The organism is Streptomyces sp. Root431 (assembly GCF_001426585.1).
Classification (GTDB): Bacteria; Actinomycetota; Actinomycetes; order Streptomycetales; family Streptomycetaceae; genus Streptomyces; species Streptomyces stackebrandtii.
This window is the reverse complement of sequence record NZ_LMEI01000013.1, coordinates 1-56,369: the sequence shown is the minus strand read 5'-3', so window position 1 is coordinate 56,369 and position 56,369 is coordinate 1. Positions and strand designations below refer to the sequence as shown.

Genomic DNA, 56,369 nt, shown 5'->3' with positions numbered 1-56,369 from the left:
CCGGGTCGACGTCGGCGATGTCGCGGCCGTCGACGAGGACGCGGCCGGAGGTCGGTTCGACGAGCCGGTTGACCATCATCATCGTGGTCGTCTTGCCGCAGCCGGACGGCCCCACCAGGGTGACGAGTTCGCCCTCGGCGACCTCGAAGGAGAGGTCGTCCACGGCGGTGGTGCCGTCCTCGTACCGCTTGGTCACGTTCTCGAACCGGATCATGGTTCCCCATTCTTACCCCTGGACACCGGGGGTGTGTGAAGGGCGTGTTGCCGCATTGTGGCGGATCCAGGTGATTGTCGGTGGCGGGGGTTAGGGTCGTCAGACATACGTTCGGAGCGAGCGGACGACCCGGGGGGAGGGGCGGATGAGCACACCGAACTGTCTGGTCACCAACGACTGGATATGCGGGGAGTACCTGCGCACGCGCAGCGAGGAACTGACGGAGGCGACCCTCCAGCATGTGGGAATCACGGTCGTGTCCGTGCTCCTCGCGCTCCTCGTCGCGGTGCCGCTGGCGCTGCTCGTGCGGGCCAAACCGCGGTTCGCCGGCCCGGTCCTCGGGCTGACGACCCTGCTCTACACCGTGCCGTCGCTCGCCATGTTCTCGCTGCTCCTCCCCGTCTTCGGGCTCTCGGCGGCGCTCGTCGTGACGGGCCTCGTGCTGTACGCGCTGACGATCCTCGTGCGGAACACCCTGGCCGGGCTCGACGCCGTCCCGGCCGAGACGCGCGAGGCCGCCCGGGGCATGGGGTACGGCTCGTGGCGACTGCTGTGGCAGGTCGAACTCCCGCTGGCGCTGCCGGTCCTGATGGCCGGCATACGGATGGCGACGGTCTCCACGATCGCCCTGACGACGGTCGGCTCGGTCGTCGGCCGCGGCGGGCTCGGCAATCTCATCGAGGACGCGCTGCCGACCTTCTTCAAGGCGCAGGTGCTCGCCGCCTCCGTGCTGTGCGTGCTCCTCGCCGTCACCGCCGACCTGCTGCTCCTGGGCCTCCAGCGGCTCCTCACGCCGTGGGCCCGGATACGGACCGCGCCGGGGGGTGCGTGAGATGGGCATCGTGACGGACGCCTGGGCCTGGCTCACCACCGGCGCGCACTGGACCGGCGAGGAGGGCATAGGGCAGCGTCTCGCGGAGCATGTGTACGTGAGCGGGGCGGCCCTGCTGATCGCCGCGGCGATCGCGCTGCCGCTCGGGCTGTGGCTCGGCCATCTCGGCCGGGGCGGGGCGCTCGCGGTGAACGTGTCCAACGTGGGGCGGGCGGTGCCCGTCTTCGCGGTCCTCGCGCTCTTCATGGTCTCGCCCCTGCGGAACGCCGGCTACGTGCCGACCGTCGTCGCCCTGGTGCTGTTCGCGATACCGCCGCTCCTCACCAACGCGTACGTGGGGATGCGGGAGGTGGACCGGGCCGCCGTGCGGGCCGCGCGGGGCATGGGGATGACGGGCGGCCAGCTCTTCCTGCGCGTCGAACTCCCGCTGGCGCGGCCGGTGGTGATGACCGGTGTGCGCTCGGCGGCGGTGCAGGTGATCGCCACGGCGACGGTCGCGGCCATGGTCGGGCAGGGCGGCCTGGGCCGGATCATCACGGCCGGCTTCGCCCTCTACGACACCGCGCAAGTGGTCGCGGGCGCCGTGCTCGTGGCCCTGCTCGCCCTCCTGGTGGAGGCGGTGCTCGCGGGCGCGGACCGGCTCCTGTCGGGCCCGGCGAGGGCGCGCGGGATGAAGACCTGACGAACTGAAGCGCCGAAAAGCCGAAGAACAGAAACGACTGCACGGCTGAACGACTTGCTGAGCTGATGACGGAGATGGGTGGTCTTGTGAACAGGGTCTCGCGTATCGCGGGTGCGGTGCTGGGGGCGACGGCGCTGGCCGTTTCGCTCGCCGCGTGCGGCGGTGACAGCCTGGAGGGCGGCAAGAAGAAGGACTCCGGCAGCGCGGGCGACGCGCCCGCGGGCGCCGAGAAGGGCTCGCTGGTCGTCGGCGCGGCCGCCTTCACCGAGGCGAAGGTGCTGGCCGAGCTGTACGCCCAGTCGCTGCGGGCCGCCGGATACTCCGTATCCATCACCACCGTGAAGAATCGCGAGCTGTACGAGCCCTCGCTGGAGAGCGGCGAGATCGACGTCGTACCGGAATACGCGGCGACGATCGCGGAATTCCTCAACGCGAAGGTGAACGGCCCGAAGGCGCCCGAGGACAAGCCGGTCGCCTCCGGTGACGCGGCCGCCACGGTCGAGGCGCTGCGGAAGCTCGCCGAACCGCGCGGCCTGAAGGTTCTCGCGGTCGGTGAGGCGGTCGATCAGAACGCCTTCGCGGTGACCAAGGAATTCGCCGAGAAGAACAAGCTGAAGACGCTTTCCGATCTCGGTCGCGCGAAGCTCAAGGTGAAGATCGCGGCCGGTGACGAATGCGCCGTACGGCCGTTCTGCGCGCCCGGCCTGAAGAAGGCGTACGGGATCGACGTGACCGGCATCGACCCCAAGGGGGTCGGGACCCCGCAGGCCAAGCAGGCCGTCAAGGACGGGGTGGACCAGCTGGTCCTGACGACCACCACGGACGCCACGATCGACAGCTTCGGGCTCGTCTTCCTGGAGGACGACAAGAAGCTGCAGAACGCTGACAACGTGCTGCCCGTGGTCAACGCCAAGGACGCCGGCGCCCCGGAGATAGCGGCCGCCCTCGACAAGATCACCAAGGTGCTCACCACAGCGGATCTCGCCGAACTCAACCGCAAGGTGGATGCCGAGCGGGCCAAGCCGGAGGACGTCGCGAAGGAGTATCTGACGGCGAAGGGGCTGCTCAACAAGTAGGGACCGGGTGGGGGAAGTCGGCCCGAAACGGAACCGGAAGGGTTCATCACCACTTCCGGTGGCGAGAAGTGGCCAAGAGATTGCCGGGCCGACACCCCACATGGCACCTACGCACGGTAAATTTCAGGCCATGCCACGTGGACGCCACCGCCATTCCCCGCCTCTGCACAAGTTGCTGCCGCCCTCCGCGGTCGCAGGCGCCGCGGTCGTGTGCGCCGCGGTCGTCTGGCTGCCCGGCGACCTGCTGGTCGTGCGGCTGCTCGCGGTCGTCGCCGCGGCGGCCGCCGTCACCGGTGCCGTCCTCATGCGCAGTTGGGACCGGAGCGCCGGCGCCAAGGTCGCCGAGCTGAGCCGGGCCCGCACCGCCGACCAGTGGAAGGCCGAGGAGCGGGTCGCCGAGCTGGAGTCCGACCTGGAGGAGTCCCGCGGCCTGCGGACCCGGCTCGACGCCAAGCTCCGCGCCAAGCGCGTCGAACTCGCCGCGCTGCGCGGCGAGCACGCCGACCTCCTCCGCCGGTACGCCACCGCCGAGACCGAGCGGGCCAGCGCCCTGGAAGGCCGCCGCGTCCTCGCCCTGGAAGCGACCGGTGCGGCAGGCGGCGCGACCGGCGCCGAGGCCAAGGCCCTGCCGGCCGCCGGGTCCACGCCCACCCCGGAGGCGTACCGCAAGGCCGCCCAGGCCCTGCGCGACCTCCCGCGCAACGCCGCGGCCCAGCATGCCCGTCGCACCGCCGAGGCGGCCCGCGCGCGGGACCTCGCCGAGCGGGCCCGCGAGACGGAGGAACCGCAGGGGAAGCACGCGGCGGCCGCCGGCACCGAGCAGCACAGCCGTACGGCCGCCCCCGCCCTCGGACCCTCCCCCGCACAGGCGGCACTGCCCGCCGCGCCCGCGCCGTCGGACGCCGAGGCGTCCGCGCCCGCCGCGCCCGCCGTGCCCGTCCCTCCGACGGGGATCGCGCCCCTGCCCGCCGTCCAGGCCGCCGCGGCGATCGTGCCGTACGCGGCCCGCAGGCCCGTCCCGCGCCCCGAGGGCGGTTTCGACTTCTTCGGTGCGCAGAAGGTGGCGGCGGCCATCGAGGCCGTGCAGAACACCGACCTCGCCGACGTCGTGGGCGAGGAGGTCCTCGAAGAGGCCCTGGCCGCCGAGACCCCGTTCCTCGTCCCGCTCGCCCCGCTCCCGACGCCGGCGCCGGTGCCGCCCCGGGCGATCGGTGAGGTCATCGACCTGACCGCGCACGACGAGACCGAGCAGATCGACGTGGCCGAACTGCGCGGCGCGGTCAGCCAGTGACGTACCGCCTCGCCCCCCTCACGGCGGCAGAGGCGGCCCGGCGCCGCGACGAACTGATCGCCCTGTGCGCCCAGGCCTTCGGCGGATCCCCCTGGCACGAGACCCCGCTCGGCGCCGTACGGACCGTGGAACGGCTGCTCGGCAACGCCGCGCGGAGGCACGACTTCCGCGCGGTCGCGGCTCTCGACGGTGACGACGCCCTGCTCGGCTTCACGGCCGGATGGACCGCCACCGACCTGTCCGGTGCCGAACCCGCCTTCGAACTCGTCGAGCTGGTCGTCGCGCCCGGCCGGCAGGGCCAGGGCATCGGCCGGTCCCTCCACGACGAGCTGCTCGCGGCCGGCCCGCCGGGCCAGGCCCTGCTCATGACCCTCGACGTCCCGGAACTGACGGACCGGTACGCGCGCTGGAGCTGGACGGTCGTGGACCGCCTCCGCCCCGGCAAGGAGCAGCGCGACTTCGTCGTCATGCGCCGCGCCTGACGACGCACCCGACCCCCGGACCGGGGGGAGGGCCGCGGCCTACTTGTCGATGTCGCCGACGACGAAGAACAGCGAGCCGAGGATCGCCACCATGTCGGCGACGAGCGTCCCCGGCAGCAGTTCGACCAGCGCCTGGATGTTGTTGAAGGACGCCGAGCGGAGCTTCAGCCGGTACGGCGTCTTCTCGCCCTTGGACACCAGGTAGTAGCCGTTGACGCCGAGCGGGTTCTCGGTCCAGGCGTACGTGTGGCCCTCCGGCGCCTTCAGCACCTTCGGAAGCCGCTGGTTGATCGGGCCCTGCGGCAGCTCGGCCATCCGGTCCAGGCAGGCGTCCGCCAGGTCCAGGGAGTTGTGCGTCTGCTCGAGCAGGCACTCGAAGCGGGCCAGGCAGTCGCCCTCCTCGCGCACGGCGACCTTCAGGGTGTCCTGGAGCTCCCCGTAGGCGAGGTACGGCTCGTCGCGGCGCAGGTCGAAGTCGACGCCCGAGGCGCGGGCGATCGGCCCGGACACCCCGTACGCGTGGACCGCGGCCTGCGACAGGACGCCGACCCCGCGCGTACGGCCCCGGAAGATCTCGTTGCCGAGGACCAGCCGGTCGTACACGTCCATCCGCGACCGCACGTCCGCGACGGCCTGCCGCGCCCGCCCCAGCCAACCCGCGGGCAGGTCCTCCTTGAGGCCGCCGACCCGGTTGAACATGTAGTGCATCCGGCCGCCGGAGACCTCCTCCATCACGGCCTGGAGCTCCTCGCGCTCCCGGAAGGCGTGGAAGACCGGGGTGATCCCGCCGAGTTCGAGGGGGTACGAGCCGAGGAACATGAGGTGGTTGAGGACCCGGTTCAACTCGGCGAGGAGCGTACGGGTCCACACGGCGCGCTCGGGGACCTCCATGCCCAGCATCCGCTCGACGGCCATGACGACCCCGAGCTCGTTGGAGAAGGCGGAGAGCCAGTCGTGACGGTTGGCCAGCATGATGATCTGCCGGTAGTCACGGGCCTCGAAGAGCTTCTCGGCACCGCGGTGCATGTAGCCGATCACCGGCTCGGCCTGCCGGACCACCTCGCCGTCGAGCACGAGCCGGAGGCGGAGCACGCCATGGGTCGAGGGGTGCTGCGGTCCGATGTTCAGCACCATGTCGGTGCTCTCCGCCGCGCCGCCGATTCCGACCGTCGTCTCCGTCATGCGGGACAGTATCCCCTGCCCCACGGTTCACCCGGTGGCGGGCGGAACCTTCTGCGTCAGCCAGTGGAAATCGCCCAGGCCGCCGCGGGCGGTCAGCTCGGCGGCCTCGCCGGCGGAGGCGAGCGCGCGGACGTATCCGGCGGGATCGGTCGAGGCGAGGGAGAGCGGCGGCCGGCCCCCGGACACCCCGAGCCGGTGCAGGGCCTCCCGCTGCGTGACCAGCTCGGCAGCGGCTTCCCCGCCCGCCTCCCGGCCGGCCTCCGCGCACGCGTCCACCGCCACGTGGGCCGTCACGTCGCAGCTGCCGTCCGGGACCGGCGGCACCTCGCGGCCGGCCCTGAAGCCGGTCAGCGTGCCGAAGGGCGGCCGGGAGTCCCGTAGGTGCGCGTAGTCGACGGCCACCGCGCGGCCCGCCGCGAGCGAGCCCACCGCCGCCGCCCACGCCTCGTCCCGGGGGCGCCCGATCTCGGCCCGCGCGCCGGGCTCCCGCAGCGGCCACCAGCGGGCCAGCCACTCCGCGTCCGGGCCCGCGACGGGCGCGCCGAGCCGCTCCGCACCGTCGGCGCGGACCTCCACGTACCGGGCGACGCCCGCCGCGTCCGCCTCGGCCACGTCCACCGGCACGTTGTCCAGCCACTCGTTCGCGAAGAGGAGCCCGCGCACGCTCGCCGACCCCGGCAGCCGGTCCGTCCAGGTGATCCGCGGGTCGAGCCCCGCCGGGCGGGCGGCGCGCTCGACCGCGTACGCCCGCACCACGAGGTCCGTACGGGCGGTCGCCGCGAGCACCGCCGTGAGCAGCTCGCCCCGGCCCGCGCCCACGTCCACCAGCGCGACCTCGGGCGTCCCCAGCTCCTCGGCGACCTCGCCGAGCAGCCGGGCCACGGCCCCCGCGAAGAGCGGCGACGCGTGGACCGAGGTGCGGAAGTGCCCCGCGGGACCCTCGGGGCGCCGATAGAAGCCTCCCGGGCCGTACAGCGCCCGTTCCGTGGCCTCGCGCCACCCCTGCCACTGACACGTCTCACCCGTCACGTCATCCGTCACGGGCCCCAGTCTCCACCTCGGGGAGTACGGGCCCGTCACCAAGGATCGACCCCACGGTTGATCCCTGCACCATCTCGCTGTCCCTACTCTGGGTGACGTGCAGCGCCTCTACGACTTCATCCGCAGACACCCGACGGGCGTCGACACCTTCTGGGCCGTCGTCCTCCTCGGGTTCTCCTTGTTGTGGGTGGCGACGACCTACCCGGGGGTCGACCGGCCCGTCGCCTACGGGGTCGTCTCCGCGCTCTTCTCCCTGGTCGTGGCCCTGCGCCGGCGTGCCCCCGAGAAGATGCTGCTCCTCACGGTCGGCCTCGGCGTCTTCCAGCTCGTCTTCGGCATGATGCCGTTCCTGGCCGACTTCGCCATGCTGGTGATCATCTTCACCGTCGCGGCGCACGACGGACCCCGCTGGGCCTCCCGCCTCGCCCTCGTCGGCGGACTCTCCGCCTCCACGCTCTCGCAGCTGAGCTGGAACACGGAGAACCTCACCTCCGTCGCGGCCCAGATCTTCTTCACGGTCATCATGACCGTGCCGTTCGCGCTCGCCTGGGTCCTCGGCGACTCGCTCCGCACCCGCCGCGCCTACTTCGCGCAGCTGGAGGAGCGGGCCTCCCGCCTGGAGAAGGAGCGCGAGGCGCAGGCCAAGGTCGCGGTCGCCGCCGAGCGGGCCCGGATCGCCCGCGAGCTGCACGACGTCGTCGCGCACAACGTCTCGGTGATGGTCGTCCAGGCCGACGGCGCCGCCTACGTCATGGACTCCTCCCCGGAGACCGCCAAGCAGGCCCTGGAGACGATCTCCACCACCGGCCGGCAGGCCCTCGCCGAGATGCGCCGCCTCCTCGGCATCCTGCGCACCGGGGAGCACCAGGAGGCCGGCGAGTACGTGCCGCAGCCCGACGTGGGCCAGATCGAGGACCTCGTCGAGCAGGTCCGCGGCGCCGGACTCACCGTCGACTTCGCGATCGAGGGGAGCCCGCGCCCGCTGCCCAGCGGCGTCGAGCTCACCGCGTACCGGATCGTGCAGGAGGCCCTCACCAACACGCGCAAGCACGGCGGGCCGGACGTCGGCGCGAGCGTCCGCCTCGTCTACTTCGACGACGGCCTCGGGCTGCTCGTCGAGGACGACGGTCGCGGCGCACCGCAGGAGATGTACGAGGACGGCGGCGCCGACGGGCGCGGTCATGGTCTGATCGGCATGCGCGAGCGGGTCGGCATGGTCGGCGGCACGCTGGACGCGGGGCCGCGCCCCGGCGGCGGCTTCCGCATCAGCGCGCTGCTTCCGCTCAAGCCGGCCCACTGACGACGATCTCCCGCTCGCCGACGACCGTCCACCGCTCGCCGACGACGATCCATTGACGCCTTCCGACGGCGCTCTTCCGACGACCTTCCGACGATCTTTAAGGAACTGACCTCATGTCCATCCGCGTGATGCTCGTCGACGACCAGGTGCTGCTGCGCACCGGTTTCCGCATGGTGCTCGCCGCCCAGCCGGACATGGAGGTCGTGGCGGAGGCCGGTGACGGTGTGGAGGCGCTGGAGGTCCTGCGGTCCACGGCGGTCGACGTCGTCCTGATGGACGTGCGCATGCCGAAGCTGGACGGGGTGGAGACGACCCGGCGGATCTGCTCGCAGCCGGGCGCGCCGAAGGTGCTGATCCTGACGACCTTCGACCTCGACGAGTACGCGTTCTCGGGGCTGAAGGCGGGCGCGAGCGGCTTCATGCTGAAGGACGTGCCGCCGGCGGAGCTGCTCGGCGCGATCCGCTCGGTGCACAGCGGCGACGCGGTCGTGGCGCCGTCGACGACCCGGCGGCTGCTCGACCGCTTCTCGCCGATGCTGCCGTCGACGGGCAAGGAGACGCGGGCCGTCGACAGCGCGCTCGCGCGGCTCACGGACCGGGAGCGCGAGGTGATGATGCTCGTCGCGCAGGGCCTGTCGAACGGCGAGATCGCCGCCCGGCTCGTCCTCTCGGAGGCGACCGTGAAGACCCACGTGGGCCGGATCCTGACCAAGCTGGGCCTGCGCGACCGGGTCCAGGTCGTCGTCCTCGCGTACGAGTCGGGCCTGGTCCGCGCGGGCGGCGGCGCCGCGTAGCGTCCCGGTCCTAGCGCAGCACGCTCTCCAGGAAGTCGCTGCCGAGCCGGGCGACGGCGGTCACGTCGAGCTGGTGCAGGACGTACCGGCCGCGGCGCTGCGTGATGACGAGGCCGGCCTTCTTCAGGACGGCGACGTGGCGGGACACCTCGGGGGCGGTGATGCCGTGCGAGTCGGCCAGCTCGCCCGTCGAGTACGAGCCCCGGGCGAGGCTGCGGCACAGCCGCATCCGCATCGGGTGCGCGATCGCTTCCAGGCGCAGCTTGACGGCCTGGGTCGCGGCGGCGTCGCCGAGGTCGCGGGTGGGCACGGGGTACTGGACGACCGGCTGCCAGCCGGGGGTGTGCAGGGCGACGAGGTGCGGCCAGCCGAAGGCGGTCGGCAGGAACGTCACGCCGGAGCCCTCGGCGCTCGTCCGTCCCTGGAGCAGCTTGTCGGCGACGATCCGGGAGCCCTGCTCGTCCTCCTCCAGGACCATCGCGGCCGAGGCGGCGGTGACGGCCTCGGCGAGGCCCTTGCGGCGCATCAGCTCGGTCTTGTGGCGGGCGTCGGCGGCGAGCTGCACGCAGACGCGGCGCCAGGTGTCGGCGAAGAAGGCCTCGTCGCAGTCCTCCAGGAGCCGTCGGATCCACGCGCGCGTGCCGGGCGGGTCGGCGAGCATCCGCTCCACGAAGGCGACCTGCCGGGGCCCGCGCGCGGCGGCCAGGTCGAGGGCGCGGCGGCGCATCCGCTCGTCGACGAGCGGGGACGGCGCACCGCGCGTGTAGTGGCTGGCGCAGGAGATCTCCAGGGCCGAGCCCACGTACTTCTCGTCGTCCATGCGATCGAGGTCGTCCAGCTCCTCCGCGAGGGTCCCCCGGGGGTGCGGCGGCAGGAGGATGTCCGCGCGCGTGGAGCGCCACATGAAGTCGGCCTCGTGGAGCCGGTCCGCGAGCTCGGGCTTGAGGGCGGCGGCGGTCGTGGTCGTCCAGGCGTGCAGCCGGGGGTGGTGCGCCGGCTCGGCCAGGGCGTGCAGGGCGGCGCCCAGCTCGGCCAGGGGCGAGGGGCAGAAGGCGATGCGCTCCTGCGGCAGTCCGGTGATGTCGATCGTCACGCTCACGCCCCCATGGTGCGGGGTGCGGTGGGGGTGGTGTCGCGCCGTTTGACGAGTGCCGTCAATCGGCGGGCGGGTCGGCCCGGGAGCGCCGTTTGACGGGAGCCGTCAAGTGGCGCGCCAGGGCGCCGGGGCGCGGCGCACGGTGAGGCCATGAACGCGCTGCATCAGTACCTCTTCGACACGTACCGCGCCGCCCGGCTCGGCGACCCGATGCCCCCGGCGCCCGGCACCCACGACGTCGCCGTGGTGCGGTCGGTCGTCGACCGCCGCCGCTTCGAGCGGGTAGTGGCGGGCCGCCCGGCGCGCGGCCCGCTCCGCACGGCTCTGCACCGATGGCTGCGCCGGTCCCGTCCCCGCTCGTGCTGACGGGCCCGCCGGCTCTCTGACGGGCCCGCCGGCTCACTCCTCGATCCGGGACAGGAAGTCCCGTACCGCCGCCCGTACGTCCGCCGCCGTCCACTCGAGCCCCGGCCCCGCCACCGTCAGCTCCGTCACGGCGACCCCCGGCGGGCCGCCCGCGCCCGGGCCGAACCAGCGGCGGAAGAGGGCGGTTCCGGTGGCCTCGGTCTGCGCGACGGCCGCGGCCGTCAGGGCCTCGGGGGCGTACGGGAGCCAGACCTGGAACTGGTGGGTGTGCGGGACCTCCGGGTGGACCCGGAACCAGCCCACGCCCGCCTTCGCGAGCTCCTCCCGCAGCGCTTCGGCCACCACGCGCGCGTGCCGCACGTACGAGGGCAGCCGGGGCAGCTCGACGGCGAGGCCCCGGAGCGCGGAGAGCGCCGCCGGGTACTGCTGGGCGACCAGCCCGCCGTACCGGTGCCGCCAGACCCGGGCCTCCTCCATGACGTCCTCGGGACCCGCGAGCGCGGCCCCGGACATGCCGCCGAGGGACTTGTAGAACGAGACGTACACGCTGTCGGCGAGCCCCGCGATCTCCGCGAGCCCGCGGCCGAAAGCCGTCGTGCACTCCCACAGGCGCGCGCCGTCGAAGTGGACCACCGCGTCCCGCTCCCGGGCGGCCTCGACGACCTCCGTCAGCTCCTCCCAGGAGGGCAGGACGAAGCCGGCGTCGCGCAGCGGCAGCTCCAGCATCAGCGTCCCGAAGGGCTCCGGGTGGTCGCGCACCTCCTGGGCCGTCGGCAGCCGCGGCTCGTCGGTCGGGTGGACCGTGCGGAGCCCGGAGACCGCCGCCAGCGCCCCGCCCTCGTGGACCTCGGGGTGGGCGAGCGGGTGGAGGGCGACGACGGGGCTGCCGGTGCGCCCGGCCCAGCAGCGCAGCGCGACCTGCTGGGCCATCGTGCCGGTCGGGAAGAACACGGCGGCGGGCAGGCCGAGCTCCTCGGCCACGCGCCGCTCGACCTCCTCCACCGGCCCGTTGCCGTACATGTCGACGGGGGTGTCCCCGTGGCCGGCGAGCTCCGTCCAGTCGGCGAGCTCGCGCAGCCGCTGTCCGACCGTGCCGTCGACGGAGGTGCCCCACAGCTTCCGCTCGGCGTCGCCCCAGAGCTTCGCCCGGTACAGCCGGGCCGCTTCCTCGTCCACGGGATCCGTGTCGGTGTCCATGTCCGTGTCCATGTCCGTGCCCATGCCCGTGTCCGTGTCCGCGTTCAGGTCCGTGTTCCTGTCCATGGGGCGATCATCACACCGCCGCCCACACCCTGTGGACAGCCACGGAGCCGACGCGAAACGCTGGCGTAGCATGACCAGAAATCGTCCGGTACCCGCCGAGGACTGGAACGGAAGGCCGTCCCCACCGTGAACGCACCCACAGCGCCAGAGCCCCGACCGGAGCCCCGCCCCGAGGACCGGCCCGCCCGGCTCACCGTCGGAGTCGTCGGCGCGGGCCGCGTGGGCCCCGCCCTCGCCGCCTCGCTCCGGCTCGCGGGCCACCGCCCCGTCGCCGTCTCGGCGGTCTCCGACCGCTCCCGGCGCCGCGCCGCCGAGCTCCTGCCCGACGTCCCCGTCGTCGAGCCCGCCCGCGTCCTCGCCCTCGCCGACCTGGTCCTCCTGACGGTCCCGGACGACGCCCTGCCGGGTCTGGTCGAGGGCCTCGCCGACACCGGAGCCGTACGGCCGGGACAGCTGCTCGTGCACACCTCCGGGCGGTACGGGGTACGGGTCCTCGACCCCGTCCGCCGGGCCGGCGCCCTCCCGCTCGCCCTGCACCCCGCGATGACCTTCACCGGCACGCCCGTGGACGTCCAGCGGCTGGCCGGCTGCTCCTTCGGGGTGACCGCGCCCGAGGAGCTGCGGCTCGCGGCCGAGGCCCTGGTGATCGAGATGGGCGGCGAGCCCGAGTGGATCGCCGAGGACGCCCGGCCGCTCTACCACGCGGCCCTCGCCCTCGGCGCGAACCACCTGGTCACCCTGGTGGCCCAGTCGATGGAGCTGCTCCGCAAGGCCGGCGTCGCCGCACCCGACCGCATGCTCGGCCCGCTCCTCGGCGCCGCCCTGGACAACGCGCTGCGGTCCGGGGACGCGGCCCTCACCGGACCCGTCGCGCGCGGTGACGCCGGTACGGTCGCCGCCCACGTCGCCGAGCTGCGCAAGCACGCGCCCGGCACCGTCGCCGGCTACCTGGCGATGGCCCGCACGACCGCCGACCGGGCGCTCGCGCACGGCCTGCTCAAGCCCGAGCTGGCCGAGGACCTGCTGGGCGTACTCGCCGCCGACAGCACCACCGCCGCCGACGGGCCGCAAGGAGCCGCCGGGCCGCAAGGAGACGACCGATGACCCTGTTCGCCCGCACGAGCGCCACGAGCGCCGAGGGCGGCCGGCCCGTCCGCCACCGGCCGGCCGAGCTGGTGCCCACGGTCGAGGACCTCCGGGACGCCGCGGCCCACCACGGCCGGCCCGGCCGCAACGCCGTCGTCATGACGATGGGCGCCCTCCACGAAGGCCACGCCACCCTGATCCGTACCGCCCGCGAGCGCGTCGGAGCCCAGGGCTTCGTCGTCGTCACCGTCTTCGTGAACCCGCTCCAGTTCGGCGCGGGCGAGGACCTCGACCGCTACCCCCGCACCCTCGAAGCCGACCTGGAGCTGGCCTTCGACGCGGGCGCGAGCGTCGTCTTCGCCCCCTCCGCCGACGAGGTCTACCCCGGCGGCGAGCCCCAGGTCCGGATCACCGCGGGCCCCATGGGCGAGCGCCTCGAAGGCGCCTCCCGGCCCGGCCACTTCGACGGCATGCTGACCGTCGTCGCGAAGCTCCTCCACCTGACCTCGCCCGACCTGGCCTTCTTCGGACAGAAGGACGCCCAGCAGCTGGCCCTGATCCGGCGCATGGCCCGCGACCTGAACTTCCCGGTCGAGATCGTCGGCGTCGAGACCGTCCGCGAGACCGACGGCCTCGCCCTCTCCAGCCGCAACCGCTACCTGTCGGCCGAGGAGCGCCGTACCGCCCTCGCGCTGTCCGGCGCGCTGTTCGCCGGCCGCGAGCGGCTCGCCGCCCAGGAGGCGCTGCGCGCGCGTGCCGCCTCCCTGCCGGGCGCCCAGGGCCGGGCCGAGACCCGCGCGGAGGCGCTCTCGCGGCTCGGCGAGGCCCGGGCCGCCGCCGACGCCCACGCGGTCGCGCAGGCGGCCGAGGGCGGTGCCGCAGAGGCCGTCAGGGCAGCCGCCCGCGCCGTCCTCGACGAGGCGGCGAAGGCCGAGCCGCCGCTCACCCTCGACTACCTGGCCCTCGTCGACCCGGCCGACTTCACCGAGGTCGCCGGCGACCACGACGGCGAGGCGGTCCTCGCCGTCGCCGCGCGGGTGGGGACCACGCGGCTCATCGACAACATCCCCCTGACCTTCGGAGCCACCAAGTGACCGGAATACGGCTGCACGCGCCCGCACCGGGCTGGGCCATCGACGCCGATGTCGTCGTGGTCGGCTCCGGCGTCGCGGGCCTCACCGCCGCCCTGCGCTGCACCGCCGCCGGGCTCCGTACCGTCGTCGTCACCAAGGCCCGGCTCGACGACGGCTCCACCCGCTGGGCACAGGGCGGCATCGCCGCCGCGCTCGGCGAGGGCGACAGCCCCGAGCAGCACCTCGACGACACGCTCGTCGCCGGAGCGGGCCTCTGCGACGAGGAGGCCGTGCGGCTGCTCGTCACCGAGGGCCCGGCCGCCGTCCGCCGCCTCATCGCGACCGGCGCCGACTTCGACAAGACCGCCGAGGGCGAGATCGCGCTGACCCGCGAGGGCGGCCACCACCGCCGCCGGATCGCGCACGCAGGCGGCGACGCGACCGGCGCCGAGATCTCCCGCGCCCTGGTCGAGGCGATACGGGACGGGGGCGTGCGCTTCATCGAGCACGCGCTCGTCCTGGACCTCCTCACCGACGCCGAGGGCCGTACGGCCGGGGTGACCCTGCACGTCATGGGCGAGGGCCAGCACGACGGCGTCGGAGCCGTCCACGCCCCCGCCGTGGTCCTCGCCACCGGCGGCATGGGCCAGGTCTTCTCCGCCACCACCAACCCCGCGGTCTCCACCGGCGACGGCGTCGCGCTCGCGCTGCGCGCCGGGGCCGAGGTCTCCGACCTGGAGTTCGTGCAGTTCCACCCGACGGTGCTCTTCCTCGGCGCCGACTCCGAGGGCCAGCAGCCGCTGGTCTCCGAGGCGGTCCGGGGCGAGGGCGCGCACCTGGTCGACGCCGACGGGATCCGCTTCATGCTCGGGCAGCACGAGCTGGCCGAGCTCGCGCCCCGCGACATCGTCGCCAAGGCGATCACGCGCCGGATGCTGGAGCAGGGCACCGAGCACATGTACCTCGACGCCCGTCACTTCGGCGCCGAGATGTGGGCGGAGCGCTTCCCCACGATCCTGGCCGCCTGCCGCCTCCACGGCATCGACCCGGTGACCGAGCCGATCCCGGTCGCCCCCGCCGCGCACTACGCCTCCGGCGGCATCCGCACGGACCTGCGCGGCCGGACCACGGTCCCCGGCCTGTACGCGTGCGGCGAGGTCGCCTGCACCGGCGTCCACGGCGCCAACCGGCTCGCCTCGAACTCGCTCCTGGAGGGCCTGGTCTTCGCCGAGCGGATCGCCGAGGAGATCACGGCCGCCGCCCCGCGCGTGCCCGGCGCCCCGGTGCCGCACCCGGCCCCGGTGACCCTGCCGCTGCCGGTGGCGGGCGCCCGGACCCGGATCCAGCGGGTCATGACGGCCGGCGCCGGGGTGCTCCGCTCCGAGCGCAGCCTGCGGGAGGCCGCCGAGGCCCTCGACGCACTGCACAGCGACGCCCTGGCGGGCGGCACGGACGACACCAAGGCCGCCGAGCCCGGCGTGGAGTCCTGGGAGACCACCAACCTGCTGTGCGTCGCCCGGGTCCTGGTCGCCGCCGCCCGCCGCCGCGAGGAGACCCGCGGCTGCCACTGGCGCGAGGACCACCCCGAGCGGGACGACACGGCCTGGCACCGGCACCTCGTCGTCCGGCTCACCCCGGAGCGGACCCTCGACGTCCGCACCACCGACACCCCCGACTTTCCCCCGACCCTCGACGCCCCCAGGGAGCCGTAAGTGACCACGCCCGAGGAAGCCCGTCCCGAGCCCGTGGACGTCCCTCTGATCCAGATCAGCGCCCCCTCCGCGGCCCCCGAGGCCGGCGGCTGCGGCGACGGCTGCGCCTGCGGCGAGGGCGAGGAGTTCGAGTGCGGGCTCGACCCCGCGCTCGCCGAGCTCCTCGCGGACGCCGGCCTCGACCCCGTACAGGTCGAGGACATCGCCCACCTCGCGATCGCCGAGGACCTCGACGGCGGCGTCGACGTGACGACCGTGGCGACGGTCCCCGAGGACGCCGTCGCGACCGCCGACTTCACCGCCCGCGAGGCCGGTGTCGTCGCCGGCCTGCGGGTCGCCGAGGCCGTCCTGTCCATCGTGTGCGCCGACGAGTTCGAGGTCGAGCGGCACGTCGAGGACGGCGCGCGCGTCGAGGCCGGGCAGACGCTCCTCAGCGTCACCGCCCGCACCCGCGACCTGCTCACCGGCGAGCGCAGCGCGCTCAACATCCTCTGCCGCCTCTCCGGCATCGCCACCGCCACGCGCGCGTGGGCGGACGCCCTGGAGGGCACGAAGGCCAAGGTCCGCGACACCCGCAAGACGACCCCGGGGCTGCGCGCCCTGGAGAAGTACGCGGTCCGCTGCGGCGGCGGCGTCAACCACCGCATGTCGCTCTCCGACGCGGCCCTCGTGAAGGACAACCACGTGGTCGCGGCCGGCGGCGTCGCCGAGGCCTTCAAGGCCGTGCGGGAGCTCTTCCCCGAGGTGCCGATCGAGGTCGAGGTCGACACGCTGCACCAGGTCCACGAGGTCCTGGACGCGGGCGCCGACCTGATCCTGCTCGACAACTTCACCCCGGCCGAGACCGCGGAGGCCGTCGAGCTGGTCGCGGGCCGCGCCGTCCTGGAGTCCTCGGGCCGGCTGACCCTGGAGAACGCCGCGGCGTACGCGGCGACCGGCGTCGACTACCTGGCGGTCGGCGGGCTCACGCACTCCTCCCCGATCCTCGACATCGGCCTCGACCTGCGCGAGGCGGCCGTCTGATGCTGCTCACCATCGACGTCGGCAACACCCAGACGGTCCTCGGCCTCTTCGACGGCGAGGAGGTCATCGAGCACTGGCGCATTTCCACGGACCCGCGCCGGACCGCCGACGAGTGGGCGGTCCTGCTCCAGGGCCTCATGGGCATGCACCCGCTGCTCGGCGTCGAGCTGAGCGACGGCATCGAGGGGATCGCCATCTGCGCGACGGTCCCCTCGGTGCTGCACGAGCTGCGCGAGGTGACCCGCCGGTACTACGGGGACGTGCCGGCGGTGCTGGTGGAGCCGGGCGTCAAGACGGGCGTCCCGGTCATCACCGACAACCCGAAGGAGGTCGGCGCGGACCGCGTGATCAACGCGGCCGCGGCGGTCGAGCTGTACGGCGGTCCGGCGATCGTCGTCGACTTCGGCACGGCGACGACGTACGACGCGGTCACCGCGCGCGGCGAGTACGCGGGCGGGGCCATCGCGCCGGGCATCGAGATCTCGGTCGAGGCGCTCGGCGTGAAGGGGGCCATGCTCCGCAAGATCGAGCTGGCCCGCCCGCGGAACGTGATCGGCAAGAACACCGTCGAGGCGATGCAGTCGGGCATCATCTACGGCTACGCGGGCCAGGTCGACGGCGTGGTGGCGCGGATGAAGCGCGAGCTCGTCGGCCCGCAGGGCGACCCCTCCGACGTGACGGTGATCGCGACGGGCGGTCTGGCCCCGATGGTCCTCGGCGAGTCGACGGAGATCGACGAGCACGAGCCCTGGCTGACCCTGATCGGCCTGCGGCTGGTGTACGAACGGAACGTCTCCCGTATGTGAGGCCGGGGCCCGGCCTGGTGGCGATCATTCCGGCGCGCCGGAATGATCGCTAAGAGAAAATTGTCCGATTAGCGCGTATCGTCGGCCCATGCCCACGCCATACGGATCTCGCGGCGGCATGGCATTCAGTGCGGACGAGCTGCGTGTGCTCCGACGCGCCCTTGCCATCGCCCTCCACCCTGCCCCCCTCCAGGACGAGGACGTCCAGGACTGCCTGCGCCTGGCCGAATCCGTGGACGAGGCGGTACGCGAGGCCGGCCGGCTGCGCGCCTTCCTCCTCGACGACCTGGCCCGCTACCGCGACGCCCTCCCCGGGTCGCTCGCCGGCTATCTGGGGCTCCTCCGGGACGCCCTGACCGCCGGGTACGACCCCGGGGTCGACGACCTCGCGGCCCTGCGCGCCCTGCGCGCCAACCCGGCCGCCGCCGAGCTGCTCGCGCGCTGCCGGATCCTCGCCGAGCGCTCCGTACGCGCCCGGCTCGCCCGGGTCTCCCAGGCGACGGGCTCCACCGCCCCCGCGGTCCCCGTCGGTGCGGCCATCGCGCCCCGGACACGGCTGCTCGCCCTCCCCGGCGGACGCGGGGCGGCCGGCGAGCCGAAGCCGAACCCGCCGTCCGGTCCCGCCCCCGGTGACCGCCCGGTGCCCAAGCCCTCCGAGGTGTTCCCGCCGCGCCGGAGGCCCGTACCCCCGCCCCCGCCCGAGGAGCGGGTCGCCGGATAGCTAGGCTGGACGCCATGGACTACGTATCCGCGCTCCTGCCCCCCGTCGTGATGGCCGCTTTCTTCATCGGCCTCGTCGTCACGATCGTCAAGAGCCAGGGCGGCCCGAACAAGGCCAAGGAGGATGCGGTCGTCGACGCCGCGCTCGCCCGCGCCGAGGCGGCCCGCCAGGCGGACGGCACCGCCACCTCCTAGGGGGTGTCTTGCCGATCAGGCCGGGCTCGCGGCGTCTGACACCGCGCCTCGCCGCGTTGTCGTCGGTCGCCAACGCTCCGCGTTGACTCCCTCCTCCGCCTTGCGATCCACGGCGCCAGACGCCGCTCCCTGATCCGGCCTGACCGACAAGACACCCCCTGGGCCCCGCGCCCAGGAACCCGCACCACCGGGACGTGCGACCTTTCGAGGTCGTGCGTCCTTTTTGTTGTGTTTCTCCCGGTAAATAGCCGCTTGTCAACCCTTTGCGAACTATGGTGGCACTGTGCCCCGTCCATTGGGAGAGCTTGAGGACGCCGTCATGACGCGCGTCTGGCAATGGAACCGACCGGTGACCGTCCGGGAAGTTCTGGAAGACCTCCAGCAGGAACGGTCCATCGCCTACACCACCGTCATGACCGTCATGGACAATCTCCATCAGAAGGGCTGGGTGCGCAGGGAAGTCGACGGCCGCGCCTATCGATATACGGCGGTCTCCACCCGCGCCGCCTACTCGGCCGCGCTGATGAACGAGGCCTGGGCCCAGAGCGACAACCCCGCCGCCGCTCTCGTCGCCTTCTTCGGCATGATGTCGCAGGACCAGCGCGAGGCGCTGAACGACGCCATCCGAATCGTGCAGCGCGACAACCCGATCCCCGCCCCGCCGGAAGAGGCCGTGGAAGCCGCGCAGGCCGCAGAGCCCGCGCAGGCCGCGGAGCCCGCGCAGGCCGCGGAGCCCGCGAAAGCAGCAGAGCCCGTAGCGGCGGAAGAGGCCGTGGCCGACAAGGCCGCCGATCGATCAGAGGGCCGGGAGCGATAGCGTCCCCCCATGTCGCCGTCTGCTTCTCCGGCCGCTTCCGCGGCCTCCGCCAAAGCCGTCACCGTACGCAGGGCCCGCACCAGTGATGTCGCCGCGGTCCGCCGGCTCGTCGATCCTTTCGTCCAGCGCGGCATCCTTCTCGACAAGGCGACCGTGACCCTTTACGAGTCCATCCAGGAGTTCTGGGTCGCGGAACGCGACGAGGACGCGGTGGTCGTCGGTTGTGGCGCTCTGCACGTCATGTGGGAAGACCTCGCGGAAGTCCGCACACTCGCCGTCGATCCCGAGTTCAAGGGAGCCGGCGTCGGACATCAGGTGCTGGACAAGTTGTTGCACACCGCCCGATGGCTCGGGGTGCGGCGGGTATTCTGCCTGACCTTCGAAGTCGACTTCTTCGCGAAGCACGGCTTCGTCGAGATCGGCGAGACCCCGGTCGACGGAGATGTCTACAGCGAGCTCCTCCGTTCCTATGACGAGGGAGTCGCCGAGTTCCTCGGTCTCGAACGAGTGAAGCCGAACACCTTGGGCAACAGTCGCATGCTTCTGCACCTGTGACCCGGAACCCCGCGGCGATCCCGAACCGGATCCCTATGTCCGAATCGCGCACGTTTCCCGCGTCGTCGGGGTTCTGAACCTCTCCCAGGGGTTTGTGTTTTTCCGGGAAAAGCGGTTTCCTTTCCGCGTACTGCATTTTCGATGAAAGGAAATCCGGTGGCACAGAAGGTTCAGGTCCTTCTTGTCGACGACCTCGACGGCGTCGAGGCGGACGAGACGGTGACGTTCGCGCTGGACGGCAAGACCTACGAGATCGACCTCACCACCGCCAACGCGGAAAAGCTCCGCGGCCTGCTCGAGCCGTACACCGCGGGCGGTCGTCGTACCGGTGGCCGCACCACGGGCGGTCGCGGAAAGGGCCGTGTCACGGCCGGCAGCCCCGACACCGCGAAGATTCGCGCGTGGGCCAAGGAGAACGGCTACGACGTGAACGACCGCGGTCGTGTGCCCGCCACCGTGAAGGCCGCCTACGAGGACGCGAACCGCTGAGGCGACCGCTGCTGAGGCGCCGGGCCACCGGTCCGGGCACTCAGCAGCCGCACCCGGTGGCACTCCGCCGCGGCGGCGGCCACGAGGCGGACCAGGCAGGGGGCGTCCGCACCGCCCCAGGGCGCGGACCGCAGGGCCGGCAGCGAGGACTCGACCTCGCGGCCCGGCACGGGCGCCCGCAGCCAGACCGCGGCGCCCGGCGCGCCGGAACCGCCCCGCCCCGGGGGAAGGGGCGCGGTCATCCGGCCGTCGGTGCCCAGGATCGCGAGATCCAGTGAGATCCCGCCCCACTCGAGCCAGTCGAGCAGCCCAGGGAGCTCCTCCGCGCTCCCCGCGGCCACGAGCAGCCGCATCCGGCGCCCCATCAGGGCCACCGGACCCGTCGCGGCGCCCATCCGGCGCAGCACGCCCCGGCCGGCCGTGGCGGGCAGCTCCAGGACGTCGAAGCGCAGCCCCGTGACCAGCTGCACCGGGGGGCCGGCCACCGCCGCCCAGCCGAGTTCGTGCTCGTACCACCGCACCAGACCGCCGGCGTCGTCGCCGGTGCCGTCGAGCGGCGAGCGGGGAAACGGGACGGTGAAGGCCATGCCCGGCGCAACTCCCGCGCACCCCTCTTGGTTACGCCCGAGGCCCCGTCCGCGGTGACGTACGGTCCCGTTCCGGATGCGCAAGGTGTCCGTGATGGGGCGTACGGGCGCATTCGGCAGCGCAAGGTTGTTCGCTGGTAGCGGAGGGAACCGGGGTGCGCCGCATGGAGTGTCAGTGCTTACGGGTAAGACATTCCTAGTGGAGAGGGGCGACTCGCGGGCTTCGGCGTCTCACGTTCGCCATCGGCGTACTCAAGGCGCGGCTAACTACTTGGCCTGCGGGAACATCGTCTCGCACCATCGGGTTGGAGCATTTGTCGGTTGTTCGGCGGCAGGTCTCCCCGCGGAAGAGGGGTGATCCGGACGGATGTCGGCAGTTGGAATGAGCGGTCCCCGCTTGCGGGACTAAGCTGCGGAAGGACAGGGAGGGGATCGACCCCTAACTGACTGACCGCTCTGAGGAGCGATTAACGATGTTCGAGAGGTTCACCGACCGCGCGCGGCGGGTTGTCGTCCTGGCTCAGGAAGAAGCCCGGATGCTCAACCACAACTACATCGGCACCGAGCACATCCTTCTGGGCCTTATCCACGAGGGTGAGGGTGTCGCCGCTAAGGCCCTGGAGAGCCTCGGGATTTCGCTCGAGGCGGTCCGCCAGCAGGTGGAGGAGATCATCGGTCAGGGGCAGCAGGCCCCGTCCGGGCACATCCCCTTCACTCCTCGTGCCAAGAAGGTCCTGGAGCTCTCGCTCCGCGAGGCCCTCCAGCTCGGCCACAACTACATCGGCACCGAGCACATCCTGCTCGGCCTGATCCGCGAGGGCGAGGGCGTCGCCGCCCAGGTCCTCGTGAAGCTGGGCGCCGACCTCAACCGGGTGCGGCAGCAGGTCATCCAGCTGCTCTCCGGCTACCAGGGCAAGGAAGCCGCCACGGCCGGCGGCCCTGCCGAGGGCACCCCCTCGACGTCCCTGGTCCTCGACCAGTTCGGCCGGAACCTCACCCAGGCGGCCCGCGAATCCAAGCTCGACCCGGTCATCGGGCGCGAGAAGGAGATCGAGCGGGTCATGCAGGTGCTGTCCCGCCGCACCAAGAACAACCCGGTCCTCATCGGCGAGCCCGGCGTCGGCAAGACCGCCGTCGTCGAGGGCCTGGCGCAGGCCATCGTCAAGGGCGAGGTGCCCGAGACCCTCAAGGACAAGCACCTCTACACCCTGGACCTCGGCGCGCTGGTCGCCGGCTCCCGCTACCGCGGTGACTTCGAGGAGCGCCTGAAGAAGGTCCTCAAGGAGATCCGCACCCGCGGCGACATCATCCTGTTCATCGACGAGCTCCACACCCTCGTGGGTGCGGGTGCCGCCGAGGGCGCGATCGACGCCGCCAGCATCCTCAAGCCGATGCTGGCCCGCGGTGAGCTCCAGACCATCGGTGCCACCACGCTCGACGAGTACCGCAAGTACCTGGAGAAGGACGCGGCCCTCGAGCGCCGCTTCCAGCCCATCCAGGTCGCCGAGCCGTCGCTGCCGCACACCATCGAGATCCTCAAGGGTCTGCGCGACCGGTACGAGGCCCACCACCGGGTCTCCATCACCGACGAGGCCCTCGTCCAGGCCGCGACCCTGGCCGACCGGTACATCTCGGACCGCTTCCTCCCGGACAAGGCGATCGACCTGATCGACGAGGCCGGCTCCCGGATGCGCATCCGCCGGATGACCGCGCCGCCGGACCTCCGCGAGTTCGACGAGAAGATCGCCGGCGTCCGCCGGGACAAGGAGTCCGCGATCGACTCGCAGGACTTCGAGAAGGCCGCCTCTCTCCGTGACAAGGAGAAGCAGCTCCTCGCCGCGAAGGCCAAGCGCGAGAAGGAGTGGAAGGCCGGCGACATGGACGTCGTGGCCGAGGTCGACGGCGAGCTGATCGCCGAGGTCCTCGCGACCGCCACGGGCATCCCGGTCTTCAAGCTGACCGAGGAGGAGTCCAGCCGCCTGCTCCGCATGGAGGACGAGCTCCACAAGCGCGTCATCGGCCAGAAGGACGCCGTCATCGGCCTGTCGCGGGCGATCCGTCGTACGCGTGCCGGTCTGAAGGACCCGAAGCGCCCCGGTGGCTCGTTCATCTTCGCCGGCCCGTCCGGTGTCGGTAAGACCGAGCTTTCGAAGGCCCTCGCCGAATTCCTCTTCGGCGACGAGGACGCGATGATCTCCCTCGACATGTCGGAGTTCAGCGAGAAGCACACGGTTTCCCGTCTCTTCGGTTCGCCGCCCGGATACGTCGGCTACGAAGAGGGCGGCCAGCTCACCGAGAAGGTGCGCCGCAAGCCGTTCTCCGTCGTCCTCTTCGACGAGGTCGAGAAGGCCCACCCCGATATCTTCAATTCCCTTCTCCAGATCCTGGAGGACGGTCGCCTGACCGACTCCCAGGGCCGGGTCGTGGACTTCAAGAACACGGTCATCATCATGACGACCAACCTCGGGACCAGGGACATCTCGAAGGGCTTCAACCTCGGCTTCGCGGCCCAGGGCGACACGAAGTCCAACTACGAGCGGATGAAGGCGAAGGTCAGCGACGAGCTGAAGCAGCACTTCCGCCCCGAGTTCCTCAACCGTGTGGACGACATCATCGTCTTCCCGCAGCTGACGCAGGACGACATCCTCCAGATCGTCGACCTGATGATCGGCCGCGTCGACGAGCGCCTGAAGGACCGGGACATGGGCATCGAGCTCTCCCAGTCCGCGAAGGAGCTGCTCGCCAAGAAGGGCTACGACCCCGTGATGGGCGCCCGGCCGCTGCGCCGGACGATCCAGCGCGAGATCGAGGACACGCTGTCGGAGAAGATCCTCTTCGGCGAGCTGCGCCCCGGTCACATCGTGGTCGTGGACACGGAGGGCGAGGGCGAAGCCCGCACGTTCACCTTCCGCGGCGAGGAGAAGTCGGCCCTGCCCGACGCCCCGCCGATCGAGGCCACGGGCGGCACCGGCCCGAACCTCTCGAAGGACGCGTAAGGCGTAGCGCCTGAGCAAAGGGGCGGCCCCGGAACCTGATGGTTTCGGGGCCGCCCCTTTCGGCGTGCTCAGGTGAGGATGCGCACGGTGGGCGCGAGGTGCTCGGTGCCCGTCAGCTCCAGGCCGTCGGCTTGGAGCACGGCCAGGCCTTCCAGCCCCGCCAGCGAGGCCACGTCCACCTCGTGCCCGGGGTCGAAGAAGAGCGCGAGCTGCCGGAGTCCGGGAAACGACCGCACGACCTTCTCGAACGGCAGCGTCTTCTCGCCGTAGAGGGCGACCACGAGCTCGCTGATCCAGGGGAGGACGGCATCCTCGGGGAGCGATTCGAGATCCACGCTCGTGACGGTGAGGTACCGGACCTGCGTCAGCAGGGTCGCCTCCCGCCAGTCGTGCGCCGTGAGCCCGTGGGCTTCCCAGAGGGTGAGGTAGCGGAGCAGGGAGGCGGAGCGGAGGGCACCGATGCCTTCCTCCGGCCAGGAGCCGAAGGCGAGCATCCGCAGGGGAGCCTCGGAGGGGAGGTCGCTCACGCGCCAGAAAGGGGCGTAGGGGAGCTCCAAGGTCAGCATGTCGAGCCGGGTGAGGCCGGCGAGCGCGGTGAGGTCGGGGTCGTCGTCCTCGCGCGTCAGGGACAGCATGGGCGGGTCGCAGGCGGCCAGGAGGTCGCGCAGCGCCTCCGCCGAGACACCGGCGCCGATATCCAGCCGGTCGGGGGCTATGCCGAGCCGCACCAGCTCGGCCGCCTGACCGTCGTGCACGACGGTGAAGTGGAGATCGGTCGGGTCGATGACGGCGATGACCGCCTCGGCGTACGCGCGGGCGTCGAAGCGCTGCCACCCCCAGACGAGCTGGGAGCGGACGCGGAGCGTGGACCCGCGGGCGAAGCGGGCCAGGTAGGGGATGGCGGCGTCCGAGGGGATGTGCGTCGCGGTGGTCACCGCCATGAGGGCCTCTTCGTCCCCCAGCCCTTCCGGGCCCGGGAGCAGGTCCAGCACGATGCGGCCCACCGTCGCCAGCTCGCGGGCCTCGTCGGCCGTCCGGGGCGGGACCAGCTCCGCCGCGCGGGCCAGCACCTGCTCCCGTACCTCAGGCGTCACCTCGGTCGCGTGGTTCAGCGCGGTCGCCGCCAGGATCAGGAGGCGGAGCTGGTCCCGGCGGTCCTCGGCGTCGTCCGCCGCCTTGAGCAGCTCGCGGAGGATCTCCGCGCACTCGTGGGGGCGGGCGTGGCCCACCGCCATGCGGATGACGTCCTCCCAGGTGTCGTCCGTGGCGTGGTCGATCAGGACGCCGATGTCCCAGTGGTCCACCAGGGCCTTGGCGGCCAGGTAGTCCTGGAAGGTGCGGTGGACGAAATCGATGGTGTCGGCGGTCGGCTCACGGAGCAGGCCGCTGCGGTGGAGGAGGTGGGCGAAGACCCGGTCCGGGGCGTAGGCGGACGCCTCGACCATGGCGGGGACCGCCTCCGCGATGACCGATTCGGCGTGGCCGCGGTCCATCTGGAGCCGGCCGTTCCGTGTGAGCCAGTAGGCGAGCCGCTGGACCAGCTGGATCTGCGGGGCCGCGTCCAGGTCGATCCCGTACGGGTTCTCCATGCCCCGCTCCCGGTCGCGGCGGGACAGGAGCATCGACAGCGCGGACTCGTAGAGCGCCTTGCGGCCCCGGGGCAGGTAGCCGCGCCGGTCGAGATGCAAGGCGCAGACGAGGCCGCACATCAGGGGGTTGGTGGCGAGCTGGGCGACGTGTTCCGTGGTGCGGAGCGCGTCGAGGAGCTGCTGCTCGTACGGCTCCGCCTCGGGCCCGGCGGCCCGGTGCCAGCGGTGTACGAAGGTGGCGACCTCGGTGCGGGACATGGGGGAGAGGGCCAGGTCGGTGAAGCCGTCCCGGGCCAGCCAGTCGTTGCCCACGGCGGTGGGGCGGGCGGTCACGAGCCAGCGGTTGCCCTCGTACGCGCTGAGCAGGTCGCGGAGCCACTCACGGGCCCGGCCGCGCTCGGTCTCGGGAATCTCGTCGATGCCGTCGACGAGGACCAGGCCCCGCCCGGCAGCCAGGACCCGGTCGGCCCAGCCTTCGGGCGCGGTGAGCGGGCAGCCGGCGGCGGAGAGGAAGCGGTCGGGGGCCGGGAGCCGCTCGCCGTGGCGGGTGAGGGTGCGCAGGGGGAGGACGAAGGGGACGCGGCCGTAGAGGTACGCCATGCCGTCCGCGCGGTCGTCCGAGGCGGCGGAGACGGTCAGCCACTGGACGAGGGTGGTCTTGCCCGAGCCGGCCAGGCCCCGTAGGAGGACCTTGTCGTGGCGGGCGAGGACGTGGTCGGCGCGGAGGTGGGTCTTGGCGAGTTCCTGCCGTACGGGAGCGGGGGTCGTCGGCTCGGCGGGTCCCGCCGCCTCAAGGGACAGGTACGCCACGTCCAGCGGCCACTCCTTCGCCGAGTGGTGCAGATCGATGCCGTAGATCGTCAGGCTGCCGTGCTTCCTCGCCAGGTGCGCCAGGTAGCGGCGCTCGAAGGCGGCGTCCTGTGCGGTCGTGGCCGCGGTCCCGGTGAGAAGCGTGTCCACCTTCACGATCAGCTCCGCCTGCCTCCGCGTCTGCTCCACCAGGCTCCGGGCGACGAACGTCGAGCGCTGGGTGAAGAACTCCAGGATGTGGAGGCAGGCCCACTCGGTCATCGACTCCAGGTAGAGGACCGAGTCGGTGGAGAGGCCGTCGGGGGCCGGGGCCGCCGCCCGTAGGCGGCGGGCGAGGTCGCGGTGGCCGAGGCGGACCGCCTGGACGTCGTCCATGTCGAGGTCGCCGAGGGCGAGGAGGACTGTCCCCAGGGTGTGGACGACGGCCTCGCTCTCGTCGGCAGGGAACGGCGCCTCGCCGGGTGCGCCGCCCGAGCGCTCGACGAGGGTGGCGGCGAGCTTCCGGACGTCCTTCTCCGTGAGCGTGCGCTTCTCGCCGCGGAAGGAGACCAGGGAGGAGAGCCGGACGGCGCGGGCCCCGCCCGTCAGCCCGGCCCCTGGACCGTCGCTGACCAGCAATTTCTTCAGCAGTGGGCCGATCGCGGCCGAGGCGAGGCGGGTGCCGATGAGTGCCGGTTCCATGTCTGTCCCCCTGAAGATCCCCGAATCGGCCAGCGTAGTGCGGGACGGCCTTCCGGAGGGCTCGGTTGCGTGACCCAGGTCCCATTCGCGGGCGGCGCCGGGTGACAAGGCGCACAGGCGTTTCGAGGGGTACTAAGTGGAATAGTGGCGACCTTTGCGAGTGATTCGGACGTTTAGGGATCAACCGCCGGGTCTTTAGTCCCGGAGGGTCCCGAACCGGGCAGTGCGTGGCCTTTCGGGCGGTTCCGACCGCCCGCCACGTGCGGATAAACCGCTTCCCTTGTGGCGGTATGTCCGGTTTCAGGAGTTGAAGCCAAGGCCGTCAAGAGCCGATCTCCCCCGGAGATCGCTACGACGCAATGTCGTAGATGGGGTGTTTTGGGCTGGGCGGGGGTCCGGGTTACCAAGGATGAGCAAGCCCGACGCCAAGCACCGTTCGCGTCGGGTCCCGTACTTCCCGGAGGTTTTCCCCCGTATGTCGAAGCGCGTCATGAACCCCGCCGCCCGTATCACCGCCGTTGCTCTCGCCACCGCGGGTCTGGGAGCGTCGCTGGTGGCCGGAGCAGGGTCCGCCTTCGCCGCCGAGGGCAAGGCCGTCGCCCCGGTCGCGGCGACCGCGGCCGCCGCCGTCGCGGCGCAGGCCGAGACCCAGGCCCACGTCGCCGCCCAGGTGAAGGCCGCCGCCGCGAAGGCTGCTGCCGCCAAGACCGCCGCCAAGACCGCCGCCAAGGCCGCCACCAAGACCGTCGCCGTGAAGGCCACGCCCGTGAAGGCCGCCAAGAAGGCGACCCCGTCCTGGGTCAAGCCGGTCGCCTCGTACACCCTGAGCGCCAGCTACAACCAGGGCGGCGCCATGTGGGCCCACAAGCACTCCGGCCAGGACTTCGCCGTCCCGACCGGCACCCCGGTCAAGGCCGCGGGCACCGGCACCGTCGTGAAGGCCGGCCCGAACGGCGGCGGCGACGGCCCCGCGTACGGCAACGCGATCGTCGTCAAGCACGCCAACGGCACGTACTCGCAGTACGCGCACCTCTCGAAGATCAAGGTCAACGTCGGCCAGAAGGTCGCCGCCGGCCAGCAGATCGCCCTTTCGGGCAACACCGGCAACTCCTCCGGTCCCCACCTGCACTTCGAGATCCGCACGACCCCGAACTACGGCTCCTCCGTGAACCCGGCCGCCTTCCTGCGGTCCCACGGCGTCAGCATCTGACCCGAGGAACCCTTCAGCGCGCTCCGTGCGCCTGGGTGAGCAGATCGAGGGCGACCTCGAGGACGGCCGCGCGCTTGTCCTCGGAGTCGCCCTCGACGTTGTCCATGAAGAACATCCCCGCGTGGAGCGTGAAGATCGCGCTCACGCAGCGCACCCGGTCGAGCACGGCGAAGTCGGGCTCCTGGATCAGGCCGCTCAGTTCGAGCATCCGCTCCTTGAAGGTCAGGCCGATGCTCAGCTCGCGGACGGCCGCCTGGTTCTCCTGCATGAAGCGGAACAGCGGGTACGCGCCGATCAGGGACGCCTGGTAGCGGCGGAGGATCTCCTCCCTGACCTCCAGCGTGCGCGGCTGCTCCCGCGCCCAGACGATCAGCTCGTCCACGGGCCTGGTGAGGTCCTGGAAGATGCCGATGATGATGTCTTCCTTGGTCTTGAAGTGGTAGTACAGCGCGGCCTTGGTGACGTCGAGGTGCTCGGCGATCTCGCGCAGCGAGGTCTTCTCGTAGCCCTGCTGGGCGAAGAGTTCGAGGGCCACGTCCTGGATGCGCTGGCGGGTGTTGCCTCGTGCCTGGGCCATGACTGCTCTCGCTCTCCGACTTTACTTACTTGACGACCGGCTAGTTCCGGGTCTACCGTCCCCATCCTAGTAACTAGCCGGGCGGCAAGTAAGGGGATGGCGATGGCGACCACAGAGGCGGGGCAAGCGGTCGAGGGGAAGGCGCCGCCGGCACGCAGCGTCCGCGTCGTCCTCCTCGCCCTGATGATCGCGATGCTGCTCGCGATGCTGGACAACATGATCATCGGCACCGCGATGCCGACCATCGTCGGCGAGCTCGGCGGCCTGGAGCACCTCTCCTGGGTCGTCACCGCCTACACCCTGGCCACCGCCGCCTCCACCCCGCTCTGGGGCAAGGTCGGCGACATGTTCGGACGCAAGGGCGTCTTCCTCACCTCGATCGTGATCTTCCTGATCGGCTCGGCGCTCAGCGGCATGGCCCAGGACATGGGCCAGCTCATCGGCTTCCGCACGATCCAGGGCCTCGGCGCCGGCGGCCTCATGGTCGGCGTCATGGCCATCATCGGCGACCTGATCCCGCCCCGCGAGCGCGGCAAGTACCAGGGCATGATGGCCGGCGTCATGGCCCTCGCCATGATCGGCGGACCGCTCGTCGGCGGCACCATCACCGACCACTGGGGCTGGCGCTGGTCCTTCTACATCAACCTGCCGCTCGGCGCCGTCGCCCTCGCCATGGTCACCACCGTCCTGCACCTGCCGAAGAAGCAGCGGGCCACGGGCACCCGGATCGACTTCCTCGGTGCCGGACTCCTGACCGCCGGCATCACCGCGATCGTCCTCGTCACCACTTGGGGCGGTACGGAGTACGCCTGGAGCTCGGCCACCATCGTCGGCCTCGCCGTCGGCGGAGCCGCCGCTCTCGCCGCCTTCCTGTGGGTGGAGACCAAGGCCGACGACCCGATCGTGCCGCTGCACATCTTCCGCAGCCGCAACTTCACCCTGATGTCCCTGATCGGCTTCATCACCGGCTTCGTGATGTTCGGCGCGGTCCTCTACCTGCCGATCTTCCAGCAGTCCGTCCAGGGCGCCTCGGCGACCAACTCGGGCCTGCTGCTCCTGCCGATGCTGATGGCGATGATGGTCGTCTCGCTGGTCGTCGGCCGGTTCACCACCAGCACCGGCAAGTACAAGATCTTCCCGATCGTCGGCGGCGTCCTCATGACGGCCGGCCTCTTCCTCCTCGCCCAGATGGACACCGGCACCTCGCGGCTGACCTCCGGCGTCTACATGGCCGTCCTCGGTGCCGGCATGGGCTTCCTCATGCAGATCACCATGCTCGTCGCGCAGAACAGCGTCGAGATGAAGGACATGGGCGTCGCCTCCTCCTCCACCACCCTCTTCCGGACGCTCGGCTCCTCCTTCGGCGTCGCGATCATGGGCGCGCTCTTCACGAGCCGCGTCCAGGACGAGATGGCGGCGCGCGGCGGGTCCGGGCTCACGGAGCGGACCGCGCAGCTCGACGCGGCGAGCCTGGCGAAGCTGCCGGAGGACCTGCGCGAGGCCTACCAGTACGCGGTCTCCGTCGGCACCCACTCCGCCTTCGTGGTCGCCGCGGCGGTCTCCGTCCTCGGCTTCGTCCTCGCCCTCTTCGTCAAGGAGGTGGCGCTGCGCGGCGCGGGACCGGCGGAGCCGAAGGCGACGGCGGGCGACGACGCCCCGAAGGTCGCCGAGACGGTCTGACGTTCGCGTGTACGACGGTGGGGCCGGTCCCAGTACAGGGGCCGGCCCCACCGTCGTATCCGCTCCGCGGACCGCGTCAGTTCGGCAGCTGTCCCAGCATCGGGAAGCTGCCCGTGTTCGTCGGCGCGTGGTCCGGCAGCCACAGCACCGCGATCGCGCCGCCGACCCCCTCGGGCGCCGCCGCGGAGGCGACGTTCCGGAAGGTCAGCCGGGCGCCGAGGACCCGCGCCTGGCCCGCCGCGATCGTCAGCCCCAGGCCGTGGCCCTGGCCCGCGCGGTCGCTCGTCCCCGTACGGAAGCGGCTCGGGCCCTCCTTGAGGAGCGCCTCGGGGAAGCCCGGACCGTGGTCGCGGACCCGGACGACCCGGCCCTCGACGGTGACCTCCACCGGCGTCTTGCCGTGCTTCGCCGCGTTCGCTAGGAGATTGCCCAGGATCCGTTCGAGGCGGCGCGGGTCGGTGTTCACCCAGGACTCGTGGACGACCCGGACGGCCACGTCCGGATCGAGCGACCGGACCCGCCGCTCCACGAACTCGCCGAGCGCGATCTCCTGGAGCTCGGCCCGCTCCGACGCGCTGTCGAGCCGGGCCACCTCCAGGACGTCCTCGACCAGCGTCCGCATCGCCTGCGCCCGGTCCCGTACGAGCTCGGTCGGACGCCCCGGCGGCAGCAGCTCGGCCGCCGTGAGCAGACCGGTCACCGGGGTGCGGAGCTCGTGCGCGATGTCCGCGGTGACCCGGCGTTCGGCCTGGATGCGTTCGTTCAGGGCGTCGGTGAGGGCGTCGATCGCGCGGGCCAGCTCGTCGGTCTCGTCCCGGACGACCCCGCCGATCGCGTCCCGCACGCGGACGTCCGTGTTGCCCTGGGCGACCCGCCCGGCCGCGGCGGCGGCCTTCCGCAGCCGCCGCGAGAGCTGGCCGCCGATGAGCACGCCGAGCGCGCAGCCGCCGAAGACCACCGAGACCGAGCCGATGACGAGCGCCCGGTCCAGATCGCCCATGATCGCCGCGCTGCGGTCGGCGAAGGGGATGTGCAGCGACAGCACGTCGCCGTTGGCGAGCGGCACCGCGGCCCACACGTCGGGCGGCCCGCCGTGCCGGTGTTCCTGCACGTAGGTGCCGCGCCGCCGGTCCCGCATCAGCTGGTCGAGCTGGGCCGGCAGCGCCGGGTCGTTGATCTTCGTGCCGAAGCGGGGCTCCTTCGGCTTCGAGGTCTCGTACATCCGCTGGGCGAAGAGCAGCCGCTCCATCTGCACCTCGCGCGCGTTGTCGAGCATCGAGATGCGGGCGGCGTTGTGCACGACCACGCTCAGCGTGACCGCGATGAGCGCGCCCACCGCCGCGATGGCGACGGCGATCTTCCAGCGGACGCCGGTGCGCAGGGCGCGCGGCTTGACGGGTCGGAGAGACACCCTGGTCCTAGGGGCTGTCTTGTCGATCATGCCGGGCTCGCGGCGTCTGGCACCGCGCCTCGCCGCGTTGTCGTCACTCGCCATGACTCCGCCATGACTCCCTCCTCCGCCTTGCGATGCACGGCACCGGACGCCGCTCCCTGATCCGGCCTGATCGACAAGACACCCCCTAGCCCTTGAGCTTGTAGCCGAAGCCCCGGACCGTCTCGATCCGGTCCTGGCCGATCTTGGCGCGCAGTCGCTGCACGTGGACGTCCACGACCCGGGTGTCGCCGCCCCAGCCGTAGTCCCAGACCCGCTCCAGGAGCTTGTCCCGGGACAGCACGGTGCCCGGCGCCGACGAGAACTCCAGGAGGAGCCGCATCTCGGTCGGGGTCAGCGCCACCGGCGTCCCGTCCTTGCGGACCTCCATGCCCTCGGTGTCGACCTCCAGGTCGCCGAAGGCGAGCAGCCCGCCGCCGTCCGCCGCGTCGTCCCCGCGCTCGTCGGCGCCGCCCGCGTGCCCGAAGCGCCGCAGGACGGCCCGGATGCGGGCCATGAGGACGGAGCCGTCGAAGGGCTTCGTGACGTAGTCGTCGGCCCCGGCCTCCAGGCCGAGGACGACGTCGATCGAGTCGGCGCGCGCCGACAGCATGATCACGGGCACGGTCGACTCGTCGCGGATGCGGCGGCAGAGGCTGACGCCGTCCATGCCCGGCAGCATCACGTCGAGGAGGGCGATGTCCGGCCGCTGCGCCCGGAAGGCGTCCAGGCCGGAGAGCCCGTCGGGCATCGCGGTGACCCGGAAGCCGTCCCGCTCCAGGGCGAGCTGGGTGGCCTCACGGATGACGTCGTCGTCCTCGACGAACAGGACATGTGTTTCGGCCATCGTGCGCGCCCTTCGGGGTTCTCTGCCGGTGCTCGGTCGTGCGGTGGTCGGGGTGCGGCGGGCGCCTCAGCTCGGGGAGGGCTCGCTCGGCGCCGGCTCCACGGCGGCCTCGCCGTCCCCGACGGCGCGGCTGTAGTCGTTGTGCACCCAGTCGTGCTGGGTGAACCTGTTCCCCGACCAGCGGTACGTGATCACGTCCTCGCCCGAGGGATACGCGACCGGGTCGCCCTTCGCGTACACCTGCTTGGTGACGACCAGGTCGCCCCGGTCGATCGTGGCGTAGACCGCGGCGTCCTCCGCCATGAACACGTTCTCGTACCGGTTGCTCTGCTTCCGGTAGACGTACGTGCCGATGCCGACCGCATCACCGCAGGTCATCACGTTGACGACGACGTCGGGAGCGGCGCTGCCCGTGAGATTGCCGTAGGAGGCGTCCACCGGATAGGCGTCCGCGACGCACGGCTTCAGATCGTCCTTGAGCCGCTCGCCGATCTTCGGGTCGGCCTTGAGCAGCGCGATCGGATCCACCCGCTCGGCGGACTGCGGACCGCTCGGGGCGGCGGGGGAGGAGGGGCTGGGCGCCGCCGCCGCGGTCTCGTCGACGCGGGCAGCGCCCTCGTCGCGGGAGCCCGTGCCGCCGGTGGAGCAGGCGGCCATGGACAGCCCGACGGCGACGAGCCCGGCCACCGCCGTGATGCTCGCCGCCTTGGCCGTACGGTGCGGGCGGCGCCGCCCGGTGCCGTACCGGTCGTCGCCGCTCGTCCCGCCGCCGTGCACTCCACGGCCGTGTTCTCTGCCGCCGTGCACTCCGCCGCCGTGTTCTCCGCCGTCGTCGGATCCGGCTTCTCTACCGTCGTCGGATTCGGCGTCTAGGCCGCGCACCGCCCCCGCCCCCCTTCGTCACCTCGTACTGCCGTCCGCTCTCCCGTCCGGCCCAGGGCGCGGGCGTCGAGGTCGCGGCTCTCCAGCTCCTGGCGGAGCCGGGCCAGCGCGCGGTGGAGCGTCGACTTCACCGTACCCGTCGACATCCCGAGCGCCGCCGCCGTCTCCTCCGTGCTCATCTGCTCCCAGTGACGCAGGACGACGACGCTGCGCTGCTTCGGGGCGAGGACCTTCAGGATGTCCATGAGGAGGGCCCGGTCGGCGTGCTGCTCGGTCGGGTCGTCGACGCTCGCGTCGGGAAGCTGCTCGGTGGGCACCTCTTCGAGCTTGCGGGAGCGCCACCACTCGGTACGGGTGTTGATCATGACCCGGCGCAGGTAGGCGTCGGCGAGGGACTTGTCGGCGATGCCGTCCCAGCGGCCGTACGTCCGCGCCAGCGCGGTCTGGAGGAGGTCCTGGGCGTCGACCGGGTCGGGGACGAGACGACGGGCACTCCGCAGCAGCGCGTCCTGCCGCGTGCGTACGTACTCCTCGAAGTCGAGCACCTCTCCGTGCCTCATCCGAACCGCCTCCATCCCCGTGACCAGCCATTTCCTCGTGTCGTGGACGACGCTACGGAGGAGTTGTCACGGGGTTGTGCGGGGCAGCCGTCGGTGGACGCACGGCTACCCATCGGTTGTGTAACAGCGGGAACGGAAGAGGTTTGGCGGCGACCGCGTCAGGAGAGCGGCAGGCGGTAGCGCCCGTCCTCCAGCGGCTCGACCAGACCGTCCGCGACCAGGCCGTCCAGGGCCCTGGTCCGCTGCATCGGCTCGTCCCACACCGCGTCCAGGGCGTCCTGGCCGACCGGATCCGTCGATTCGCGCAGTACGGCGAGGAGCCGGCCCCGCACCTGCCGGTCCGTGCCCGCGTACGTCTGACCGCGCCGCGGCGGGCCGTCGTGCGCCGGCTTCCCCGCCAGCTGCCAGGCGCAGCGCTCGGCGATCGGGCAGCGCCCGCAGTCCTCGTTCCGCGCCGTGCACACCAGCGCGCCCAGCTCCATCGAGGCCGCGGCCCAGCGGGAGGCCGTCGCCTCGTCCTCCGGGAGCAGCGCCCGGGCGAGCCGGCGCTCGGCGGCCGTGGTCGCGTTCGGCGGGTACTGGACGCCGGTCGCCGCCCGCGCGAAGACCCGGCGCACATTGGTGTCCAGGACCGCGTGCCGCTGCCCGTAGGCGAAGGAGGCCACCGCGGCCGCCGTGTACTCGCCGATCCCGGGCAGCGCGAGCAGCTGCCCGTGGTCGCGCGGGACGTCGCCGCGGTGCCGTTCCGTTATGGCCGTCGCCGCCGCGTGGAGGCGCAGGGCCCGGCGCGGATAGCCGAGCCTGCCCCAGGCGCGCACCGCCTCGCCGGGGGCCTCCGCGGCCAGGTCGGCCGGGCGAGGCCAGCGCGCGAGCCACTGCTCGTACACCGGCAGGACCCGGACGACGGGGGTCTGCTGGAGCATGAACTCGCTGACCATCACCCCCCAGGCTCCGGCCTCGGGGCGGCGCCAGGGCAGGTCACGGGCGTGCCGGTCGAACCAGGCGAGGACGGGCCCGTGCAGCTCCGGGGGGAGAGAAGGAGGTACGGGGGCCGTGGGACCGGGGGGAGTGTCGATGGAAGTCATGGCACCCCGATCCTGGCACGTCCGCGGCGCGATCAGCGCGCGCCGTGGCGCGCGCGCTCGGACCGGTCGGCGTGCGTGGAGGCGTGCGCAACGGAGTGCGCCGCCGCGTGCGCCCTGGGGCCGCGCCCCGCGCACCACACGACGGCCGAGCTCCGGCTCGACCTGGCCGTCTCCACGAGCGACCGCACCGGCCGCTCCGCGGCCCGCATGACGACGAAGGCGACCAGGGCGCCGAGCAGCAGGCCGACGGTCACGTCGTGCGGGTAGTGCACGCCGACGAAGACCCGGGAGAACGCCATGAGCAGCGCCATGGGCACGGTCAGCCAGACCATCCCGCGCCAGGACAGGGCGAGCGCGATGGCGGCGGCGCCCGCGATGGCCGAGTGGTTGCTCGGGAAGGACCAGTCGCCGTACGGCGGGCACTCCACGAGCGCGGCCGGCGCCCCGACGACCGCGCGGCACGGCCGTTCCTCGTCGACCAGCGACTTCAGCGCCTCGCTCACCACGTAACCGAAGGCGGTGGCGAGCGGGGCGAGCAGCGCGAGCGCCATCAGCCGGCTCGATCCGTCACGGGAGCGCCACCAGCCGGCCAGGAACAGCACGCCGAAGAGCAGCAGTCCTGCCTCGGTCCACACCTCCGCCAGCCACTGGAACCAGTGCGGGGTGGAGTGGGCGAAGTCGGCGACGTCGAGGTAGAGCCGATCGGAGAGGTCGAGGAGGGAGTCCATGGTGGATGACGCTAACCGGAATTCGGGGCTCGCCGCCCCGGGCCAACGGCCAGAGCGACCCCCGACGAAAGTGGGGGGCCCGCCGGATCCCGGCGATTCCCCACCGCTTCAGGCCTGTTCCGGAAAAGTTCCCGGCCCGGACGGATGTGATCATCGGCAAAACTTGTTGCCTGGGGCGGCGGGTGGGGCGGGAGTTGGGCCGGATCTCTCGTAAGGTTCGGGTCGTGGGATCTTTGCGCAATCCGGTCGGGCCGCTTCCCTCCACCATCTACTGGCGACGGAGGGCGGTCGCGCTGTGCCTGGTGGCGGTTCTCGCCCTGCTCGCCGTCTGGGCCGTCAGCTCGGGTGACGGCGGCGGGAAGAAGGCGAACGACGCCGCCAACGGCTCGTCGCCCACACCCCCTTCGATCACCCCCGGCCCCTCCGGCACCGGTCCGGCCATCAGCCAACAGCCCGGCGGCCGCGACGAGTCGGACGAATCCGGCGAGACGTCGGGCGACGGCGGCAGCGGCGGTGACGGCGGTGACGGCGGCGGCTCCGCCGGGTCCGGTACGGACGCGGGCGCGGGCTCCGGTTCGGGCACCGACGGCGGTACGGACGCGGGCGCGGGCGGCACCGGTGGCACCGGCAAGAACGGCGACACCGACGGCGCGGGCGGCGACGGTGGCGCGGGCACCGGCGCGGGACAGCAGGTTCCGGCCAATTCTCCGCTCCCGAACTGCCCTGCCGGAGCACTCCAGTTGACCCTGCGCAGCGCCAAGCTCTCCTACGAGGCGGGAGAGAAGCCCCGCTTCCACCTCGTCGCCAAGAACACCTCGAAGGCCGGCTGCAAGGCCGACTTCGGGCCGCGCAGCGCGGTTCTGACGATCAGCGACAAGCAGGCCGACGCGGTCTGGGCCTCCGACGACTGCCCGCGCCCCGGCAACCCGCTCCTGCTGAGCGTCCCCGCGGGGGCCACGGTCACCCACACCGTGGAATGGGACCGCGGGCGCAGCGCGCCCCGGTGCGCCACCGCCCCGGCGGGCCAGGCCGGCCCCGGCACCTACCTGGTGGAGGCCACGATGGCGGGCGCGAAGGTGCCCCCGGCCTCGTTCACGCTGGCCAAGGACTAAGAGCCGGTTCCGGGCCCGTACGACACGGGCCCGGCCGCGGGATCAGACGTACCGCTCCAGGATCGACGACTCCGCCAGCCGCGAGAGGCCCTCGCGGACGCTGCGGGCGCGGGCCTCGCCGACGCCGTCGACGGTCTGGAGGTCGTCGACACTCGCCGCGAGGAGCTTCTGCAGCCCGCCGAAGTGCTCCACGAGCCGCTCGATGATCGCGCCAGGCAGCCGCGGCACCTTCGCGAGGAGCCGGTAGCCGCGCGGCGAGACGGCCGAGTCGAGGGTCTCGGGCGAGCCGCTGTAGCCCAGCGCCCTCGCCACGACGGGAAGTTCGAGCAGCTCGGTGTGGCTGAGCGCGTCGAGCTCGGTGAGCGCCTCGGCGACCGTCCGCGAGCGCTTGGCCGTCGGCTCGGGCACGTAGTCCCGGACCACCAGCTCGCGCTCCGGCTCCACGCCCGCGATCAGCTCGTCGAGCTGGAGCGACAGGAGCCGTCCGTCGGTGCCGAGCTCGACCACGTACTCCGCGATCTCGGTGGCGATCCGGCGCACCATCTCCAGTCGCTGGGCGACGGCGGTGACGTCCCGGACCGTCACCAGGTCCTCGATCTCCAGGGCGGAGAGCGTGCCGGCCACCTCGTCGAGCCGGAGCTTGTACCGCTCCAGGGTCGCGAGCGCCTGGTTGGCGCGGGAGAGGATCGCGGCCGACTCCTCCAGGACCCGGCGCTCACCGTTCACGTACAGCGCGATCAGGTGCATCGACTGCGAGACGGAGACGACCGGGAAGTTGCACTGCTTGGAGACCCGGTCCGCCGTGCGGTGGCGGGTGCCGGTCTCCTCGGTGGGGATGGAGGCGTCCGGGACCAGCTGCACACCGGCGCGGTGGATCTTGGTGATGTCCTTGTCGAGGACCAGCGCGCCGTCGAGCTTGCACAGCTCGCGCAGGCGCGTCGCGGCGAACTCGACGTCCAGCACGAAGCCGCCGGTGCACATCGAATCGACCGTTTTGTCCAGGCCGAGCACGATGAGACCGCCGGTGTTCCCCCGGAGGATCCGCTCCAGGCCGTCGCGCAGTGCGGTGCCAGGGGCGACCGCGCTGAGGGCGGCACGCATCAGCGCTTCATTGCCGGAGCCCGCGCCGGACTTCCCGGGAGCTGTTGCCCCGTCCTTCGCTGCCACTGCACTCCTCCGGCTCGTACGGATGGGCGAGACCAGGGCAAAGTCTAGCGACACCACCCCGCCACCCTCCGCCGCGCGCCGGTCAAGGGTGCGCCGGAAGGCCCGCGAGGGACCCCGTTGTGCCCCCTCGCCTACCCCTCAGCATCCCTTGTCTACCCCTCCGCGCCCTTCGCGCCCTTCGCGCCCTCCGCGCGGGGCGCGCGGCGGCCGCGCGGCAGGACGCGCAGGGCGTCGCCCATGTCGGCGACCTCTGTCACCTTCATGCCGGCCGGGACCTTGCCCGGGTCCGGCGGGACCAGCGCGTGCGTGAAGCCCAGCCGGTGCGCCTCGGCCAGCCGGCGCTGGACGCCCGTCACCCGGCGGACCTCGCCCGCGAGCCCGACCTCGCCGATCGCGACCAGGTTCTTCGGCAGCGGGGTGTCGCTCGCCGCGGAGGCGAGGGCGAGCGCGATCGCCAGGTCGGCGGCGGGCTCGGAGAGCTTCACGCCGCCCACGGTCGCGCTGTAGATGTCCCGCTTCCCCAGCGCGCTGATCCGGCCCCGCTGCTCCAGGACCGCCAGCATCATCGAGACCCGGGAGGTCTCCAGGCCGGAGACGGTCCGGCGCGGGGAGGGGATCTGGGAGTCCACGGTCAGCGACTGCACCTCGGCGACGAGCGGCCGGCGGCCCTCCAGGGTGACCGTCAGACAGGTGCCCGGCACGGCCACGTCACGCCGGGTCAGGAAGAGCCCGGACGGATCGGCCAGGCCCGTGATGCCCTCGTCGTGCAGCTCGAAGCAGCCGACCTCGTCGGTCGCCCCGTACCGGTTCTTCACGCCCCGGACCAGCCGCAGCCGCGCGTGCCGGTCGCCCTCGAAACTCAGGACGACGTCGACCAGGTGCTCCAGGAGCCGGGGCCCCGCGATGGCGCCGTCCTTGGTGACGTGGCCGACGAGGAGCGTGGACATGCCCCGCTCCTTGGAGGCCCGGATGAGGGCTCCGGCGACCTCGCGGACCTGCGCCATGCCGCCGGGTGCGCCGTCGATCTCGGGGGAGGCGACGGTCTGCACCGAGTCCATGATCAGCAGCGAGGGCTTCACGGCGTCGAGGTGGCCGAGGACGGCCGACAGATCGGTCTCGGCCGCCAGGTAGAGGTGGTCGCTGAGGGCGTTGATCCGGTCGGCGCGCAGCCGGACCTGGCTCGCGGACTCCTCGCCCGTGACGTACAGCGTGCGGTGCTCGTCGCTCGCCGCCTTGGCCGCCACGTCGAGCAGGAGCGTGGACTTGCCGACGCCGGGCTCGCCGGCGAGCAGCACGACGGCGCCGGGCACCAGGCCCCCGCCGAGGACCCGGTCCAGCTCGTCGACGCCGGTCGAGCGGGCGGTCGCCTGCCGGCCGTCGACCTGCCCGATGGGGAGGGCGGCGGTGGAGACCCGGCCGGCCGCGGTCGTCCGCACCGCGGGCGCGCCGTACTCCTCCACCGTCCCCCAGGCCTGGCACTCGGGGCAGCGGCCGAGCCACTTGGCCGTCTGCCATCCGCACTCGGTGCAGCGGTAGGACGGCCGGTCCTTGGCGGTTTTCGTACGGGCAGCCATGGTCCACACCGTAGCCGCCCCCACTGACAGCGAGGGTCAGGCCCGCGCCCCTCCCCTTTCGAGTGACGGAATGTGAGGTTCCTGTCCCCCTTCGAGCGATAGCTTCACCCGTAAGAATGAGAAGTGTTCAACCGGTACGAAGAGTGCCTCCCGCCCTGCCTACGGTCGCCCCGTGACGAGCAGCAGGCTGGATCCCCCCACACGCACCACCGGCGCACACCGGGCGCTCCGCGGCGCCGCGGAGCAGGGACCGCGCACGCTCGGCCAGCGGCCCCCCGCCCGCTACGAGGCCGCCCTCGACGGCCTCTACACGTACTGCCTCTCCGTGCTCTGCGAGCACGACACGGCCACCGCGGTCCTCGGCGACGTCCTCGCCGTCGCCGAGCGCCACCACGGCCGCTGCCCCTCCGACGAGGAGGGCCGTACGGCCTGGCTGTACGCGCTCGCCCGCTGGGCCTGCCTGCGCAGCCTCGGCGAGCAGCGCCGCAAGCGCCAGGGCGCCCACACCGGCCGCCCCGCCGTCACCGCGCCCGAGCCGCCCCCGGTCTCCGAGGAGACCGCCGAGCGCCGCCGCGCCGAACTGGCCCGCCTCGCCTGGCCCGAGGCCGCCGGCACCACCCCCGAGCAGCGCGAGGCCCTGGAGCTCGCCGTCCGGCACGGCCTGAGCCACCGCCAGGTCGCCGCCGTGCTCTCCCTCGACCCGCTCGCCGCCCGCGAACTCCTCGCCACGGCCGCCTGCGAGGTCGAGCGGACCCGCGCCGCCCTCGCCGTCGTCGAGACCGGCAGCTGCCCCACCGTCGCCCGGCTCACCGGTGACCACCGGGTGCTCCTCTCCGCCGCCCTCCGCGCCGAACTCGTCCGGCACGTCGACGACTGCCCCCGCTGCCGCAGGGCCGCCGAGCGGGTGGGCGCCACCGGCCCCTGGCCCGGCGCCGGGTCCCTCCCGCCGGACCGCCTGCCGCTCGTCGAGGCGCCCCGGGCCGCCGCGTACATGGCGATGCTGCACGTCCCGCGCGCGCGTGCCGGTGCCCCGCGCTTCGCGCCGACCGGCTTCCCCCTGGACCCGAAGGACCACACGGCCCGCCGCGACCGGCTGCGGGCCCGCGCGGTGACGACCACCGTCGTCGCGGCCGTCGTGGCCGCCCCGGTCCTCGCCCTGTGGACCTCGTACCGCGGCGCGCCGGTGGCCGACGAGGGCGGCAGGGACGGGACCAGGATCAGCGCGCGCGAGGCGGACGAACCGGTGGACGCGGACGGCCGCCCGTACGACCGCTACGAGAACGCGGGCAACGCCCGCACCACCCCCGAGCCCCGCTTCACCCGCGGCAGCCGTGCCCCCGACGTCTCGGTCGAGGTCGTCAGCCCCGGCGGCCCCACGGGCCCCGCGGGTCCCTCCCGGCCCGGCGAGCCCGCCCCCGGCTGGCTCACGGTCGGCGCGCGGAGCAGCGGCGACCTCACGATGCTCACGCTCACCGCCGACGGCGGCTCGCCCGTCGCCTGGTCCCTGTGGACGGACGCCCCCTGGCTGTACGTGACCCGGGCCTCCGGCACGCTCCGCCCCGGCGAGACGGTCACGATCGTCGTACGCGTCGACCACGGGCGCGAGCCCTCGGGCGCGTGGAGCGCCCGCGTCGGCGTGAACCCCTCGGGCGCGGTCGTCAGGATCAACGGGCAGGGGCAGACGGCCCCGCCGCAGGTCACGCAGCCGGGCACGCCGCCACCGACGACGACCGACCCGACCACGCCGCCGACGAGCCCGCCGACGTCGCCACCCACCACGGAGCCGACGACTCCGCCGACGACCGAGCCGACCACGCCCCCCACGACACCACCGACATCACCGCCGACGACGGAGCCGACGACTCCGCCGCCGACGACCGAGCCGACCATGCCCCCGCCGACGACCGAGCCGACCACACCTCCGCCGACGACGGAGCCGACCACACCTCCGCCGACGACCGACCCGGGCACGACGGACCCGGGCACGACGGACCCGGGCACGCCCCCGCCGACGACGGACGATCCGCCGCCGTCCGGGCCCTGATCAGAAGGGGGACGTCCTTACGAGACCGGGTCCGCAGGGTGCGGCGCCACCAGCGGCAGCTGCGAGGCCAGCCGCGCCTCGCACAGCCCGACCAGGACGTCGTACGCCTCCTGGCCCATCATCTCGGTCAGCTCCGGCCGGTACGTGACGTAGACGGGCTCGCCGGCCCCGTGCGCCGAGGTGGCCGAGGTGCACCACCAGTGCAGGTCGTGGCCGCCCGGACCCCAGCCCCGGCGGTCGTACTCGCCGATCGACACCTGGAGGACCTTGGTGTCGTCGGGCCGCTCGATCCAGTCGTACGTCCGGCGCACCGGCAGCTGCCAGCACACGTCCGGCTTGGTCTCCAGCGGCTCCTTGCCCTCCTTGAGGGCCAGGATGTGCAGCGAGCAGCCCGCGCCGCCCGCGAAACCGGGACGGTTCTGGAAGATGCAGGACCCCTCCCAGCGGCGGGTCTGCCGGTCGCCGTCCTCGTCGAGTTGCACCCAGCCCGAGTCCGTACCGACGTCGTGGAACTGCCACAGCTCCGGCGTGAGCCGGGCCACGTGCGACGCGACCCGCTTCTCGTCGTCGTCATCGGAGAAGTGCGCGCCCAGCGTGCAGCAGCCGTCGTCGGCCCGGCCCGCCTGGATCCCCTGGCAGCCGCTGCCGAAGATGCACGTCCAGCGCGAGGTCAGCCAGGTCAGGTCGCAGCGGAACACCTGCTCGGCGTCGGCCGGGTCGGGAAACTCGACCCACGCCCGCGCGAAATCCAGCCCCTTCTCGTCCGGCTCCACGCCCTTGCCCCGCTTCGTGACGCCCTTCACTGCCTTACCGGCCTTGTGGGCCTTGTCGGCCTTCACACCCGTCTCGCCGCCGCTGGTTTCGCCCGGCTTCGCCTTCTTCGTCTTTGGCACAACACCAAGCGTATGCGGGTCGGAGCAGTAGCGTTCCGCCCATGAGACTCGGAGTCCTCGACGTCGGTTCGAACACAGTGCACCTGCTGGTGGTGGACGCCCACCCCGGCGCCCGCCCCCTGCCCGCCCACTCCCACAAGGCGGAGCTGCGGCTCGCCGAGCTGCTCGACGAGCGGGGCTCGATCGCGCCCGACGGCGTCGAGCGGCTCATCGCGACCGTCCGGGACGCGCTCCTGGCCGCCGAGGACAAGGGCTGCGAGGAGGTGCTGCCGTTCGCGACCTCCGCGGTGCGGGAGGCGACCAACGCCGACGCCGTCCTCGCCAAGGTCAAGGACGAGACCGGCGTCGACCTCCAGGTCCTCACCGGCGACGAGGAGGCCCGGCTCACCTTCCTCGCCGCCCGACGCTGGTTCGGCTGGTCCGCCGGCAAGCTGCTCCTCCTCGACATCGGCGGCGGCTCCCTCGAAGTCGCGTACGGCATCGACGAGGACCCGGACACGGCGGTCTCCCTGCCCCTCGGCGCGGGCCGGCTCACCTCGGGCTGGCTGCCCGGCGACCCGGCCGACACCGCCGACGTGAAGGCACTGCGCCGGCACGTCCGCGCGCAGATCGCCCGTACGGTCGGCGAGTTCAGCCGCTTCGGCCGCCCCGACCACGTCGTGGCCACCTCCAAGACCTTCAAGCAGCTCGCCCGGATCGCCGGCGCGCCCGGCTCGGGGGACGGCCTCTACGTCCAGCGCGTGCTGTCCCGCAAGTCCCTGGAGGAGTGGGTCCCGCGCCTCGCCGCGATGACCGTCCCCGAGCGCGCGGCCCTGCCGGGCGTCTCGGAGGGCCGCGCCCCGCAGCTCCTCGCGGGCGCGCTCGTCGCGGAGGGCGCGATGGACCTGCTCGGCGTGGAGGAGCTGGAGATCTGTCCGTGGGCGCTGCGCGAGGGCGTGATCCTGCGCCGCCTGGACCACCTGCCGGTGGAGTAGTCCCGGGGGTTGCCCCGGAGGGGGTGCACGCGCGCGCGTGCACCCCACCACGCCGGTGGACGCCGCCCCGCGTGACCGGAAGCACCTCCCGGGCCCCCGGCCCGCCCCGTACCCTGTCGGGGTGGCAGAACCAGTGGTGCGCATCCCGGATGCGAAGGTCGCCCTGTCGACGGCCTCGGTCTATCCGGAGTCGACGGCGACGGCCTTCGAGATCGCCGCGCGCCTCGGGTACGACGGTGTCGAGGTCATGGTGTGGACCGACCCGGTCAGCCAGGACATCGAGGCGCTGCGCCGCCTCTCCGACTACCACCAGGTCCCGATCCTGGCCGTGCACGCCCCCTGTCTCCTCATCACCCAGCGCGTCTGGTCCACCGATCCGTGGGTCAAGCTCCAGCGCGCGCAGGCGGCGGCCGAGAAGCTCGGCGCGTCGACGGTCGTCGTGCACCCGCCGTTCCGCTGGCAGCGGCAGTACGCCAAGGACTTCGTCACCGGCATCTGGCGGATGGCGGACGAGACGGACGTCCGGTTCGCCGTCGAGAACATGTACCCGTGGCGGTACAAGGACCGCGAGATGCTCGCGTACGCCCCTGAGTGGGACGTCACGAAGGACGACTACCGGCACTTCACCGTCGACCTCTCGCACACCGCGACCGCCCGCACAGACGCCCTCGCGATGATCGACCGCATGGGCGACCGCCTCGGCCACGTCCACCTCGCCGACGGCAAGGGCTCCGCCAAGGACGAGCACCTGGTCCCGGGGCGCGGCACGCAGCCGTGCGCCGAACTCCTGGAGCGGCTCGCGCTCACCGGCTTCGACGGCCACGTCGTCATCGAGGTCAACACCCGCCGCGCGATGTCAGCCGCCGAACGCGAGGCCGACCTCGCCGAGGCCCTGGCCTTCACCCGTCTCCACCTCGCGTCCGCCGCGGGCCGCCCCACCCGGGTCCCGCGCCCATGACCGAACCGGCCCCGCGCCGGCGCGGCCGCCCGTCCCGTACCGGCGAGGAGAGCGGACCGGGCGCGCGCGAACGCATCCTGGAGGCGGCCCGCACGCAGTTCGCCGAGCGCGGGTACGACAAGGCCTCGGTCCGCGGCATCGCCAAGGCCGCCGGGGTCGACCCGGCGCTCGTGCACCACTACTTCGGTACGAAGGACGAGGTCTTCGCCGCGGCGATCGAGGTCTCCTTCGAGCCGGCGCTCGTCGTCCCGGCGATCCTGGGAGGCCCGCGCGATGCCATCGGCGAGCGGCTCGCGCGCTTCTTCATCGGCGTGTGGGAGAACCCCGTCAGCCGCGCCCCGCTCCTCGCGATCGTCCGCTCCGCGCTGACCCACGAGGCTGCGGCCAAGGTGCTGCGGACCTTCGTGCTCCGCCGTCTCCTGGAGCGGATCGCGGCCGAACTCGACGTACCCGACCCGAGCTTCCGCGCGGAGCTCGCCGCGTCCCACATGATCGGGATCGTGATCCTGCGGTACGTGATCGAGGTCGAGCCGCTGGCCTCGGCCGACCCGGAGGAGATCGTGGCCCAAGTGGCCCCGACGCTCCAGCGGTACCTGACCGAAGGCTGACAAGGTCCACTGACCGAAAGCTGAACACCCCGTCCGCGATGCGGACACCCTGTCCAGATCTTGGAGCGTCGGCGTACGCTCGAAGGCAAGCACACCCATCACGAGGAGCGAGCGACGATGCCCGAGCTGAGGTCCCGCACAGTCACCCACGGCCGCAACATGGCGGGCGCACGCGCCCTTATGCGCGCCTCCGGTGTACCGGGCGCGGACATCGGGCGGAAGCCGATCATCGCGGTCGCCAACTCCTTCACGGAGTTCGTCCCCGGCCACACCCACCTCCAGCCGGTCGGCCGGATCGTCTCCGAGGCCATCACGGCCGCCGGTGGCATCGCCCGCGAGTTCAACACGATCGCCGTCGACGACGGCATCGCGATGGGCCACGGCGGCATGCTCTACAGCCTGCCGTCCCGCGACCTGATCGCGGACAGCGTGGAGTACATGGTCGAGGCGCACTGCGCCGACGCCCTGATCTGCATCTCCAACTGCGACAAGATCACCCCCGGCATGCTGATGGCCGCCCTGCGCCTCAACATCCCGACGGTCTTCGTCTCCGGTGGTCCGATGGAGTCCGGCCGCGCGGTCCTGGTCGACGGCACCGTCCGCACGCTCGACCTGGTCGACGCGATGTCCGACGCCGTGAACCCCAAGATCTCGGACGAGGACATGCTCCGGATCGAGGAGAACGCCTGTCCGACCTGCGGGTCCTGTTCCGGCATGTTCACCGCCAACTCGATGAACTGCCTGACCGAGGCCATCGGCCTCTCCCTCCCCGGCAACGGCTCGCTGCTCGCCACCCACACCGGCCGCAAGGCGCTGTACGAGAACGCCGCGCGCACGGTCGTCGACATCACCCGCCGGTACTACGACGAGGACGACGCCTCCGTCCTGCCGCGCTCGGTCGCGACCCGCGCCGCCTTCGAGAACGCGATGGCGCTCGACATCGCCATGGGCGGCTCGACCAACACGATCCTCCACCTGCTGGCCGCCGCGCAGGAGGCCGAGCTCGACTACGGCCTCTCCGACATGGACGAGGTCTCGCGCCGGGTGCCCTGCCTGGCCAAGGTCGCGCCGAACGTCGCCAAGGACCGCACGTACTACATGGAGGACGTGCACCGGGCGGGCGGCATCCCGGCCATCCTCGGTGAGCTCTACCGCGCGGGCCTCCTCAACGAGGACGTCCACTCCGTCCACTCCCGCTCCATCAAGGAGTGGCTGGACGCCTGGGACGTCCGCGGCGGCTCCCCGTCGGAGGAGGCCGTCGAGCTGTTCCACGCGGCCCCGGGCTGCGTCCGCTCCGCGACCGCCTTCTCGCAGTCCGAGCGCTGGGAGGCGCTGGACGTGGACGCGGCCGGCGGCTGCATCCGCGACGCGGCCCACGCGTACTCGAAGGACGGCGGCCTCGCGGTCCTGCGCGGCAACCTGGCCGTGGACGGCTGCGTCGTGAAGACGGCCGGCGTCGACGAGTCGATCTGGACCTTCGAGGGCCCGGCCGTGGTCTGCGAGTCGCAGGACGAGGCCGTCGAGAAGATCCTGAACAAGCAGGTCACCGACGGCGACGTGGTCGTCATCCGCTACGAGGGTCCGCGCGGCGGCCCGGGCATGCAGGAGATGCTCTACCCCACCTCCTTCCTCAAGGGCCGGGGCCTGGGCAAGACCTGCGCGCTGGTGACGGACGGCCGCTTCTCCGGCGGCACGTCGGGCCTGTCCATCGGCCACGCCTCCCCGGAGGCGGCCTCGGGCGGCACGATCGCCCTCGTCGAGGACGGCGACCGGATCCGCATCGACATCCCGAGCCGCTCGATCGAGCTCCTCGTCGACGAGGCCACCCTGGCGGCCCGCCGCGAGGCCCTGAACGGCGTGTACGCGCCGAAGAACCGCGAGCGCAAGGTGTCGGCGGCGCTGCGGGCGTACGCGGCGATGGCGACGAGCGCGGACAAGGGCGCGGTCCGGGACGTGTCGAAGCTGGGCTGAGCCCACCGGACGCAGGACGGCGGGGAGCGGGCACCAGGCCCGCTCCCCGCCGTCATGTCTTCAAGGAATCACTTCTTCACTTCTTCACTTCTTCACTTCTTCGAGCACTCGCTCACCAGGACTCGGGCTCGCGCGCGTCGACCGCGAAGACGGACCCGTCGGGCGCCGTCCCGAAGACCCGGTCCCCGGCGACCAGCGGCTCGGGAACCATGGGCGCGTAGCCGAGCCGCCCGTTCCGCAGGCGCGGCCGGGTCTGGCCGATGAGCGCCCCGCGCTGGGTGTTGACGGCGAGCAGCCGCCCGTCCTGGACCGAGAAGTAGAGGCGGTCGTCGCCCCCGAGGACCGGTACGGAGACGTTTCCGGCGCCCGTCTCCAGCTCCCACACCACACGCCCCTTCGCCGCCGCGGTGTCGAAGGCGGTGAGGTGCCCGTTCGCGTCGAGGATGTGGACGACCGAGCCGCGTACCGCGACGCCCCTGACGTCGATCCGGTGGGGCAGGGACAGTCGCCGCACGGAGTCGGCCGAGCCGTCGGGGCCCACCAGGACCAGACCGTCGATCAGCGGGTCCTGGTAGTGGTCGGCGAGGACGAGCGATCCGTCGCCGGTGCGGCCCAGCGGGGCGAGCTCGCCCTCCAGGTTCCGCTGCCAGACGACCTCGCCGGTCCGGGGACGGACCGTGCCGACCCGCGTGGTCGACCCGTCCGCCGAGGGCTCGGCGACGGACAGCAGCCCGGAAGGAGCGTCGTAGGCACCGAGCTGCGGGACCGCGAAACCGGTCAGGCCGTGCCGCCAGAGCTCCTTCCCGCTGACGCTGTCGAGGGCCCGGAGCCCGCCCCGCCCGTCGGACAGGAGCACGGCGCTGCCGGCCGCCCGGTACAGCTCGGGCGCGCCCTCGGTCTCGCCGGCGCTCCAGCCGGGGGCGCCGCCCCCGACCGCGTACGCCCGCAGCGGGCCCGTGGGCGCGGCGGCGCCGACGAGGCCGTCGGCCAGGAGGGCGGGGGCCGTCGGGGTCTCCGAGTCGATGGGTGTCGTCCGCGACCAGAGGACCTTCCCCGTGACGGGGTCGAGCCGGGCGATCCCGACGCCCCGGGCCACGCAATACAGCGCGCCGCCGCCGTGCGCGCAGGCCGGGGCGGCCGTGGGGCCCCGCTCCTGGAGCGACGTCCGCCAGCCCGCGAAGGCCGTGGCCACCTCGTCCGGGCGGGTCGGCGTCTCCGGCCTGCCGTCGGCGGGCGTGCTCAGTGCCCCGTACAGCCCGGCGCCGGTCAGCGCGAGCACGGCGGCGAGGGCGGCGGTCAGCCGCGGCCGGATCCGCGGCCGCCGGCGGCGCGGGGGAGCCACGGTGGTCGCCCGGACCCGGGTGTCCGCGTCCCAGGCGGGGGAGGCGCCGGGCTTGCTCTCCGGGAGGGTGGGCCGCCGCCGCTGCGCCGGTATGAAGGCCTCCGCCTCGTACGAGGGCGGCAGCAGCCCCGACATGATCTCGGCGGGGGTCGGCCGCCCGGCGGGATCCTTGGAGAGGCAGCGCGCCACGAGCGGCGCCAGCTCCTCCGGGACGCCCGTCAGATCCGGCTCGTCGTGGACGACCTGGTAGGCCACGATGTACGGGCTGTCGGAGTCGAACGGGCCGTGTCCGGTCGCCGCGTGCACGAGGACCGAGCCCAGCGCGAAGACGTCCGCCGCGGGCCCGACCTCGCGCGGCCGCTGGAACTGCTCCGGTGCCATGAAGGGCGGCGAGCCGATGAGCTTGCCGGTCTCGGTGTGCAGGTCGCTGTCGACGGGCCGGGAGATGCCGAAGTCGATGACCTTGGGGCCGGTGTCGGTGAGCAGGACGTTGCTGGGCTTGAGGTCCCGGTGCACGACCCCGGCGCGGTGGATGTCGCGCAGCGCCTCCGCGAGCCCGGCGGTGAGCCGGCGCAGCTCGGCGGGGGACAGGGGACCGTTCCGCTTCACCTGGTCGGCGAGGGTCGGCCCGGGCACGTACAGCGTGGCCATCCAGGGGCGTACGGCATCGGGGTCGGCGTCGACGACCGGCGCCGTGAAGGCCCCGCTCACCCGCCGGGCGGCCGCGACCTCCTGGCGGAAACGAGCCCTGAACTCGGGGTCCTCCGCATACCGAGCGTGCACGACCTTGACCGCGAGCCGCAGGCCGGAGGCCGAGGCGGCGAGGTGGACGACTCCCATGCCGCCGGACCCCAGACACGCCTGGAGGCGGTAGTCGCCCGCGTACTCGGGCCCCTCCGCATCCCGGTCGGCACCGGTACTGCGCAACGGTGGCATCGCCCACCCCCGTGTGATTCCCCGTCACATCGCGCGCGTGCGCGACCCGACGGAGCCTAGTCCATGGTGCCCGCGATGTCGGAGGGGCTTGCTAGCCTGCGCGTCGCAGAGAGTGAAACTCGGCGTAGCGCTTTTTTGCGCCAATGGGGGAGGACACGATGGGAACCGAAGACAAGCAGGCCACTGCGGACCCGACGGCGTCGGCGGACGTCCTGGCGACGACGGCGAGTGCGGTGAAGCGGTACGCGCTCGCCCCGGGCTACCGGGTCAACGTGCGCTCGGGCCCGAGCACCCAGTACTCGATCGTCCGGTCGCTCGCCGCCGGCTCCACGGTGCCGATCTACTGCCAGAAGCCCGGCGAATGGATCAACGGCCCGTACGGCACCACCAACCTCTGGGACAACATCGCCCCGGGCGAGTACATCTCCGACTCCTACGTGCAGACCGGCAGCGACGGCTACGTCGCACCGCGCTGCGCCTGAGGCCCTCCTCCGCCGCTCCGGGGATAATCGACCTCGTGAGCGACGAAGAGCAGACCCCCGGTACGGAGCAGACCCCCAGCGCGACGGCGGGCGGCCCGCAGCCCGAGGAGATCCGTTTCTTCGGCACGACCTGGGTCGACCACACCGGGCACTACGCGCTGCGCCGCGTCGGCGTGGCCGCCGGCTCGCTGGCCGCCGCCGTCGCGGCCTGCTTCGTGCTGCGCTTCGCCTACCAGGGCCTGGAGATCGCGGACATCGGCGGCTTCGTGAACATGCTGGTCGTCGTCATGTTCGCGGTCTGCAGCGCCATCGCCTTCCGCAAGACCTGGGAGGGCTTCACCCGGCGGCCCACCGACCCCGGCCGTGAGGAGTCGCTGCGCAGCCTGAAGGCGATCGGCTTCATCGGCTCGCTCCTCGCCTACTTCCTCCGCTGCTTCACCGAGGCGCCCGGCGAGAAGCTGCGCCGCACGGAGTACGAGACGTCCCGCGCCCAGTACGAGAAGCGCCGCGGCACCCGCACGGGCAACCCTGCCGCCCGCAAGAAGCCCAAGCGCAAGTAGCCGCACCCCGCCCCCCGTCACCCTGTCCGGATGCTTGACGGCCGGCACCCCCAGGAGCACTATTCATCACATGGTGAATTACCCGACGGGTGCGACGGGCGCGACCGAACCGGCCCACGCAGCCGACAACACGACCGACACCGCCGCCGCCGTCACCGCGCACTCCCTCACCGCCGTCCGCGGCGAGCGCACCGTCCTCCGAGGCCTCGACTTCACCGTCCCGGCCGGCCGCATCACCGGCCTCCTCGGTCCCTCCGGCTGCGGCAAGACCACCCTCATGCGCGCGATCGTCGGCACCCAGGCCAAGGTCGGCGGCACCCTCCAGGTCCTCGGCCGCCCCGCGGGAGACCCCGACCTCCGCTCCCGCATCGGCTACGTCACCCAGGACCCCTCGGTCTACGACGACCTCACCGTCCGCCAGAACCTCGACTACTTCGCCGCCGTCCTCTACCCCGGCCGCGCCCACCGCCACGACCGCCGCACCGCCGTCGACCGGGCCATCACCGACGTCGACCTCACCTCACACGCCGACGCCCTCGCCGGCCGGCTCTCCGGCGGCCAGCGCAGCCGCGTCTCCCTCGCCGTCGCCCTCCTCGGCACCCCCGAACTCCTCGTCCTCGACGAACCCACCGTCGGACTCGACCCCGTCCTCCGCCGCGACCTGTGGAACCTCTTCCACCAGATCGCCGCCGACCGCGGGACGACGCTCCTCGTCTCCTCCCACGTCATGGACGAGGCCGAACGCTGCCACCGCCTCCTCCTCATGCGCGAGGGCGAGATCCTCGCCGAGGACACCCCCGAAGCCCTCCGCCACCGCAACGACACCGCCACCGTCGAAGAGGCCTTCCTCCACCTCGTCGACGCGGCCGCCGCCCGAGCCGCCCACCCCGGCACAGGACACGCCCCCGAGGAGCCCCGCTCATGAACAGCGCCCGCACCCTCGCCACCGCCGCCCGCGTCCTGCGTCAGCTGCGCCACGACCCCCGCTCGATCGCCCTGATGCTCCTCGTCCCCTGCCTGATGCTCTTCCTGCTCCGGTACGTGTTCGACGGCAGCCCGGGCACCTTCGACAACATCGGCGCCTCCCTCCTCGGCATCTTCCCGCTCATCACGATGTTCCTGGTGACCTCCATCGCCACCCTCAGGGAACGCACCTCCGGCACCCTCGAACGCCTCCTCGCCATGCCCCTCGGCAAGGGCGACCTCATCGCCGGCTACGCCCTCGCCTTCGGCCTCCTCGCCGTCATCCAGTCCGCCCTGGCCACCGGCCTCGCCGTCTGGTTCCTCGGCCTCGACGTCATCGGCTCCCCCTGGCTCCTCCTCCTGGTCGCCCTCCTCGACGCCCTCCTCGGCACCGCCCTCGGCCTCTTCGTCTCCGCCTTCGCCGCCTCGGAGTTCCAGGCCGTCCAGTTCATGCCGGCCGTGATCTTCCCCCAGCTCCTCCTCTGCGGACTCTTCACCCCGCGCGACCGGATGGCCCCCGCCCTCGAAGCGATCTCCGACGTCCTGCCCATGTCGTACGCCGTCGACGGCATGAACGAAGTCCTCCGCCACCCCGAGATCACCGGCGACTTCGTCCGCGACGCCCTCGTCGTCGCAGGCTGCGCGGTCCTCGTCCTCGCCCTCGGCGCCGCCACCCTCCGCCGCCGCACGGCATGACCGCCCCTCGGACATCCGCACACCACCCACCCCGCCGGTGAAAGGATGACGACACGTACCCCCCTCCGGCGAGGTGAACAGAGCCATGACCCAGACCGTCGCAGTCCTCGGCACCGGCAAGATCGGTGAAGCGCTCCTCAGCGGCATGATCCGCGCCGGCTGGCGCCCCGCGAACCTCCTCGTCACCGCCCGCCGCAGCGAACGAGCCGAGGAACTCCACACCCGCTACGGCGTCGAGGCCGTCACCAACGCCGAGGCCGCCAAGCGCGCCGACACCCTCATCCTGGCCGTCAAGCCCCAGGACATGGGCCGCCTCCTCGACGAGCTCGCCCCCCACGTCGCCGCCGACCGCCTCGTCATCAGCGCCGCCGCCGGCATCCCCACCTCCTTCATCGAGGACCGCCTCACCGCCGGCACCCCCGTCGTCCGCGTCATGCCCAACACCCCCGTCCTCGTCGACGAAGGCATGTCCGTCATCTCCGGCGGCAGCCACGCCACCCCCGCGCACCTCGCCCACACCGAGGAGATCTTCGGCGGCGTCGGCAAGACCCTCCGCGTCCCCGAGTCCCAGCAGGACGCGGCCACCGCCCTCTCCGGCTCGGGCCCGGCCTACTTCTACTTCCTCGTCGAGGCCATGACCGACGCCGGCATCCTCCTCGGCCTGCCCCGCGCCCAGGCCCACGACCTCATCGTCCAGGCCGCGATCGGCGCCGCCGTGATGCTCCGCGACAGCGGCGAGCACCCCGTAAAGCTCCGCGAGGCCGTCACCTCCCCCGCCGGCACCACCATCAGCGCCATCCGCGAGCTGGAGAACCACGGCGTACGGGCCGCCCTCATCGCCGCCCTCGAAGCCGCCCGCGACCGCAGCCGCGAACTCGCCTCCGGCAACGGCTGACGCTCCCTGCCCGCCGGGGTCACCGCACCCCGGCGGAAGCCGAAGCTCCCTCCACGACATCCCGCACGGTCACGACCTTCGCGAACCGTCCCCCGTGCAGCGAGACCGCCGTGGCCTGCGAGAGCTCCTCTGCCGTCCGCGACCAGCCGAACGGCCCCTCCAGATCGAACGTGTGCATCGCATCCAGCGGGAACACCACCTCGTACCCGAGGTTCCCGCCCATCCGGGCCGTCGTCTCGTTGCACATGTTCGTCTGGATCCCGACGATCACGATCTGCCCGACACCCAGCCCGGCCAGCCACCCGTCCAGCGACGGCTCACCGTAGAAGGCCGAGTTCACCGACTTCGTCACCAGCAGCTCGGGGCCGGCCCCCTTCCCCCGTCGCTCCTCGACGAACTCCTTGAAGTCGTTCCCCACGTACCCCTTCCGCAGCGGCGACCGCGAACCCTCCAAAGAGTCGTGCCGCACGAAGGCGACCGGCCGCCCCGTCTCCTGCCACAGGTCGATCAGCGCCGCGATGTTCTCCTCCGCGGCCGGATTGTTCCGCTTCCCCCAGGACTCCTCCTCGAAGCCCTTCTGCACGTCGATGACCACCAGCGCTGCGTTCTCCGCGATCTCCATACCGACGATCCTGCCGCCGCACGGCACCCTTCCCCAGAGGGAGGAATGACGGCGATCGATGGTTTACTGCCATCCGTGGAGCCGACCCCCGCACCCCGCCCCCAGCGCATCGCCCTCCTCTCCTTCCCCGGCATCCGAGCCTTCGACGTCTCCGTCATCACCGAGGTCTGGGGCAGCGACCGCACCCCCCGCGGCGTCCCGCCCTTCGAACTCCACCGGGTGGCCGCCGACCCGCACACCCCCGTCCCCCTCAGCGGCGGACTCACCCTCTCCCCCGACCGCCCCCTCGCCTGGCTCGACGAGCTCACCGCCACGGACCTGGTCCTCGTCCCCGGCATCGAGGACCCCGACGCCGACTTCCCGGCCCCAGTCCTCGCAGCGCTCCGCCGCGCCCACACCGCGGGCACCCCCGTCGCCTCGCTCTGCGCCGGCGCCTTCGTCCTCGCCCGCGCGGGACTTCTCGACGGCCGCAGGGCCGTCACCCACTGGCACCTGGCCCAGGCACTCGCCGACCGCCACCCCGAGATCCAGGTCGAGGCCGACGCGCTCTTCGTGGAGGACACCGGCATCTGGACATCGGCCGGCACAGCCGCCGGTATCGACCTCTGCCTCCACCTCGTCCGCACCGCCCACGGCGCCGAAGCCGCCGCCACCGTCGCCCGCTCCATGGTCACCGCCCCCTTCCGCACCGGCACCCAGGCCCAGTTCATCGAGCACCCCACCCCACGCGCCGACCGCGACGCCGACGCCCTCGCCGCCGTACGCGCCCACGCACTCGCCCACCTCGACGAGCCCCACACCGTCGCCGGCCTCGCGGCCCACGCCGGCATGTCCCCCCGCTCCTTCGCCCGCCACTTCCACGCCACCACCGGAACCACCCCCCTGCACTGGCTCATCACCCAGCGCGTCGCCGCAGCACAGAAACTCCTCGAACGCACCGACCACCCGCTCCCCGAGGTGGCCCGCCGCGCGGGCTTCGGCAGCGAGGTCACGATGCGCCAGCACTTCGCCTCGCACCTCGCCACCAGCCCACGCGACTACCGCAGCGCCTTCCGTCACCCGGCGGGCAACAACCCGATCGCGCGATAGGCCCGGTCCACCAACGGCCGCGCCATCCCCCGGGCCCGCTCGGCCCCGTCCCGTAGCACCTGATCCACATGGCCCGGATCCGCCGCCAGCTCGGCATGACGCTCCCGCAGGGGCCTCAGCAGCTCGACGACGGCGTCCGCCGTGTCCTTCTTCAACGCTCCGTACGATTGATATACACCGGCCAGCTCCTCCGGGTTCCCACCCGTCGCGGCCGCCATCAGATCGAGCAGATTTGCGATCCCCGGCTTGACGTCCCGGTCGTACTCCACGTCCTGCCCGCTGTCCGTCACGGCCCGCATGACTTTCCGCCGCACGGTCTCCGCGTCGTCCAGCAGATAGACGATCCCGGCCCCGTTCGCGTGCGACTTCCCCATCTTCGACGTGGGGTCCTGAAGGTCCATGACGCGCGCACCCACCTCCGGCCGCGTCGCCCGGGGCACGGTGAAGGTGTGCCCGTACCGCTGGTTGAACCGCACCGCCAGGTCCCGGGTCAGCTCCACGTGCTGGGTCTGGTCCTCACCCACCGGTACCTCGTCGGTCCCGTACGCCAGGATGTCCGCAGCCATCAGCACCGGATACGTCAGCAACGACAGCCGCACGCCCTCGCCCGCGGCCCGCGCCGACACGCTCTTCTCCCGGTACTGGATCATCCGCCGCAGCTCGCCGTCCGTGGCCGTGCACTCCAGTAGGTAGGAGAGCCTGGCGTGCTCGTCCACATGGCTCTGCACGAACAGCGTGCAGACCTCCGGATCCAGCCCCGTGGCAAGCAGCAGCGTCGCCGCCTGCCGACTGAGCCGCCGCACCCGCCCCGGATCGTGCTCCACGGTCAGCGCGTGCAGGTCCACGACGCTGAACAGCGCCTCCGCCCGGTACTGATCGACCTCGGCCCACCGCCGTACGGCCCCGAGGTAGTTGCCCAGCGTCAGATGCCCCGTGGGCTTGACCCCGCTGAAGATCCTCGTCATCGCGTTCCTTCTCCCTCAGCTACGGGCCGCCGGCCCGACGGCCCGGCTCCCGGAGGGGGATACGCGAACGGCCGCCGAGACGGCGGCCGCTTGGTACATGCGCGAGTGTGGGCCGCCGGTCAGGCGGCCCACCACTGGGTGGTGTGCGCATGCGTAGTCATACGGAGAGGCTACGCCCGAGGCCCGGGGTTGACACGGGATTAACAGGACCGTAGTGTTCTCCGAGTTGTCCGACGTGAGCACCGACCCCGGTCGGCCCCGGACAACCATTCCGCAAGACCCACAGAAGCTGACGATGCTTTGCCGCGCCGTCTGGTTTTCCGTGCGTTTTTGCGAAATGAGGAATCCGCGTTCGAAAGACTGGACGCAAGCCGCCCGATTAGCGTCGGAGGCAGGAATTCGCTAAAGTCTCACTCGTCGGAACGGCCCAACAGCCGGAAAGACAAACCCCGCTGACTGGGGATCAGACGCCGAAAGGATCTGATAGAGTCGGAACCGCCGGAAGGGCCCGGAGCGAAAGCGAACGGGACCGGNCGGAAAGACAAACCCCGCTGACTGGGGATCAGACGCCGAAAGGATCTGATAGAGTCGGAACCGCCGGAAGGGCCCGGAGCGAAAGCGAACGGGACCGGAAAGCACCGAGGAAATCGGATCGGAAAGATCTGATAGAGTCGGAAACGAAGGAAAAGCCCGGAGGAAAGCCCGCGAGGGTGAGTACAAAGGAAGCGTCCGCACCTTGAGAACTCAACAGCGTGCCAA

The 56,369-nt window shown here is 72.5% G+C and carries 53 protein-coding genes (1 of these 53 running past the window's edge); 33 read left to right on the top strand and 20 right to left on the bottom strand.

Annotated elements, in window-relative coordinates; genetic code table 11:
* Positions 1-214: the 5' end (the start) of a betaine/proline/choline family ABC transporter ATP-binding protein gene (locus ASC82_RS25685; RefSeq protein ID WP_056652696.1), read on the bottom strand. It extends 758 nt beyond the left edge of the window; only the first 214 of its 972 coding nucleotides appear in the window; the start codon lies at positions 212-214; its stop codon lies beyond the left edge, outside the window.
* 145 nt (positions 215-359) lie between these two features.
* On the opposite strand from ASC82_RS25685, the gene ASC82_RS25680 reads away from it, so the two are divergent.
* The 5 genes from ASC82_RS25680 (at position 360) to ASC82_RS25660 (ending at position 4,577) form a co-directional block, all read left to right on the top strand.
* Positions 360-1,046 carry an ABC transporter permease gene (locus tag ASC82_RS25680; protein WP_056652693.1) on the top strand — a complete coding sequence of 229 codons (687 nt, stop codon included), beginning with the start codon at positions 360-362 and terminating at the stop codon, positions 1,044-1,046.
* A gap of 1 nt (position 1,047) precedes the next feature.
* Complete coding sequence (locus tag ASC82_RS25675; protein ID WP_056652689.1) at positions 1,048-1,728, top strand: ABC transporter permease; 681 nt, start codon at positions 1,048-1,050, stop codon at positions 1,726-1,728.
* Positions 1,729-1,802: 74 nt separating this feature from the next.
* Entirely contained in the window at positions 1,803-2,804 is a 1,002-nt protein-coding gene (locus ASC82_RS25670) for an ABC transporter substrate-binding protein (RefSeq protein ID WP_199862627.1), read from the top strand.
* Positions 2,805-2,934: 130 nt separating this feature from the next.
* A complete protein-coding gene (locus ASC82_RS25665; protein ID WP_056652683.1) occupies positions 2,935-4,095 on the top strand; it encodes a hypothetical protein in 1,161 nt (386 codons plus the stop codon).
* Positions 4,092-4,577: a GNAT family N-acetyltransferase gene (locus tag ASC82_RS25660; protein WP_056652680.1), complete on the top strand. Its 486-nt coding sequence runs from the start codon at positions 4,092-4,094 to the stop codon at positions 4,575-4,577. Before ASC82_RS25665 ends, ASC82_RS25660 begins: the two co-directional genes overlap by 4 nt.
* 39 nt (positions 4,578-4,616) lie before the next feature.
* On the opposite strand, the gene ASC82_RS25655 is transcribed toward ASC82_RS25660, so the two are convergent.
* Together ASC82_RS25655 and ASC82_RS25650 are read right to left on the bottom strand one after the other, a co-directional pair.
* Positions 4,617-5,759 carry an NADH-quinone oxidoreductase subunit D gene (locus ASC82_RS25655; RefSeq protein ID WP_056652678.1) on the bottom strand — a complete coding sequence of 381 codons (1,143 nt, stop codon included), beginning with the start codon at positions 5,757-5,759 and terminating at the stop codon, positions 4,617-4,619.
* A gap of 27 nt (positions 5,760-5,786) precedes the next feature.
* Positions 5,787-6,800, bottom strand: coding sequence for an SAM-dependent methyltransferase (locus ASC82_RS25650; protein WP_242427782.1), 1,014 nt, complete (start codon positions 6,798-6,800; stop codon positions 5,787-5,789).
* Positions 6,801-6,897: 97 nt separating this feature from the next.
* On the opposite strand from ASC82_RS25650, the gene ASC82_RS25645 reads away from it, so the two are divergent.
* Positions 6,898-8,100: a sensor histidine kinase gene (locus ASC82_RS25645; RefSeq protein WP_056652675.1), complete on the top strand. Its 1,203-nt coding sequence runs from the start codon at positions 6,898-6,900 to the stop codon at positions 8,098-8,100.
* Between the two features lie 113 nt (positions 8,101-8,213).
* Entirely contained in the window at positions 8,214-8,894 is a 681-nt protein-coding gene (locus ASC82_RS25640; protein ID WP_056652672.1) for a response regulator transcription factor, read from the top strand.
* 10 nt (positions 8,895-8,904) lie between these two features.
* Here ASC82_RS25640 and ASC82_RS25635 read toward each other — a convergent pair whose 3' ends face one another.
* On the bottom strand, positions 8,905-9,987 hold the full coding sequence (locus tag ASC82_RS25635) for a DUF5937 family protein (RefSeq protein ID WP_199862626.1): 1,083 nt from the start codon (positions 9,985-9,987) through the stop codon (positions 8,905-8,907).
* A gap of 153 nt (positions 9,988-10,140) precedes the next feature.
* Between ASC82_RS25635 and ASC82_RS25630 the strand changes: the two genes are divergently transcribed.
* Positions 10,141-10,356, top strand: coding sequence for a hypothetical protein (locus tag ASC82_RS25630; RefSeq protein WP_056652667.1), 216 nt, complete (start codon positions 10,141-10,143; stop codon positions 10,354-10,356).
* Between the two features lie 33 nt (positions 10,357-10,389).
* On the opposite strand, the gene ASC82_RS25625 is transcribed toward ASC82_RS25630, so the two are convergent.
* On the bottom strand, positions 10,390-11,619 hold the full coding sequence (locus tag ASC82_RS25625) for a beta-eliminating lyase-related protein (RefSeq protein ID WP_242427781.1): 1,230 nt from the start codon (positions 11,617-11,619) through the stop codon (positions 10,390-10,392).
* Positions 11,620-11,745: 126 nt separating this feature from the next.
* Here ASC82_RS25625 and ASC82_RS25620 point away from each other — a divergent pair, with 126 nt between their 5' ends.
* From ASC82_RS25620 to ASC82_RS25575, 10 genes are all read left to right on the top strand, one after another.
* Positions 11,746-12,723 carry a DUF2520 domain-containing protein gene (locus ASC82_RS25620; protein ID WP_024759658.1) on the top strand — a complete coding sequence of 326 codons (978 nt, stop codon included), beginning with the start codon at positions 11,746-11,748 and terminating at the stop codon, positions 12,721-12,723.
* Entirely contained in the window at positions 12,720-13,799 is a 1,080-nt protein-coding gene (gene panC / locus ASC82_RS25615) for a pantoate--beta-alanine ligase (RefSeq protein WP_079039480.1), read from the top strand. The genes ASC82_RS25620 and panC overlap by 4 nt, the downstream gene beginning before the upstream one ends.
* Positions 13,796-15,490 carry an L-aspartate oxidase gene (locus tag ASC82_RS25610; RefSeq protein WP_056652664.1) on the top strand — a complete coding sequence of 565 codons (1,695 nt, stop codon included), beginning with the start codon at positions 13,796-13,798 and terminating at the stop codon, positions 15,488-15,490. The genes panC and ASC82_RS25610 overlap by 4 nt, the downstream gene beginning before the upstream one ends.
* Positions 15,491-16,513 (top strand): carboxylating nicotinate-nucleotide diphosphorylase, encoded by a 1,023-nt coding sequence (gene nadC, locus ASC82_RS25605; RefSeq protein WP_056652661.1) that lies wholly within the window; start codon positions 15,491-15,493, stop codon positions 16,511-16,513.
* Entirely contained in the window at positions 16,513-17,319 is an 807-nt protein-coding gene (locus tag ASC82_RS25600; protein WP_056652658.1) for a type III pantothenate kinase, read from the top strand. The genes nadC and ASC82_RS25600 overlap by 1 nt, the downstream gene beginning before the upstream one ends.
* A gap of 118 nt (positions 17,320-17,437) precedes the next feature.
* Positions 17,438-18,040 (top strand): hypothetical protein, encoded by a 603-nt coding sequence (locus tag ASC82_RS25595; RefSeq protein ID WP_056652655.1) that lies wholly within the window; start codon positions 17,438-17,440, stop codon positions 18,038-18,040.
* 14 nt (positions 18,041-18,054) lie between these two features.
* The gene (locus ASC82_RS25590; protein WP_024757556.1) at positions 18,055-18,234 is read left to right on the top strand and encodes a hypothetical protein; all 180 of its coding nucleotides are present in this window, start codon (positions 18,055-18,057) and stop codon (positions 18,232-18,234) included.
* A gap of 283 nt (positions 18,235-18,517) precedes the next feature.
* On the top strand, positions 18,518-19,051 hold the full coding sequence (locus ASC82_RS25585) for a BlaI/MecI/CopY family transcriptional regulator (protein ID WP_079039478.1): 534 nt from the start codon (positions 18,518-18,520) through the stop codon (positions 19,049-19,051).
* A 9-nt stretch (positions 19,052-19,060) separates the two neighbouring features.
* Positions 19,061-19,606, top strand: a complete 546-nt coding sequence (locus ASC82_RS25580; RefSeq protein ID WP_056652653.1) for an amino-acid N-acetyltransferase — start codon at positions 19,061-19,063, stop codon at positions 19,604-19,606.
* A 156-nt stretch (positions 19,607-19,762) separates the two neighbouring features.
* Positions 19,763-20,095: an Lsr2 family protein gene (locus ASC82_RS25575; RefSeq protein ID WP_056652651.1), complete on the top strand. Its 333-nt coding sequence runs from the start codon at positions 19,763-19,765 to the stop codon at positions 20,093-20,095.
* Here the strand turns inward: ASC82_RS25575 and ASC82_RS25570 are convergent.
* Positions 20,074-20,682 (bottom strand): SCO3374 family protein, encoded by a 609-nt coding sequence (locus ASC82_RS25570; RefSeq protein ID WP_056652648.1) that lies wholly within the window; start codon positions 20,680-20,682, stop codon positions 20,074-20,076. The genes ASC82_RS25575 and ASC82_RS25570 overlap by 22 nt on opposite strands.
* A 473-nt stretch (positions 20,683-21,155) precedes the next feature.
* Between ASC82_RS25570 and ASC82_RS25565 the strand changes: the two genes are divergently transcribed.
* Positions 21,156-23,678: an ATP-dependent Clp protease ATP-binding subunit gene (locus ASC82_RS25565; protein WP_056652645.1), complete on the top strand. Its 2,523-nt coding sequence runs from the start codon at positions 21,156-21,158 to the stop codon at positions 23,676-23,678.
* 68 nt (positions 23,679-23,746) lie between these two features.
* Here the strand turns inward: ASC82_RS25565 and ASC82_RS25560 are convergent, their stop codons facing one another.
* On the bottom strand, positions 23,747-26,758 hold the full coding sequence (locus ASC82_RS25560; RefSeq protein WP_056652642.1) for an NACHT domain-containing protein: 3,012 nt from the start codon (positions 26,756-26,758) through the stop codon (positions 23,747-23,749).
* Between the two features lie 475 nt (positions 26,759-27,233).
* Between ASC82_RS25560 and ASC82_RS25555 the strand changes: the two genes are divergently transcribed.
* A complete protein-coding gene (locus ASC82_RS25555; RefSeq protein ID WP_056652640.1) occupies positions 27,234-27,968 on the top strand; it encodes a M23 family metallopeptidase in 735 nt (244 codons plus the stop codon).
* A 13-nt stretch (positions 27,969-27,981) separates the two neighbouring features.
* Here the strand turns inward: ASC82_RS25555 and ASC82_RS25550 are convergent, their stop codons facing one another.
* The gene (locus ASC82_RS25550) at positions 27,982-28,545 is read right to left on the bottom strand and encodes a TetR/AcrR family transcriptional regulator (RefSeq protein ID WP_056652638.1); all 564 of its coding nucleotides are present in this window, start codon (positions 28,543-28,545) and stop codon (positions 27,982-27,984) included.
* A gap of 96 nt (positions 28,546-28,641) precedes the next feature.
* On the opposite strand from ASC82_RS25550, the gene ASC82_RS25545 reads away from it, so the two are divergent.
* Positions 28,642-30,225: an MDR family MFS transporter gene (locus tag ASC82_RS25545; protein ID WP_056652636.1), complete on the top strand. Its 1,584-nt coding sequence runs from the start codon at positions 28,642-28,644 to the stop codon at positions 30,223-30,225.
* A 76-nt stretch (positions 30,226-30,301) separates the two neighbouring features.
* Here the strand turns inward: ASC82_RS25545 and cseC are convergent, their stop codons facing one another.
* From cseC to ASC82_RS25515, 6 genes are all read right to left on the bottom strand, one after another.
* Positions 30,302-31,666: a two-component system sensor histidine kinase CseC gene (gene cseC / locus ASC82_RS25540; RefSeq protein WP_056654211.1), complete on the bottom strand. Its 1,365-nt coding sequence runs from the start codon at positions 31,664-31,666 to the stop codon at positions 30,302-30,304.
* A gap of 139 nt (positions 31,667-31,805) precedes the next feature.
* A complete protein-coding gene (cseB, locus tag ASC82_RS25535; RefSeq protein ID WP_056652634.1) occupies positions 31,806-32,504 on the bottom strand; it encodes a two-component system response regulator CseB in 699 nt (232 codons plus the stop codon).
* Between the two features lie 66 nt (positions 32,505-32,570).
* The gene (locus ASC82_RS25530) at positions 32,571-33,161 is read right to left on the bottom strand and encodes a hypothetical protein (protein ID WP_242427815.1); all 591 of its coding nucleotides are present in this window, start codon (positions 33,159-33,161) and stop codon (positions 32,571-32,573) included.
* A gap of 212 nt (positions 33,162-33,373) precedes the next feature.
* Entirely contained in the window at positions 33,374-33,946 is a 573-nt protein-coding gene (locus ASC82_RS25525) for a SigE family RNA polymerase sigma factor (RefSeq protein WP_056652628.1), read from the bottom strand.
* A 158-nt stretch (positions 33,947-34,104) separates the two neighbouring features.
* Positions 34,105-35,031: an A/G-specific adenine glycosylase gene (locus ASC82_RS25520; protein WP_242427779.1), complete on the bottom strand. Its 927-nt coding sequence runs from the start codon at positions 35,029-35,031 to the stop codon at positions 34,105-34,107.
* Positions 35,032-35,063: 32 nt separating this feature from the next.
* On the bottom strand, positions 35,064-35,759 hold the full coding sequence (locus tag ASC82_RS25515) for a phosphatase PAP2 family protein (RefSeq protein WP_056652625.1): 696 nt from the start codon (positions 35,757-35,759) through the stop codon (positions 35,064-35,066).
* A gap of 224 nt (positions 35,760-35,983) precedes the next feature.
* Between ASC82_RS25515 and ASC82_RS25510 the strand changes: the two genes are divergently transcribed.
* On the top strand, positions 35,984-36,871 hold the full coding sequence (locus tag ASC82_RS25510) for a hypothetical protein (RefSeq protein ID WP_079039476.1): 888 nt from the start codon (positions 35,984-35,986) through the stop codon (positions 36,869-36,871).
* A 42-nt stretch (positions 36,872-36,913) separates the two neighbouring features.
* On the opposite strand, the gene disA is transcribed toward ASC82_RS25510, so the two are convergent.
* Both disA and radA read right to left on the bottom strand, forming a co-directional pair.
* The gene (gene disA / locus ASC82_RS25505; RefSeq protein ID WP_056652622.1) at positions 36,914-38,038 is read right to left on the bottom strand and encodes a DNA integrity scanning diadenylate cyclase DisA; all 1,125 of its coding nucleotides are present in this window, start codon (positions 38,036-38,038) and stop codon (positions 36,914-36,916) included.
* 152 nt (positions 38,039-38,190) lie between these two features.
* Positions 38,191-39,612 carry a DNA repair protein RadA gene (gene radA, locus ASC82_RS25500; protein ID WP_056652619.1) on the bottom strand — a complete coding sequence of 474 codons (1,422 nt, stop codon included), beginning with the start codon at positions 39,610-39,612 and terminating at the stop codon, positions 38,191-38,193.
* 172 nt (positions 39,613-39,784) lie between these two features.
* On the opposite strand from radA, the gene ASC82_RS25495 reads away from it, so the two are divergent.
* Positions 39,785-41,656: a sigma-70 family RNA polymerase sigma factor gene (locus tag ASC82_RS25495; RefSeq protein ID WP_056652616.1), complete on the top strand. Its 1,872-nt coding sequence runs from the start codon at positions 39,785-39,787 to the stop codon at positions 41,654-41,656.
* 17 nt (positions 41,657-41,673) lie between these two features.
* On the opposite strand, the gene ASC82_RS25490 is transcribed toward ASC82_RS25495, so the two are convergent.
* A complete protein-coding gene (locus ASC82_RS25490; RefSeq protein ID WP_056652613.1) occupies positions 41,674-42,549 on the bottom strand; it encodes a hypothetical protein in 876 nt (291 codons plus the stop codon).
* A 41-nt stretch (positions 42,550-42,590) separates the two neighbouring features.
* Here ASC82_RS25490 and ASC82_RS25485 point away from each other — a divergent pair, with 41 nt between their 5' ends.
* The 4 genes from ASC82_RS25485 to ilvD all read left to right on the top strand — a co-directional run bounded on the left by ASC82_RS25485 (position 42,591) and on the right by ilvD (position 47,060).
* Positions 42,591-43,523 carry a Ppx/GppA phosphatase family protein gene (locus tag ASC82_RS25485; protein ID WP_079039475.1) on the top strand — a complete coding sequence of 311 codons (933 nt, stop codon included), beginning with the start codon at positions 42,591-42,593 and terminating at the stop codon, positions 43,521-43,523.
* Positions 43,524-43,644: 121 nt separating this feature from the next.
* Positions 43,645-44,481, top strand: a complete 837-nt coding sequence (locus ASC82_RS25480) for a sugar phosphate isomerase/epimerase (RefSeq protein ID WP_079039541.1) — start codon at positions 43,645-43,647, stop codon at positions 44,479-44,481.
* A complete protein-coding gene (locus ASC82_RS25475) occupies positions 44,478-45,089 on the top strand; it encodes a TetR family transcriptional regulator (protein WP_056652608.1) in 612 nt (203 codons plus the stop codon). Before ASC82_RS25480 ends, ASC82_RS25475 begins: the two co-directional genes overlap by 4 nt.
* Before the next feature lie 117 nt (positions 45,090-45,206).
* Positions 45,207-47,060, top strand: a complete 1,854-nt coding sequence (gene ilvD, locus ASC82_RS25470; RefSeq protein ID WP_056652605.1) for a dihydroxy-acid dehydratase — start codon at positions 45,207-45,209, stop codon at positions 47,058-47,060.
* 112 nt (positions 47,061-47,172) lie between these two features.
* On the opposite strand, the gene ASC82_RS25465 is transcribed toward ilvD, so the two are convergent.
* Positions 47,173-49,338, bottom strand: a complete 2,166-nt coding sequence (locus ASC82_RS25465; RefSeq protein WP_056652603.1) for a serine/threonine-protein kinase — start codon at positions 49,336-49,338, stop codon at positions 47,173-47,175.
* A gap of 158 nt (positions 49,339-49,496) precedes the next feature.
* Between ASC82_RS25465 and ASC82_RS25460 the strand changes: the two genes are divergently transcribed.
* From ASC82_RS25460 to proC, 5 genes are all read left to right on the top strand, one after another.
* A complete protein-coding gene (locus ASC82_RS25460; RefSeq protein WP_199862609.1) occupies positions 49,497-49,820 on the top strand; it encodes an SH3 domain-containing protein in 324 nt (107 codons plus the stop codon).
* Positions 49,821-49,855: 35 nt separating this feature from the next.
* Positions 49,856-50,380: a hypothetical protein gene (locus tag ASC82_RS25455; RefSeq protein ID WP_056652596.1), complete on the top strand. Its 525-nt coding sequence runs from the start codon at positions 49,856-49,858 to the stop codon at positions 50,378-50,380.
* A gap of 70 nt (positions 50,381-50,450) precedes the next feature.
* Positions 50,451-51,305: an ABC transporter ATP-binding protein gene (locus ASC82_RS25450; protein WP_056652592.1), complete on the top strand. Its 855-nt coding sequence runs from the start codon at positions 50,451-50,453 to the stop codon at positions 51,303-51,305.
* Entirely contained in the window at positions 51,302-52,039 is a 738-nt protein-coding gene (locus ASC82_RS25445; RefSeq protein WP_056652590.1) for an ABC transporter permease, read from the top strand. The genes ASC82_RS25450 and ASC82_RS25445 overlap by 4 nt, the downstream gene beginning before the upstream one ends.
* An 85-nt stretch (positions 52,040-52,124) precedes the next feature.
* Positions 52,125-52,934, top strand: coding sequence for a pyrroline-5-carboxylate reductase (gene proC / locus ASC82_RS25440; protein WP_056652587.1), 810 nt, complete (start codon positions 52,125-52,127; stop codon positions 52,932-52,934).
* Between the two features lie 19 nt (positions 52,935-52,953).
* Here proC and ASC82_RS25435 read toward each other — a convergent pair whose 3' ends face one another.
* Positions 52,954-53,556: a cysteine hydrolase family protein gene (locus ASC82_RS25435; RefSeq protein WP_056652585.1), complete on the bottom strand. Its 603-nt coding sequence runs from the start codon at positions 53,554-53,556 to the stop codon at positions 52,954-52,956.
* Between the two features lie 45 nt (positions 53,557-53,601).
* Here ASC82_RS25435 and ASC82_RS25430 point away from each other — a divergent pair, with 45 nt between their 5' ends.
* Complete coding sequence (locus ASC82_RS25430) at positions 53,602-54,645, top strand: helix-turn-helix domain-containing protein (RefSeq protein WP_056652582.1); 1,044 nt, start codon at positions 53,602-53,604, stop codon at positions 54,643-54,645.
* Here the strand turns inward: ASC82_RS25430 and trpS are convergent.
* Positions 54,612-55,610 (bottom strand): tryptophan--tRNA ligase, encoded by a 999-nt coding sequence (gene trpS, locus ASC82_RS25425; protein ID WP_056652579.1) that lies wholly within the window; start codon positions 55,608-55,610, stop codon positions 54,612-54,614. The two genes, ASC82_RS25430 and trpS, sit on opposite strands and share 34 nt — an antisense overlap.
* Positions 55,611-56,369: the final 759 nt, after the last annotated feature.

Excerpts from the sequence above, each read along its gene's own strand:
- ASC82_RS25680 (WP_056652693.1), top strand. The coding sequence starts at position 360 with ATGAGCACACCGAACTGTCTGGTCACCAACGACTGGATATGCGGGGAG.
- ASC82_RS25675 (WP_056652689.1), top strand. The coding sequence starts at position 1,048 with ATGGGCATCGTGACGGACGCCTGGGCCTGGCTCACCACCGGCGCGCAC.
- ASC82_RS25670 (WP_199862627.1), top strand. The coding sequence starts at position 1,803 with ATGGGTGGTCTTGTGAACAGGGTCTCGCGTATCGCGGGTGCGGTGCTG.
- ASC82_RS25665 (WP_056652683.1), top strand. The coding sequence starts at position 2,935 with ATGCCACGTGGACGCCACCGCCATTCCCCGCCTCTGCACAAGTTGCTG.
- ASC82_RS25655 (WP_056652678.1), bottom strand. The coding sequence starts at position 5,759 with ATGACGGAGACGACGGTCGGAATCGGCGGCGCGGCGGAGAGCACCGAC.
- ASC82_RS25640 (WP_056652672.1), top strand. The coding sequence starts at position 8,214 with ATGTCCATCCGCGTGATGCTCGTCGACGACCAGGTGCTGCTGCGCACC.
- ASC82_RS25630 (WP_056652667.1), top strand. The coding sequence starts at position 10,141 with ATGAACGCGCTGCATCAGTACCTCTTCGACACGTACCGCGCCGCCCGG.
- ASC82_RS25625 (WP_242427781.1), bottom strand. The coding sequence starts at position 11,619 with ATGGACAGGAACACGGACCTGAACGCGGACACGGACACGGGCATGGGC.
- panC (WP_079039480.1), top strand. The coding sequence starts at position 12,720 with ATGACCCTGTTCGCCCGCACGAGCGCCACGAGCGCCGAGGGCGGCCGG.
- ASC82_RS25600 (WP_056652658.1), top strand. The coding sequence starts at position 16,513 with ATGCTGCTCACCATCGACGTCGGCAACACCCAGACGGTCCTCGGCCTC.
- ASC82_RS25595 (WP_056652655.1), top strand. The coding sequence starts at position 17,438 with ATGGCATTCAGTGCGGACGAGCTGCGTGTGCTCCGACGCGCCCTTGCC.
- ASC82_RS25590 (WP_024757556.1), top strand. The coding sequence starts at position 18,055 with ATGGACTACGTATCCGCGCTCCTGCCCCCCGTCGTGATGGCCGCTTTC.
- ASC82_RS25580 (WP_056652653.1), top strand. The coding sequence starts at position 19,061 with ATGTCGCCGTCTGCTTCTCCGGCCGCTTCCGCGGCCTCCGCCAAAGCC.
- ASC82_RS25570 (WP_056652648.1), bottom strand. The coding sequence starts at position 20,682 with ATGGCCTTCACCGTCCCGTTTCCCCGCTCGCCGCTCGACGGCACCGGC.
- ASC82_RS25565 (WP_056652645.1), top strand. The coding sequence starts at position 21,156 with ATGTTCGAGAGGTTCACCGACCGCGCGCGGCGGGTTGTCGTCCTGGCT.
- ASC82_RS25560 (WP_056652642.1), bottom strand. The coding sequence starts at position 26,758 with ATGGAACCGGCACTCATCGGCACCCGCCTCGCCTCGGCCGCGATCGGC.
- ASC82_RS25555 (WP_056652640.1), top strand. The coding sequence starts at position 27,234 with ATGTCGAAGCGCGTCATGAACCCCGCCGCCCGTATCACCGCCGTTGCT.
- ASC82_RS25550 (WP_056652638.1), bottom strand. The coding sequence starts at position 28,545 with ATGGCCCAGGCACGAGGCAACACCCGCCAGCGCATCCAGGACGTGGCC.
- ASC82_RS25545 (WP_056652636.1), top strand. The coding sequence starts at position 28,642 with ATGGCGATGGCGACCACAGAGGCGGGGCAAGCGGTCGAGGGGAAGGCG.
- cseC (WP_056654211.1), bottom strand. The coding sequence starts at position 31,666 with ATGATCGACAAGACAGCCCCTAGGACCAGGGTGTCTCTCCGACCCGTC.
- cseB (WP_056652634.1), bottom strand. The coding sequence starts at position 32,504 with ATGGCCGAAACACATGTCCTGTTCGTCGAGGACGACGACGTCATCCGT.
- ASC82_RS25530 (WP_242427815.1), bottom strand. The coding sequence starts at position 33,161 with ATGGCCGCCTGCTCCACCGGCGGCACGGGCTCCCGCGACGAGGGCGCT.
- ASC82_RS25525 (WP_056652628.1), bottom strand. The coding sequence starts at position 33,946 with ATGAGGCACGGAGAGGTGCTCGACTTCGAGGAGTACGTACGCACGCGG.
- ASC82_RS25520 (WP_242427779.1), bottom strand. The coding sequence starts at position 35,031 with ATGACTTCCATCGACACTCCCCCCGGTCCCACGGCCCCCGTACCTCCT.
- ASC82_RS25515 (WP_056652625.1), bottom strand. The coding sequence starts at position 35,759 with ATGGACTCCCTCCTCGACCTCTCCGATCGGCTCTACCTCGACGTCGCC.
- radA (WP_056652619.1), bottom strand. The coding sequence starts at position 39,612 with ATGGCTGCCCGTACGAAAACCGCCAAGGACCGGCCGTCCTACCGCTGC.
- ASC82_RS25485 (WP_079039475.1), top strand. The coding sequence starts at position 42,591 with ATGAGACTCGGAGTCCTCGACGTCGGTTCGAACACAGTGCACCTGCTG.
- ASC82_RS25475 (WP_056652608.1), top strand. The coding sequence starts at position 44,478 with ATGACCGAACCGGCCCCGCGCCGGCGCGGCCGCCCGTCCCGTACCGGC.
- ilvD (WP_056652605.1), top strand. The coding sequence starts at position 45,207 with ATGCCCGAGCTGAGGTCCCGCACAGTCACCCACGGCCGCAACATGGCG.
- ASC82_RS25465 (WP_056652603.1), bottom strand. The coding sequence starts at position 49,338 with ATGCCACCGTTGCGCAGTACCGGTGCCGACCGGGATGCGGAGGGGCCC.
- ASC82_RS25460 (WP_199862609.1), top strand. The coding sequence starts at position 49,497 with ATGGGAACCGAAGACAAGCAGGCCACTGCGGACCCGACGGCGTCGGCG.
- ASC82_RS25450 (WP_056652592.1), top strand. The coding sequence starts at position 50,451 with ATGGTGAATTACCCGACGGGTGCGACGGGCGCGACCGAACCGGCCCAC.
- ASC82_RS25445 (WP_056652590.1), top strand. The coding sequence starts at position 51,302 with ATGAACAGCGCCCGCACCCTCGCCACCGCCGCCCGCGTCCTGCGTCAG.
- proC (WP_056652587.1), top strand. The coding sequence starts at position 52,125 with ATGACCCAGACCGTCGCAGTCCTCGGCACCGGCAAGATCGGTGAAGCG.
- ASC82_RS25435 (WP_056652585.1), bottom strand. The coding sequence starts at position 53,556 with ATGGAGATCGCGGAGAACGCAGCGCTGGTGGTCATCGACGTGCAGAAG.
- ASC82_RS25430 (WP_056652582.1), top strand. The coding sequence starts at position 53,602 with ATGACGGCGATCGATGGTTTACTGCCATCCGTGGAGCCGACCCCCGCA.
- trpS (WP_056652579.1), bottom strand. The coding sequence starts at position 55,610 with ATGACGAGGATCTTCAGCGGGGTCAAGCCCACGGGGCATCTGACGCTG.